The sequence below is a fragment of the Sphingomonas sp. R86520 genome, from assembly GCF_042466285.1.
Taxonomy (GTDB): Bacteria; Pseudomonadota; Alphaproteobacteria; order Sphingomonadales; family Sphingomonadaceae; genus Sphingomonas.
This window is the reverse complement of record NZ_JAXHBZ010000002.1, coordinates 230686-279015: the sequence shown is the minus strand read 5'-3', so window position 1 is coordinate 279015 and position 48330 is coordinate 230686. Positions and strand designations below refer to the sequence as shown.

Genomic DNA, 48330 nt, shown 5'->3' with positions numbered 1-48330 from the left:
TCTGCCGGGCCATCGAACGCCCAACCAAGCGGGCCGCCCAGGCACCAGCGCTCTAAACGCGCACCGATGCCTTCGGCATCGGAATAGCCCAGCATCTCGCGCAGCGCGCTGAACGAGCGCGACGGCGCCGGCAGCCGCATCACGGCTTCGATCCCTTCGTCGATCATCCTCTCCTCGGCGACACTGAGCGGTCGGTGTTCGCGACGCACCAGCACGCGGATGAACTGGCGCAGGAACGCGATGTTGTCGGGGGTGGGGGAGAGGCCCTTCAGCGGCGCAAACCCGGTAGGCTCGCCGTTGCGCAGCGCCAGATAGGTGCCGCCACAGGCGCGCACGAATATCTCCGCGCCCCGGTCCTTGTCGAAGAAAACTTGGCGGGCGCCGGTTTTCTCAAGCTGCGCCTGCAGGAAGTTCTGCAGCACGGTCTTACCGCGACCCGTCGGCCCAATGATGAGCGTGTGGCCGATGTCAGCGCGGTGAAAATTGAACCAGAAGGAGGAGCCGGCGCGCGTCTTGAGCAGCGTCACCGCCTCGCCCCAATGGTTCCCGGACTTACGGCCGGCGGGGAAGGTGTAGAAGGGGCTCAGCGCGGCAAAATTGCGGCTGTTGATGACCGCCGGTCGCGCCCGCATCTTGAAGTTGCCGGGGAGCTGCGCCCAGAACGCTGCTTCCAGCGCGACGTCCTCCCGCGCCATCACCATACCGGTATCGGCCGCCGCCGATCGCGCGACCGACAGGCGTTCCAGCAGCCGCTTCGGGTTCTCATCGATCACCGCGATCGACAGGTGATGCTCACCCATCGCGAAGCGGTTCGCCATCAGATCGTCCACGCCGTCGAGCAGCTCGTCCGCCTGGCTGACGCCAGCATCGTCGGACGAGACCATTTGCTTGTACTTTTTGGTGAACCGCTCGCTCGCGACCGACTTTACCAGCGGCGCGAAGCTCTGTGTCAGCACGAAAGGGAAATCGAGCGTCAGCAGGCTGTTGAACTGCCCCGTCCGCGTGGTCGCAACATACTCGCGCACCCCGAACATGCCGAGGTAGTGCGACTTGTGCGGCAACCGGATCTCGGCCGCCTCACGGCCGAACACCACCCGTGACGTGTAGAGTGCCTGACCCAGCCGACCGTTGAGCAGCGGCACACGGATGCGGTCGCCGGTCAGGATGAAGTGTAGCACCTCCATCGGGCGCGAGAACATCACGCCTTCATGCTCATAGAGCGACAGCGGCTCCGGCGAGACATCGGCCAGCAGCGATTCAAAATCGCGGCACTTGTCCGCCATGATGGTCAACGCGCGGTCATCGACCTCGCCGCTCGCGCTGCGCTTCGCAAACAGCTTCATCACCTGATCGCCGGCCATCTGTGACGGCCGCACCAGGATCGTGACGTAGAACTCGTTGTGGTAGAGGACCTTCTCCTTCAGCGTCTCGGCGTAGCGCTCCTGCAGCTGCTTCGCGAAGTTGGAGTGAAACTCGCCTCCGAGGACCGGATCGGTCGCCGTCCGGACGAGATGGGTCCAAAGCGCAACGCGATCGTCGCCGATCGAGCGCCACGCGATATTGAGCTTGTTATGCCATGTGTTGAGATCGGCGATATCGCTGGTTTCGAACGGCCGCCCATCGACGCGGTACATGCGCATGACCGAGCCGTCGTCGAGCGCGACCAGCGTGTCGTCGACGTGCCGCGTGTACGGGATGAACTTGATGTCATCCGCTTCGCGAACCGCGACTTTCTTATGCTTTAGTTTGAACTCAGTCATTGCCGAAGCGCTCCCGCTTCACGCCATTAGCGAGGCGGATGGGAGAGTAGCTCCCGCCTCCCCAGAATTTGCGGTTTTTGGACAGGAAGCCAGTCTGGAACCACAGGCCCCACAACCGAAACGCATTGAAGTCGTAATGCGCGATCATCCGCGCCGGGAAGTAGAGCGCCCCGAACAAGGCGAGGGGGTAGAAGGGATTATGCATCACCCCCCAGAACACCATGCAAACCATGATGATCGGCAGGATTGCCTCCAGCGGCAACCCCATGAACACCGACGGCCTGGTTAGGGCGAGGAACACCTTATCCTCGGCGAGCTTGTCCTCCATCTCAGCCGGCCGTTCCGCCCATCCACCCGACGATCGTGGTCGCCGAGAAGATGATGCCGATGCCGATCAGCACCGTGACGGCCCGAGGCCAATCCATCCGGCCAGTCAGCTTGGCGTAGCCGACCGCCATGATTGCGATGACGCCCACGACCGAGGCAATCGTGGTCATCCAGGTCTTGATCGTGTTGAGCCCGGTTTCGATCGAGGTTCCGTCCGCGTATGCAGGCTGAGCGATCGAGATCAGGGCGAGCGCGCCCGCGAAACTGACAACCCGCCGAGCTCGGGCGTCCGACATCAACCGGCCCATTTTCGTACTGAACTCCATGACGTTCTCCATGGCTTGGGGTTACCTTTCCAGGTCGAGGGTGCCCTGGGATGGTTCGATTTGCCGCACTGGCGTCGGCTCACGCACCGAGACATCAAGGCCGCGTCGGAGCACGTCCGAGATCAGCTGACGGCTCTCGAAGGTGGCAGTCGTCACGCGGATCGCATCATCGTCGAACGTCTGGCCGAGATGTCTTTCCATGGTCGCCTGCGCCTCGAGCGCATTGGCAAGCCTCGGCTCGGCCATGATCCGCTCGGCCGCGCCATGCAGAAACAGCTCTGCCAATTCTTCGCGCTCATGCTGGCGCTCGGCCGCGGCATCATGCTGGCGTTCTTCCCGGACGATCTGCGGCTCAGACGCGAGCTCCCGCTCCGGCACGAGCGTCGATTCAGCGACTTTCCGATCTTTTCGACCTGCGACCAATTCATCGTCTGCGGTGACGCCTGAACCACCTCTGGCGACGCTGTGCCGATCGCGCCCGGAGCGAACGCGGTCGATCGCGTCCGCGACCTCGCTGTCCCATGACCCTTCGCGTGCCATCTGGCGCAGATCTTCCGGCTTATACCCGGACTTCGAGAAGGCACTGACCAGCGTCGGGCTTTCCAGCGCCCACTCGAGTGCGTTGTCTAACACTTCCCGGTTAAGGTCCAGGCGCCTGTTCTGATCCTCGCGCTCCGTCGGAGCCATGCCCTCGTGCACGGCCTGCGCGAGGGTTTGTCGGTCTTTCATCAAGTTGCTCAGCCCCAGCAGCAACCGGTGATCGCCGTCTGCCAATTTCACGCCGTCGCCCGCCGGCACGCGATCCTGCGTGCTCGCAGCGCGATCGTCGTCGACCGAACTCGCAGCGACGGTCGTACCCACCTCGAAAGCTGGCTTCGGCCCCACTTGCTCAGGGGTGGGTGCTGGCGCAGCTCGTTCGGTCGCGGGAACCTGTGCGTCGGGCGCTCCGTGATCGTCACGCGCCGCGCCGGAGCGGCGCTGCTCCTCCATGCGCGCCTGCTCGCCGAACTCGGGATTATAGCCCCGGACGGTCAAACCCTCGCGCGATCCGGCCGCCCACACGGCCTGGCGAAACTCGGGTGAGCCCTCGACGTCGATCCCTTCCCAGCCATTGTACATGGCGATCTTGACCAGCGCGGCGATCGTCTCGGGGTCTTGGTTGCGCGCGACAAGCCGGTCGCCATTTCCGCCGATCTCAATCGACGGGATGTCCCGATCCCTGGGCAGGAACATACCGACGCGACGCTCGCTGCCGTCGCTCGGTTCTATCACGCGGACTTGGTACCGCGAGGCCAGCTCGGGCGGCATCTGGAATGTCGACGGCAGCTCGGCAGTCGCCTCGACATCGCGGCCGCCCCGCGAGACGGTGTTCTCGGTGCTCATCTGAACACTTCGACAGCGGTAGAGGCGATTTGGCCGACGACCCAGCCGTCGTTATCGCTGGGGCCTTTAGCGGGGAGGGCAGGTATCACCTCGCTCGGCGACGCGGGGGGTGGGGGAGGCGACTGGATTAAGCCCATTCCACTCGCAGCCGACCAGACGCGGCCCACATAGCCATTCCGGAAACCACGCGTCAGCGTACCCGTATTGTAGAGCGAATAGGTGGCCGAGATCGCTTCCAGGCCGGTGTAGTGCCGGCTCGCAAGCTCATAGCCTTCTTGTAGCATCAACGAGGCGAGCCGGAGGCTCGTACATGGCTCGAATGCCTGTTCGACGCGTACGCCCAGCCTGGCGAAATTGGCTGAGTTCACCTGCGCCAAGCCTACATCGACCGTAAAGCCAGCCGCGATATACTGACGCACCAGCGCAACCCCTTGCGCTACTGAGCGGGCGCGTACGCGGGGCCCTTTGTTGACGTTGATCGACAGGTCGTTGCCGCCACTCTCTGTCATGATGAGGGGAACAACCGCCTCTGTCGCGACCTCAGGCGCACATTGCTGCGCTAAAGCGGTGATGGCAGCGACAGCATGGATCATTGCTCGGTTTCGGTCTGGTAGCGAGTGTCGATCGCGTAGCGCGGTAAGGGTTTGGAATGTTCAATCGATCGAGTGCAATGAACGCTGCGATCAAAAGACCGATAAAGGCAGATGCCGGTAAGTATGTTTGCAATGCTTAATCGGCGACAGGGGTCAGGCTTGGATTCGCTTAAGATATGAATGTTAAGGACATGAGCTGGCGTCGACCGGTTTGGCATGAAGGCGCTGTCGCAGATCGGAGTTGTATTTCCTGCGGCGTTGTTTGTGCGATATAAACTCGTCACCAAGCTGAACCTCTGCAACTAGAATGTATTCGAGCTGCCGGTGTAATCCGTTCGTGTTCGAAAGGCAGTCACCGTAAATACGGTGGTACCACCGCGCTTTCTGACAACGCTATTCTCTTGCGGTCCGCCAATTACCTATGTTCGTCTGGTATGGTGGCGCAGTGGTCGAGTGCTGGATTTTGGTTCTGACATATCAACCAGTTGCAAGCAGTGGCAGCTATCGACCCGATCTCGTCGGGTACCCGTGCCACCGGTGACACTTTACCCGACGCCGGCAAAGTGTCATTATTGATCTGAAAATCGGCAATACACCTCCATTAAATGCCCCTCAACAAGGGCAGAACGCCGGTGTTCCGCAGCGCGGATACGAGTTCACTACGTGCGGTGGACTAATACCGTGAAGCCCACGCTGCGTTCAGCTCTGATGGCGCCGACGGCAGAGTGTCATAGGTGGCAAAAGTCTTCTCGTCGTCACGTTCGGGATTCACATTCCGGGTAGACGTGATAAGATTCACATTATGTTCCTGCAGCTTGACCTTTTCGATTGTGCGGAGCCGCCCTCAAAGGGGACTGCGGAAAGTCTCAACCTTCCGGCCCTGATTGAGCGGATCACCGATGTGTCGGCGCGACCGCGCTACGCATTCATGGTACTCAACCTCATCGCCAAGGTCGCAAGGAAGAACAGCGGTAGTGCGGGGCCGTATGTTATCGATCAGGAGCAGCACATCCGGCTGCGCGACTGGCTTTGCGACGCTCTCATTCCTGTCGCAAAGCGAGACCCCCGCCGATTGGCGATTGTGGAGCAGGTGAGGGCAGGGCTAGTCGCACAGAAGTTGCTGCCTGCCGATCCGACGGCTGCTGCTCATATGATCGATGAAGAAGTGAAGGTTCGCGTTCGACAATCCGGGCGCTGCAATGTGAGTCGTGCAGTGTCCGACCTTGTTCGCGCGGGTCTTATCCGCAGACACTATCAAGGCTACCGGGTCGATCATCATAACCGTGGGGCAAAGCGTGAAGCGGTATATACTATCACCCCGGCTGCGGCAGGGGCATTAGCGGGCCGCCTTTAGCCGTAATCGCGAGCCAGTCACAAAGTTCTTTGGCCCCTGCATCCGTCAGATCGTTTCAGATCGATGCCCATACAGTGCTTATCACGCTAGCAACGACCGCATTAGGCGCCGTCGAACCTGCTTGGCAGCGGCTGCTCTAGATGAGCGCCCTTTGATTGTACGCCGACGTCGCCGCGTCTAACAACTGCTGTGAGTTTAGCGCTGCTTCCGGCCTTAAGTTTGACTTCAGAGGATTGCCTTCAATGAATACCGTGCTGCTGGCGATGATCGGTGCGGTCGTGCCGTACGAGACGAAGCGGTAGTGCCCTTGTGGAACGTGATGCGGCCTCGCCTGTTGCTGTCTCAAGGAGAGAGATCATGACCGATCCAATCAAGCCGACCACCACGACCGAGCAGCCGAACCTGTCGACCGAACATCAAAACGAAGGCGATGCTCGCCGTCCTAGCGATACGCTGAACAAGGGTACGCCCACCACCGAAGGCCAGGACGCGCCGAAGCGAAAATCGTCTTTGACGTAGGTCCTGTGTCGCTCAATCCGGCATGCTGTAGGAAGACGGCGGGGTAAGTGCGACCGGGTCATCCGCGACCCATTCGCGCCAGATAAGTACCAGAGCAGCCATTACCGCAGGTCCAACGAACAAGCCCAGCAGGCCGACCGTTTCAACGCCGCCAATAATCCCAATCAGTACCCAGACGAACGGCAGCTTCGTGGCTCCACCGATCAGTGCCGGCTTAGCAGTGTGATCCACCACGAACGACATAGTACCGCCGATAACGCCCACGATGATAGCGGCAACCACCGCGCCCTTGATGACGAGTAGTGCGAGCGCGATGAGCATGATGGTTATCAGTCCGAACGGCACCATGGCGCCAACGCCCGCCAGAAGACCGAGCAGGATTGGGTGTGGCACACCAGCGAAGGCGAAGAGCACCGCCATAGCAACGCCCTGAGCAAGGCCGAGCAGCACGACTCCATCAACGGTACCGCGAACCGAGAGGGTGATCTGCCGGCCGATACGAAGGCCCGCATCACCGAACGCGCGATCAATGGCTCGAGTGAGCTGAGCGCCGATCGCATCATGATCCCGAATTATGAAGAAGAGCATCAGCACGGTGAACGCGAACACCACCGCACGCTCGACGATATTGTGTCCGACCGACTTCGACTTTTCGATTATGGTCCCCATGTCGAGCCGGGCGATCTGCTCCGCGGCACCCTGCGGGGTCGATAGGTGCGTTGTCCACCACGCTGACACCTGCGTCGAACCGACCGGTAGGTTGGCGACCCAAGCCGCAACCGGTACGCCATGAGCACGCGCGTCGTTGATCCAGTGCGTGATACCCTCCACCTCCACAAGAGCGCGCGTGACGGCGATTACCAGCGGAATCACGACGACCGCTACGACGGCAAGTGTGATCAGCCCGGCGGTCAGCATGTGCCGACCAGGCCAACGCCGAAGCATGCGAAGACGCAGTGGCTCGACCGCGATCCCCACAACACCAGCCCATAAGATCGCAGGAACGAACGCCGAGCCGATCCACAAAGCAATGAGGGCTACGGCTGCTGCTAGGGCAACACGAGCACGAAGCTGGGCGGGTGTAGTGGTGGCGGGCATCAATCAGCCTTTTAAACGGGTGCTTGTTTTAGAGGTGTAGCTGCGTCCCGCCAATCGCCCGTAATGACCGGCAGATCCACTACCAACGAGGGGCATGAAGCAACCGTTGACGATCGGCATGGTACCACGCAGTTTCACGCAGCCCGGTCTTCGGGCAGGAGAATGCAAGATGCGTAAACTGCTGTTCGCTGCCGCCTCGCTGTCGTTGCTAATCGGGGCGCCGTCGATGGCTGCACCGTGCAAGGACGCCAAGGGTCGCTTCACCAAGTGCCCGCCGAAAGCGCCTGCCAAGGCTATCCGCTGTAAGAGCGCGAACGGCAAGTTTGCGAAGTGCGGGACGGCAGGAGCCAAGCCGGTCTGAGGCAAGACGAGCGCGGGCGTTCATTCCCGCGCTCGCTGCTTAATCTCTAGCGCCAGCGATCGGCCGCTTACACGAAGGCTGGCCGACCAAGATTCACACCCTTAACTACGTCGTAGGCACCCATTTGCGTCGATGCTGAGGCTGATGCGGATGCCTGGGAACGCCGCCAGCGTAACCGTCGTGCCGGAGTTGCTAGCTGCAGGGCGCGCGCTACGTGCTTGCCAATAGAGGCTATGACGCCGCCTCGCTCCGTCGCGGCACGCCAGGCGCGAGGCTGTACCCGTCATCTAAGCCAATCCAGCCCTAAGCGGAGGGTTTGCTACGATCGGGAGCGCTACAAGATCGTCATTTTGGTCGAGAATGCACTCTGTAGCTTCAAAGAACTTTGCCGATTTGATAACCGTTACGATAAGCCCGCCGCCAACTTCCTGTCAGGCGTAGTGCTAGCCGTATATTTTTATTATTTAATTAGTTCCGAATCGGCATGATATTGACAGCATACCAATCAATAGAGTTCGACAGTTGACCGCTGTGTTCGAAAATGATCAAACTGCCCGCGAGTGCATGCGGCAATAGCCGTTCGTCCGGCTACATGATCGGGAGATGATTTTGTCATATTCGGCACGTCAGGCGAAACGTCTCGTAAAAGAGTCCGTTATTACAAGTCTTGCGTCTGTCGCAACGATTATGGGCTCGCCGAGCCGTCGTCGCGACCGGATTCTGCCGCCTACAACGCGCGCAAAGTTTCTGAAGACCATACCCATGAATGGGGCGGTGCTCGAACTTGGGCCGTTCGACGTTCCGCAGATGGTCGGTGATAGGGTGGCATATTTCGACGTGCTTGATCAGGGTGCGCTACGCGTTCGCGCAGTGCACGAGGGCCGCGATCCGACGGGGTGTCCGGTCATCGACTATGTTTCCGATAGCGGGGATCTTTCCATCGTGCCGGGTCCGTTCGATACCGTTTTCAGTGCCCATGTGATTGAACATCAGCATGACCTCATTCAGCATCTTGCTGATGTTCACCGGCTGCTAAAACCGGGTGGTCGTTACTATATGGTCGTGCCCGACAAGCGGTATTGCTTCGATCATTTTCTAAAGCTGACAACGATCGAAGACGTGGTCGCGATGACGGATCAGGGGCCTGCCGCTAACGTCGAGCGCGCCATTTACGACGTCTATCACAACCTAGCACATAACGACTGCCTGAAGCATTGGCTGGGCTTGCATGGTGAACGTTTGACCACACCGGCCACGGCAAAGGCTGAATATGAAACCGCGATTGCGCGGTATCGCGACGGCAATTATCGCGACGTTCATGCTTGCCATTTCACGCCGTCCAGTTTTCAGGAAATCTTGACTACACTGTATGAAGCAGACCGCAGCGCGTTGCGGTCTATTGTGGTTCACGATACGAATTTCGCAGACCTGGAGTTCTTTGCGGTCCTCGAAAAGTCATAGCGGCATACAGGAGGATCGCTGGGTCTCGTCCTGTCTGCCTCGGTAGAGCAAGAGGTTCGTTGGTCTCGATCGTCAATGCTGATTGGGCAGTTTACTGTGGAGTACTGAAGGCCTGCGATAGGTGTGCGTTTACCGGTGTTTCGCAGATTTGGAGTTGGTCATCGCCGCCCGGAATATAAGTTTCGTATAAGATTGGTATACGGCAACTCCACGCGCAGGGTCTTCGTGCTGCAATGTCGCGGCAATCGAAGGAGCTGATCATGGAACGCAATGACGATCTCATCGAACTCGGCGTGGCAAGCGTAGAGACCAAGGGTTCGGTCGGTGCAGGGCAGGATGAAATCCTGCAGCGCGCACTCGCCGGCCTCTCCGACGACTGAGCGAAAGGCGGCGCGCGGAGCAGTCCGCGCGCCGTACCGCCTTTATGGGTTACATATTCCGTCCTGGTTTGCACGCTTGTGATGTCGCGGAAGCCTAGTCTTTCTCGATCTTCCCTCGGATCGCTATTTTATGTTGGCTCCCGCTCTCAACGCAGTATGCCTTCGTCTTTGCTCAGAGCACATTCTCTACTCAAGCGATGCCCTTGAGATCAACCAGCTGATCGATCGCGATATCGTACGCTGGACGGATGGTGCAATCCGTCCAAAGCTTTGTCCCCCTTTAGCGTGTCAAACACTGGACGGGCGAGATCGCGGTATCGAGGTGCCGTCTTCTTTGGTGGTCACCGCACTTGCACAATATGCCTTTGCGGCCGCGATCATGAAATGCCGGTCGTTAAGCCGCGTTTTGAACGGGATCGCTCTCGACAAGCAACGGCTGGTTGCGGGCCGGTCGGCGCATGATCCAGCAGAGGTTGCCGCAGGTTTCATGGCGGCAGATCGGCTGGTAACCGCCCGCGGTAGGTGCCTGACCCGATCAATCGCAATCGCACGGACCATGTTTGCGCGCGGCATCGCACCTGACCTTGTCTTGGGCGTGAAGCTTAGGCCGTTTGAGGCTCATTGTTGGGTCCAGCATGACAACGTGCTGATCAGCGATGATCCGGGCTCCGTCGCACCCTTCACACCGATCCTAGTGGTATGACGACGCACCGCTATTTTGCGCTGATCGTAAATAATCCGGCTGCAAGGTCTGCGTGGGAAACCGCCCATGCCAGGGCGATCGCCGACGCCGAGCCTTTCGCCGTGCAAAGCTATGGCGCGCGTCTGATTGTGATCGCTGAGAGAACAGCGGTCGTCGCAATCGGCGACCAAGGCGTCGTTGTCGGTCGCCTCCACCCAAGCCAATCAGAGTCAGCTCTACGGGCATTAGATGCCGAGGCCTCGGGCATGGCCTTGCGCACACACGGCGCATCGCTTCTGCGTGCCTGTTGGGGCTCTTATGTCGCGTTCATTGCAGCGATTGGAGAGGACAGCGTTCACGTTCTTCGCAGCCCTTTCGGGGACCTTGGCTGCTATTGGGCCCAATCCCCATTCGGCGTTCTGATTGGCTCCGACATCGATCTGTTGCGCCGCTTCGGCGGGTATAGCTCCAAGGTTAGTTGGTCCGCTGTCGTTCGCCATCTGGTTGCCAGTGATCTTCATGGGCAGCAGACCTGCCTTGAAGGCTTGAACGAACTCTCGGGTGGTGAACGACTGACTGATAAGGCAGGTCGGCATGCCGTAGATACACCTTGGCGCATCTGGGATTTCGTTGATCGCGGTGTACGAATGCGCGGCCCTGACGAGGCCGCAGACTGCGTACGCGATGCTGTTCAAATCAGCGTCGCCGCGCAGGCCCGAGCCCATTCCAAGGTACTGCTGCGGTTGTCCGGTGGTCTTGATTCCTCGATTGTGGCGGCGAGCCTGGCCAAGACCGAGGCTGTGTGTGTTGCAGTGACGATGGTGACCCGCGACCGAGGCGGTGATGAGCGTGTGCACGCGCAATCCGTTGCCAGACATACGGGGGTCACCCTGACCGAGGTTGTACGAAGCACGGATATGGTCGATCTTGCGGTATCCGAGGCCCGCACTTTGCCCCGGCCAACGGCACGTGCCTTCGCACAAGCCAGCCTGTATGTTGCCCGCACGCTTGCGCGCCAACAGGGCGCCACCGCGATCTTCGATGGGGGTGGGGGCGACAATATGTTCGCGGCTTTGCAGTCCCCCGCTCCCGTTGCGGACTGTCTACACCGAACCGGAGGATGGGGGCATTTTTGGCGCACGGCGCGATCGATAGGGATCGCAGCTAATACCGGAACCGCGCACGTCGCACGCCGGGCGATCTGGCGTGCCGCAACGCGGGGGCCTGCCTATCGCTGGCAAGCTGATACACGCTTGCTGTCGCCAAAAGCCTGCGAGATGGCGCGGGGAGCGACCGATCATCCGTGGCTTGTGCCGCCTAGAGGCGTCCTGCCTGGCAGTGCGGCGCACATCGCCCTTCTCGCGGGGGCCTCAAGCGTCGTGCAGTCTCGCGATCCCCAAGCGGCTATTCCAGTGTGTTCTCCTTTAATTACGCAACCTGTCGCCGAGGCGTGTCTTAGCGTTCCGAGCTGGCTGTGGACGCAAGATGGCCTAGATCGCGCGGTCGCCCGCAGCGCGTTTCGCAATGTTCTTCCGGCAGGAATTTGCGATCGACGTGACAAAGGATTGCCAGACAGCTTCCTCATGGAGCTTATCGACGTCAATTTCCGTCAAATATCGAGTATGCTATCTGACGGCGTCCTTGCATCCGAAGGATTGATCGATACCACTGCGCTGGCAGAAGCTCTGCACCCACCGCGGCTGGCCAAAGGCGGGGGCTATATCCGCGTGATGCAGCTGGTGGATGCCGAAGCCTGGGCCCGATCAATGTTATAAAAGCCGCAAGTTCAATTGCTAATCCAAACTTCTGGACTCGACAACAACGCTGTTACGCCTGGCGCGCGTGATGGTCCAACGATGATAGTCGCAACCTTCGCGGGATCGGGGTCAGATACACCTGGAAATCAGAAGACAAACCAGTCGATCGCCAGCGTATAGGCGGGAGGCAGCCAAGCAGCACGTCGTCGCTGACCCATTATCGTTTAGGTTCGCTGCCCCTCTGGGAAACTCGCCAAGATTCGTGAAATGAGGCTTGCTCACAATGTGACCGCGCAAGATCAATCGGGATTTGTGCCGAAATCAGTATTCTTCTAGGCGACTGAGGCGAGTAGCTTCGTCGGTTGGGCGTCAGGCCTCCGAGGATCCTGAAGAAGTTGTACAAGACCTTGGCCTTCGAAAATGAAAGGCGGAACGTGCCGATCCGGCATAGACACTCTCACACCGGCCAGAATGCTAGGCCGCAGCGTCTTCAGTCCCGCCACCAGCGAAGCCAACGTATCTTCACCGATGATGACGGACTCTCCCTGACGACGTTCGACGGCGACTGCGTTCTCGTTCCACAATGGCATAACTTCTCCCCGTTTCGGTTCTTTGATCTAGCCGAAGACTATTCGAAACAAGGCCGAAATGGTTTTAAATCGTACTGATCTGTAGCAATCGACCTTTTTATCAGCGTTCTCGGACTCGGCTGAACTCATCCGGTACCCGCTCCGGGTCTGTTCCGCTGCATCAGCGGTAATTTCGTCGAATTGACGCCAAGCCGTAGCGTGTTGCACGCTCGCGTCGGCATAATAGAGCTTGTGGGTATCAGCGACCGGCAAGTTTCCTCTTTGTCAATGGTCGCTCGCGAACGGCAGTACCTTTAGGGGTTTGCGCTGCCACCACGAGTTCCGAACTATGGACCTGCCTCGTCAGGAGGTATCGAGTACCGGTACGGCTGAACCCCGTTCCTGTAAGACGCGACAAACCTAACCTTTGTAATTAACCCGGATGAGGGATCGCTGGGCTTCAATCATGTAGGTGCGCGTGATGGCAAGATTCTTTTTCCATCTAAACGAGCGCGGCAAAGTAACCCAGGATGACGAGGGGAGAGAACTCGCCGATCGATCTGCGGCGTACAAAGCGGCTATAGTTGATGCTCGGTCCATCATGGCCGCTGATTTGCTTGGCGGTTCGATATGCTTAGGCAGCCATATTGACATTATGACATCCGAAGGCGAGCGCGTTCAGAAGGTGTCATTCAAGAACGCCGTAATAATAGACGCCTAGGCTCGAAACCTCGGGGATTGATTCAAGCAGGATAAGTACCGGTTTTCGAACCTGGTCCAGATATGCGCCTCGTTTCCATGCACCGTCTGGACGACCGCTTTACCCTAGTTAGCTTTCGTCCATCGGGGGAAGGGGGGGGGGGCATGCCCGGCGCGGACATATCCCAGTTGTACGTCGCGATCGTTCCATACTCCACGGGGTTGCCGTAGTATGTATAAGCCAGCTCGAGGCGGGGCTCTACCGGATCAACCAGGGCGTAAAGCACGGACTTCGCGCGTCTGTTTCTTTTCCTTACCCAGGTTCTGGAAGGCGATGCCGCCAGTGCAAGGCCGTGAGTTACTCTATGCGATCTATTACCAATCCCTGATCAAACTAGGCTAGCTTCGAGGTTCGGCGTTGGTATTAGTGGAAGTAGCCGTCGCCAATTTCCTGGAATTGAACAGCGGCTAGGAACGGCGCGCGAGCATCAGGCGTGCGTCGTTCCGATCTATCACACAAACACATTTGCCTGAATCGGTCGATGGGGCATAGGCTCCGCGAATGGGACGAGCAGGACCAATGGAAGATCGCGAAGTCTGGATACAAGCCGGCGCGATCCTTGCCGTGCATGGCGAACGGACAGTGGACTATATCATCGACCAGATGACCGACGCGCTTGGTGATCGGATTGCGGTCGAGGACTGGCACCGTGTGGCTTCGGCGGTCGACGCGATTGTCGATGCCCAGCCTCGGCAGTGTTCATAGGAGGATAACAGTTGTGAGGGTGACTGATCGCCTGCTTTTGATCCTTACCATCATATTTTTGGCCGTGACGCCGCTGATTGCTTATCATTACCTCCCGCCCTGGCGCCGCTGAACTAGCACCCTATGCGTTCGATTCCGAATAAGCCCCCCGGGCGTCGCAGCTGCCAAACAATCTTGTTGAACGACCCAGTCACGCTCCAGCTTCTGCCGATCTGGTTATCTTGCTGCGCGCCTTCCCAGAACAATCGCGGGAGGCCGGCGTTCGGGCTAGCGCGTCCATAGGCTCTTGTATGCCGAGCGAACAGACACCGTGTCGACGCGGCCTTGCTCGGTTTGCTCCGGCGTGGCCCGCAAGATCTGAACCGCCAAGTCTATCGTAATTCGAGTTTGCCAGTACATCCTCCATGGATCGCAACGGAGAACAGACTTGCCAGGGTTCGATATGGTTAGGCGGGCAGGTTCCGCACGAGCACCGATAAGGACGCTCCTCGAGCACATCCCGGCGTATATTTGGGAAAGCGGAATGGAACAGGCCGAAGATCGAACGCCGTTGGATAAGGCTGGCGCGGTTTGGCAGGCCACCTTCCGTAAAATGACCGTAGTTACAAGGTAGGCGCTCACAATGTCTGATAGGCAGGCAAAAAAATGGCCGGGGTTACCCGGCCGTAGTGATTAAGGAGAGGATGCCTGAAAGGCGTCTTCAGATTAGCCTACCGATTAAGCCAAATCAATTGCATAATTCGTGCGCTTCGCCATGTTTCAGCGGTCGAGCGGGAAGCCCTCAACCTACGCAGTCGCCTTCTTGCTGGATAGCGGGCGACCCGTCGCAAAAGATTGCCCCGCTACGCTTGCCCGTGCGCAGGACGCGCAAAGGTGATCATCGGCTTGGCGCTGCCGGCATTGTGTTTCTTCAAAATAGACGTAGGTTAGTAAAGGGTGGGGTAAGGTAGAGGCCGGTTACTGAGTCTTCCGGCCTCCGCGCTCCGTCCGGATCACTGAGAAGTGTTCGGGCGGAGCGCGTTCGCCTCGCTCTTCGAAATATGCTGGGAACAATTAGCTCGACAAGCGTTCTCGTAGTGCCGGAGCACCTGCCCCCCCCCCCGCGACTCTGGCCGGCCCGCCTTGCGTTCACACGGCGTTTGAGGTGGGCCGTTAGGGCAGGTCGCCGAGCTCGCGTAAGGACGCAGTCATGTCTGCAGGTGCCGGGAGGCGTGCCCTGCAACGCGGCACCGAGGGCGTCGATCGCGCTTTGATGGGGCGCTTGAAGAACGGGATAATGCCCGCGCCGGTCATGCCGGGTGGGGCGAGCGGGTTACCCTAACCTCGTTGGTTTCAGGATTGTCGATATGTTCTGTGTCCAACTTGCCCGGGGCGGGGGACAGGTCAGGCCAACTTGAGGCTTTCCTTGCTCCTTCCGACGGTAATGTGTTTGTTATTCCGAAAGCTGCCCACGGTTCGGATTGTTAAAAAGGGTCAGTTTGATCGATTATATATTCCAAGATTTTTCCTGGAAGAGGGTGGCTGAAGTCGACCCCTATCGCCTCTGCGCTGCTCCAAGCGACCCAGCCTGTTACGTCCGCAAACTGTGGAACAGCAACGTGAACGAAGGTGCCGACGGCGACTGCAAGGTCGGTCTCGATACGGCAACCCCGGTTCGTGCAGTCCGTAATCTTAGCATTCCTCGCGTCAGACTTGTCGGCGGCTACCGATGCCGCCCAGTCCACGACGATGCGCACTGCGTGGCGTTGTTCTTTCCCACGCCACGCTGGATCCACGGGATTGAGCGTGCGAGCGGTCATAGCGGCGGTCTCCCTGAAAATGCTCAGTCGATGTTTTACAAGCCTGGTAGAGCCTTACGATCGCGAGATTAATAGCACTTGCTACGCTTCGGCGCTGGAGATCGGCTTACTCGCCGTCATTTGCACCGGCTTACCGATCACCGGGCGGCCCGGTGGCCACCGGCGCGCGATGCATCGATCCTTTGCAACCCTTGCGATCGTGACCGCATCCCCCTGGTTACCGCCCAGAACGTGGTACGCCTTCGCGTCTTCGCCTACATAGAAACCAACGTGACCCCCGCCGGGTCGTTCGAATACCAGAACCGTCCCCGGTGCCAGGCGCTCGGGCCGAAGCGATTGCCCCCATGTCGACCAAGACGTCGCCCGCACCGCGATCGCGGGCAGCTCGATGCCATTTTCTTGCAAGCAGTACCCAACGAATACGCCGCACCACGGGACGCTATCCGCGTTATAGATTATGCCGAGCACCTTTATACCAAGCCGCTTGGCCCAACCGAGAATCGTTGGGCTGTTCGCAGAGCCAGGCGCTTCCTTGGTGCCGAGCTTCGCCCTTGCTGCTCTCAGCCACTTCGGCTCGGTCACCACACCTCCCGCATCCTTAACTGGTATAGATCGAAGCGGCGGCAACCACGCCGCGAGCACCAGCGCGGCTGCTAACGAGGCGTTCCAAATTACTGATAACCGCCATTTTCCTCACGCTCTTTGGCAGCGTCTTCTTGTACCTTTTCCATCTCCTCTGCCTCTTCGGCCTGGGTCGCGTCGTCGTTTTCCGGCTCGTCGATCATGATCATCTCCTTGCATGTTCAACGCGCGGCGCAGCTTTCGGGCGCAGTCGTTCGTTACCAGCCAAGTGGCGTCGATGCCGCCTAACGTGATACCGGAGACGACCATGCGATTTGTTCAGATCGAAACGCTGCCCTCGGGCAAGGCACTGGTGGACATCGACAAGCTGACCCACGCTGTGCCGGAGGGTGAGGGGTCCCGCTTGTTTCTGGGAGCGCAACACGTCGACGTGCCGCACTCGCTTTCGGAACTTGAAAACGTCCTGGCAGGTCGTGAGCGAACCGACAACGGGGAGAGCAGCACGGCAGGGTTCGGCGTTAGGTAAGCGGGTAAGACGATAAGCGTCCCGCGTGTCCGTGTGACTGAGCAGACGAGGCGCTAAGGTACTTGAGATCCGAAGCCAAGGCTTCGGGTCGGATAGTACGGCGGCAAGCTTCATTTCGGATGAAGTATCCCGCTTGCCGCGTGCGAACCGATTGCGCTTCGGGGATACCGGCTAGCCAAAGGCGGAAGCTATATTAGCGTGATGCAGCTGGTGAATGCCTAAGCGTTGGCTCGATCAATGCTATCAGAACCGCAAGTGCAATTGCTATCCCGGGCTTCTGGATCCGCCTGACACGTTACGCCCGGTGCTCATGATGGCCCAACGTTGATAATCGGCAACCTTCGCAGGGTCGGGATCGACTACACCCTGAAACCAGTAGGCGAACCAGTCGATCGTTCGCGTATAGGCGGCCAATCGATGCGCGGGCTGCCACTTGATGTGATGCTCGTTAGGAAAGACGACCATATCGATCGGCTTGTCATGTTCGCGCAACGCCGCGAAGGTTTCGAGCGCCAGCAGATATTCGTCGTCCGACGCCTGGATCAGCAGCGGAACGTCCATCGTAGATGCATTGAGCGCGAGGGACGCCGGTGTCCAGAAAGCCGACGCCTCGTCGGTCGCGCGCGGGTAACCAAGGCTGCGGTTGAAGTCTGCCCATGCGGGACCGCCATAGGTCATGGCGGTCTTGGGTTCGAGGCTGCTCGAACTTATGACTGCGGCCGAAAAGACGTGGCTATTGATCAGCCCGAACCGCGCGCTGGTCGCTCCATCGCTGACACCGGTGATGCCAATCCGATGCGTGTCGATCAGCCCCCGCGCCGTGACCAGAGAAATGCCGGTCAACATCGATGAAAGCTGGCTGCGGCGGTCGGCCCAGTCAGTAAGACCCGCACGATTGACCGCGTCCCAGTCCTTTAGGCCGGGAAGGGCAAGACCTATCGTTTGCGGCACTTCGAGGCTGAGAACGGCCAGGCCTCGCGCGGCAAGGGCGAAAATGGGATATTCGTCGCCGGTCCCGCCGCGCAGGAATCCCAGGCTGTGATACTGGACAACGATCAGCGGCAGGGCCTTACCAAGCGTGTGGCCGGGGGGCAGGACCAAATCTCCCCATGCTGGAAGTCCGCGGTCGTTGGTCCATGTCAGCCGTTCAACGGTACCGAATTGCCACTGAGCGGCTTCGGGGTTCGGATTGTATACTGGCGCCGTTGCACCGGTTTCGGGTGTAAGATCGACAATCTCTCGTGGGGATGTTGATGTCTCTCGCAGGCATAGCAGGCGGGACCTATGCGGGAGGCACCCAAGCAGCACGTCGTCGGTGACCCATAATCGTTTGGGTTCGCCAGTGCCTGGGGTCCACCGGTAAAACGCCAGCTGGCTTTTTGCCCAGCCCTCTCGACGTAGATACGAGACCCCGGGTCCCGTCGTGTTCCAGAAGAGGCGGACGATGCCACCCACGCATACGCTGGCCGTACAGGGTGCCTCTATGCTTTCGGCGTCAGTAAAGTGGAGCCGAAGCGGACTAGATGGCGAAGCACCATCGGCATCCAACCAGGCGGCTGCGCCGGCCGCGTTGACGAGTCTGGTCCCACGTTCGTGCGGTCTACTGGCTGCGAGCCTAGAGGTCTCAGCGGGATTTGCTTTGCGGATCGTGCCGGTTCGCACGTCGATGGCTTCGATCACCGCCGGTACGTCCCCACGCATTTGGGGGCGGGCGCCATAGGTCGGCGAGAAGCGCGCATCGTAATGCCACCCCCTTTGTCCCTCCGCTATATCCTGAGCCCGGATCGCTATCTGCTTGGGACGGCTTGAGACGATCATGGTGCCGTTCGATGCCCAGATCCATTGCTCGATATCGACTGGGGAGCGGGTCAGAGGCTTCGCACGTCCCGTCGCGACATCGACCTGCCAAACTTGTGTGATCCCGTCGTCTCGGCGCAGATAGCCAAGCGTACGGCCGTCGGGAGACCATGCCGGTGTTACCGCGGCGGCCATGCCGAACGGGATCAGCGATCCGCGGACATTGGCCGAGATCATCATGAACGCGCCGCCCCGATCCACGACCCGCGGCACGCTGCCCGCCTTGATGTCGGCAACCAGCAGCATGCGACAATAGGTGTTGGTATCCGGGTCACCCTGGCTGAGGACGAATGCCACCCGGGTGCCATCTGGCGCGATTGCGAGTGGACTTGGCATGTCGATTGCCGATGAGTCTGGTGCTCCGATATCGCGCAAGCGCACCAGATCGTCGGGCGTAATGCTGTGAGTGCGCTTTGCCTTTGCCGCGATCGATAGAGGCAAGCAGTCGGCTCTAGCGAGCGTAGGGCCGAGCAGCATCGCTGTCGTCCCGATACCAAGCATCACGTTAAAGGAGCGCCTTACCATGATTTGGCGATCGAAAGGCCGACGTAGCGACCGACAGGCGAGTAGTTGGTGGAGTCATACGGCGCTTCAAAGAAGATGCCTGCGATCGAGGCCGGTGTATCGTTGAACACGTTCTGCATGCTCAACGCGATATCGACCCCATGCGACACGTCGGAGCCTTTCGTGTTGTAGCGGACCGTCAGGTCGAGCGGTGCCATCGCCGCGATACGCCGGCTGGGTACGGCGCGCGTATCCGTGACGCTACCGATATAGCTCAGCGTACTTGTAAGCGTGAACGCACCATCACGCCAACTCGCGGTGCTGCGAGCCCGAACATGCGGTGGGTTGAAGATAGTACCGGCGAGCGTGGTGACGGGCAGTGTCGGGGTGATCTGCTGATTGCTCGTCAGATAGGTAGCATTCGCGCTCAGATCGATGGACTCGTCGGCGCCACCGATCTGGAAGTGGTATCGCGCCAAGGCATCCACCCCGTGGATACGTTGTTTGCCTGCATTGACGTTGCTTGCGTCCGCGATCGCGATGATGGTGACCGGGTTATAGGCCGCACCACTGGCGTTGACGAACGATGGCGACGCGGTCACCCGCGTGGCAATCTCCGCAGCCGTCGGATTGCGGGTGACATAGTCAGCATAGATCGGATTGCTGAGCGCCTGGGACGCGCGGTCGATCGGCGTGACGATGCGGTCCCGATACCGGGTTTCGAAATAGCTGATCTCGAGCTGCGCACCGCGTAACGCTGGCGGATGGAGAGCGAGTGTTGCCGACCAGCTCGTCGCGCGTTCGGGCCGCAGGTCGGCGTTCCCGCCGCTGACTAAGGCAACAGTCGAGCCTGCCGGGTAGCCTGTACCGCCCACCTGTGCCGCGCGGTAAAGGACCACGCCGGTCGGCTGGAAGGCTTGGCGCAGGGTCGGCGCGCGAAACGACTGACCCCAGCTCGCCTTGATGTCGAAGAGTGCACCGGGCGCGTAGATAAGCCCGATCTTGGGTGTCGCCACATCACCGATGCCGGGATAGCGCTCATACCGTGCAGCTGTCGTCAGGTTGAGCCGGGATATTCCGGGGATCGCCATATCAGGGGCGACGATGGGCAGGCTGAGTTCGGCATAGCCGTAGGCGCTGTCCTGTCCGCGGGTGAAGTTTTGCGTGTTGCCCGAGCCTGCCGAAAATGCCGTCCCGTTCGATCGATATCCAGCGCCCAGCGCGACCTTCAAATCGCCTGCGGGCAGGGTGGCAAGAGCACCGTTGCCACTCAGTTCGATCGACTGCTGGTCGTTACAATAACACCCAGCGCTAGTGTAATCGAGCCGGGCACCGGTGAACTCCCGGGTCAGGAACCGCGTACGATCCTGCGCGATTGATCCGGCAAGCGCGATACGCCAGTCTTGTCCGACCCGCCATTCAATCGAAGGGGCAATGACAAAGGACCTCGCCCCACCCGAACGCTCGCCATGCGCGATCGCACGATCCCCGCTTTCGTCAAGCGGATAGGCCAGCGCCTCGGTTCGGCGATTGTACAGCGCGTCGACCGAAACAGTGAGGTTGTTACCGATCGCCTGATGGCCGGTGAACAAGACATTGTGGCTTTTGATCGCGGGATAGAGGGTCAATCCACGAGTGATCTCTCTTGCATAGTCGCGCTGCGACGCGGCGATCTGGGTGTTGCGGTTGAACTCATAGGCAAGCGCGAAGCCGCCTGAGCGCCACGTCGTACCGCTCAACAAACCATATTGCTGGGTGAAGTTACCGCCGTCCGTTGAAGCGCCGAGACCGGCGCGCGCTTCTATGCCTTGGTAATCGCGCTTCAATACGATGTTGGCCACCCCGGCGACGGCATCAGACCCGTAGATCGCCGAGGCGCCGTCGGGAACGATCTCCAGCCGGTCGACGGCGCTGAGTGGGATTGCCGACACGTCGACACTCTGCCGTGCACCGCCATAGGAGACGCGGTGTCCGTTAAGCAGCGTCAGCGTCGCATCGCTGCCCAGACCCCGTAAGTTGATCGAAGAGCCACCCCCTACATCGCCGCCGCTACTTCCCGGAACGTTCAGACCGATCCCAGGCTGCTGGCCCCCGCCAAAGCTTTGCGGCAGCGAACGGACCACGTCGCCAAGGGTGGCCTGTCCTGTGTTGCGGATAGCCTCCTGGCCGAGCGTTATGACAGGTGACGCGATCGGCTCGCCGCGGATCCGCGAGCCGGTGACGACGATCTCTGAAGGCGTGGTTGGCGTGGTATCGTTGGCGCCCACCACGCCTGGAGTGCTCTCAGCCGGGTGGATGAGGATCGCGTCGCCGTCATAGATCGCCGTCAGCCCCGATCCAGCCAGAAGCCGATCGACGACCTGCTCGATCGTATAGACCCCGTCGACGCGCGGTGCTTGCCTACCGGCTATGCTCTGAGCCGGAAACATGATCTGCCGACCGGATACGCGCCCTGCTTCACGTAGCGCCAATTCCAAGCTTTGGGCCACGAGATGATAAGCCCGTGGCGTGCTCGGCAGGCCGAATGCAGGTGTCGAACATATCACACTCATTGTTACGGCCGTGGCCAGCATGGTACGTCGGATGCGTCGGTCGTGATGTTTCATTCTGCCCCCTTGTGTCCGCCGCAATTGATGCGGCGATCAGGACATCGACGGATCGGAACTGGGAATTATGAGAGGGCGCCGAAATATTTAGCGGCTGGCACGCCACGCGGGTGTTGCACCCCAACCGCGGTTTCGATCGATGTGGAATAGAACGCGGCGATCGGCACGAAGATCAGCACCTCCGGGTTAAGGTGGAAGATCTTGCCCGATCAGCACCGCCATCTCGTCTTGCGCGACGGGTACCTAACTGAAATAGAAGCCAGCGGCCCGGTTATTATTGGGCGGCTTCGTCCTGCACAACTTCGAGATCATGCTTCCGGCTATCATTGTGCAGGACAATTTTTTGCTTCAGCTAGTCCGGTCTTGTTGGGAGGGGCTCGCACTTTTCACATCAAGCTCCTCCGGAGCGCGGCTGCGCAGCACCAGCCGGGATGGGTGGCTTCGGTCGACACGCAGATCGAACAGAAGCGCGAGCCTGTCAGCCAGCTTGCGCGGCTCGTCGATGCGGATGGTGCCTGAAACGCGAAGATTGCCAATCGCGGGATCGGCGAGTTCGATCTGTACATCGCCATACCGGTTGGCAGCACGGGCTACCGTCGCCAGTGGAGCACGATCGCAGTCGAGTTTGCCTGTCGGCCAGTTTACATCGATCGGGCTGGCAAGTGTCCTGGCGCCCGTTAGTATCGTTTCTGCCATCACGACCTGCTGTCCCGCGCTGAGCCGCTCGATCACAGCCTTACGCGTCAGCATCCCCGAAGTACCCCCGGGAAGTGCCACGTCGATCACACCGCGTAGTAGCCGAACAGCGACCCTGCCATCCGGCTGCAAGGCGACGTCAAAGACCGTCCCGTGGGCGGTCACCTGACCCATACCCGCGCTTACAACGAAGGGTCGTGATTCGTGCGCGACATCGAAGCGCGCTCGACCAGACCGAAGACGAAGGTGCCGCGCCGTCCGATCGAACACAATGTCGATCTTGCTGTTCGTATCGAGTGTTAGTACCGAGCCGTCCGCCAAGCGGATCCGGGAGATCTGCCCCAACCGTGTCGCAAATTCAGCCCTTAGGGCAGTAAGCGGAGCCGGCTTTGTACGCATGGCACCCGACGCATCGAACGGTAGCCCTAGGCGATCCAGCATCCATGCCCCACCAGCAAGTGGCACGACAACGAGACTCATTGCGATGAGCAGCTGTCGTATGCGACCAAAGCCCTTGGCGTCCACCGCGGGCTGCCGTTGAGACACAGGCGCAGTGAGGCCCTTACCGAGACTGAAGATCTCCGCGATGCGCGAATACGCTTCACGGTGAAGCGGGTCCTGCGCAAGCCAAGCCTCGAAGTCCTTGCGCATGATTTCAGCATCGGGGCCACGCATTGCGGCGAACCACGTTGCGGCCTTCTCTCGCATGTCACCCTTCCGATCCGAATGATCCACGCCTGTCATTCGCGATCGAAGGCCTTGTCCAGATGCATGAGTGCCCTTGCGAAATGATATTGCACAGTCGGCACGCTGATCCCCAGCTGCTCGCCGATCGTCTTATACCCAAGCCCGTCGACACGATGAAGAACGAAGACGCTCCGCGTCCGATTAGGCAGGGCGGCGAGCGCTTGGGCATAGACACGCATCGCGTCATCCGCTTCGATGACCTGGCCCTGTTCGGGTAGTACGCCAAGGTTGCAGTCGTCGATCGACACGTGAAATCGTGCCAGGCGGGCTTGGGACCGTCGCGATCGATCGACGAGCAGATTGCGGGCGATGCGCTGCAGATAGGCGGCGGGCCGTCGACAGGTCTGCGTCGCCCTGACAGCGACCAGGCGGGCAAAGGCTTCCTGCACAAGATCGGGCACGTCCTCAAAACCTCGCGCGTGACGGCGGAAATAGCGGCCAAGGCGTGGTGCCTCGTCGCGGTAAAGCTGGTCGAGCTCGACAGACTGCGTCGGGTCCGAGACGGGCTCCGTCGGATCCAAGGCGCGAACCTGTGGCCTTGGCGCGGCATTGCCGCTCATGACGGGCACCATGCCTTGTAACGCTTACACGTCCGCTGATCATGGACAGTCGAATGAAGCGGCATGACCGCACCTCGCGCGCCGACGGGCCGCGTTCCAGTGGAACGTGGTGCTATGCGAGGTGTGTCTCGGCACGGCTTGGCGCCTACGGCGCAAGTCGACCTTTGGACCGTCCGACCTTCATGGACGAACGTGATAATGCCCGGCGGGGAGATCCCACGGAGCGGTTGCCAGCTTCATCCGCCCCGTACCGTCTATGATGCAGGTAATACCGATGCATCACAAGGGCGGTTATCTATCGCGACCGCATTACCCGACCGTCGTGCTAACCGGCCGCTACGGCTAGCAACGGGGCAGGGGATGTATCGCAAACGCGTTCACCCGGCAGCGGCCTTAAGCTTGGCGAGATGCGACGTGCAGATCATATGAACCGCTTGACCGAGTGCTTCGATGCGGTCGCTCAACCACGCGAGCTCGTCTTCGGTGATACGATAATGCTTCGAGTAGCGCGCCTTCACATAAGCGTCTTTCAGCTTCTCGAACATTGCGCGTTCCTTGCGGGTGCCGCGGGGCCAGGCCTCAAATAGCGTAGGATCAAGCCGTTCCGCCTGCGTCCGGAGGAAAGCAAGGTTGTGATTGTAGGGCGTATAGAAGGTTAAGGTAAGAAGAAGGCAGTTGTAGAGCCGTTCAGTGGCTTGTTGAAAATCAAAGGCTGCGTCCTTGAGGTAGCCTTTTGAAATATCGAAATTTGCGATGTCAAATCGCTTCATTGCTGACGGAAACCACTCTTCGAAATACTCCCGCGCCATCGTAGAGGCTTCGATTGGTGTTTTGGGTTTGGGTTGGTGCAGCTCACGATCATCGGACTGGTACAGTACGATTCCTTCGCGTGCGATCTCGAGGAAGAAGGTCCGGCCATGGGCTAGCCCGTCATTCACTTGCTGCAATGAGTGCACGATGAAGTTTACAGGCGTGGTGAGTGTTTTCTCGATCAGATACTCGCGAACGAGGCGTTCCTCGACCTCTGACCAGTAGGCGGCGCGGTCGGCCAGTTCCTTCTGGTTCACAATCACCAACAAGTCGAAATCGGATTTGTAGCGGTTGGCCGACAAGGGGGCGTCGACCCAGTCACCGCGGGCATAGGATCCAAATAACACAATCTTGAGAATCCGCGCTCCCTTGCGGCGTCCCGTCGCGGCACCGCTTACAACGGCGAATTCTTCGAACAGCGTTGCAACGATCCGATCCAGTTCGTCGCGCTTGTGGGGCGGCAGCATCTCGAGGTTATTTTGCATCCTTATCATCCTAATCGGTCACGTCTCTCAGCGGCACCCCTTTACCATCGGAACGACATTCGAATCCTGCGGCGAGCCGATGTCTGCTTCACTCCGGGGCGCTGCCAGTCTTGGAGACATGTGACCCTCCGTTAGGGTGCAGGGGCGTGAATATTGATCTATTCTAGAGATCATGTTTTGCCGCGATGCATCGCGGCGACGATGCGGCCACACTGCTGCATACGTCGCCGGTGATACCGTATTATCTCTGCTCGGCGGACGGCGGGTGTTCCCTTGTCTATCGCATGTAGAAGAGCGGTTATATCATCGAGGGTCGCGATCCCAAGGCTTGCTTCGGCAATCCGTGCATGGGCTAGCCGGTCACTAACGCTTTCTACTGCAGCTAGCATATCGCTTTGTCCGGTCTCCTTCGCAATCGTCCGGAACGCGCGTGCAGCACGGGTTTCCAAATCCGCGGGATCCGGCAAAGCCACAAGCAACTTTTGCGGCGGTTTGTCCAATGACCCCAGCGCGAGAAGAACCAGCATTTGGTTCCATCGATAGCGATCACGCAGGTCTGGTTCGGTTAGGCTCGGCACGGCGAACCCTTCCGAGACGCCAAGTGCGACGAGCCGTTCGCCAACCAACCTGTATAGTGCGTCCCGCACCGGCGTAATGCTAGCGCCGAGATCGTCGGCGAGTACGGCAAGGTCGATGCGTTCGCCGGGCCGCCACCACCCCGTCAGAACTCGTCCCCGGATACGGGCATAGGCCCGGTCGAAGGTCGGCGCGGAGTTCATGGCGCTCGCCTACAACTGTGTGATTCCTCCATCATCCATTCTCGTGGCACGTCGTCGAATGAGTCGATCATACAGCCCTTCCACTAAGACGATGCGGCTTTGTGGAGTAGATTCCGGTAGCGATCATTCGGTTGGCGGTTTGGTCGTCGATATCGATGCGGAACGGAATCAGCGCTTTGGGTCCGCAGGATTTCGGCTTGCCCAGTGCTCTGCAAGACCATCCAAACTGGGAAAATTGCCGAAACCAATTGACCTCTGCAACGCCCGTGTAGGTTATAATGGTCTCCCTTAGCGCATAGTCGACAAGTGCAGTGATAAGCAGGTTGCGTGCTGCGCGCCGCTCTGACCGATGCTGATAGCGATCTAGACAGAAGCGTGTAATCTCGAGCACGGTAGGGCCCTGCGGTAAAGGCTCGTTGCAAAGATCGGGAAACAGAACACTCAGTATATGCGGGCGCGTTGTCGGTAGCAAACGGGTAGAGGCTGCATGACGTTCACCGTCCTTCATTATTATTACGTACCGAGCATGCGAATCGTCGAATTGATCAACCTCGTAACGACTGTCAAAAACTGGTAATTTCCATTTTAGCAGATCTATGAAAACAGATCTTCGCGCAGCAAACATCTCTTTCTTGACGCTGCAATGTTCGATATCCTCGGTATTACACACTACCACCCGCATTGCCGCACTCCTTCATTGCAGAAGAAAGTGTGCCCGTGGACTGTGCATAAGCGCTATCCCGCAAATACGGGGCATGAGAATTTAAAGAAAGTCGGCACGGGTAATGAAGCCATTCACAATACCACAGATTAGCAAAGCCGTACTTTTGTGAACGCCGAACCGTTGCCGTGCGTGTTTCAAATGGTCGTTCACGGTAACTTGGGTAATTCCCAAAATCCATGCAATCTCCTTCTCGGACTTGTCGCGGCCCAAAAGGATTACAATCTCGCGTTCACGATCAGTAAGATAGCCGCCAGACCCCACCCGGATCGATGGCGCACCTGCAAGGCGACGTGCGGCTTCGAACGCGAACCGTCCTAAAGCTTCCACTAACGGAATGCGGTCGCGGGGAAACACGATACCGGTCGCAACTGCAAACGAGCAGGATCCGGTATGCTCACCCGGCATATGAACCGGAACTGTATACCCATCGCCGAGACCTGCATTACTAGCCTCTTGAAGGAAGTTTGCGTCGGCTGTCGTTAAGTTTAACAATGTGTCCAATGAAGACCATGCAAAACCGGCACCTCTAAATTCGCTCGCACGGTGAACTGGATCGCGCGTCATCAACCCGTTCTGATGGTAATGGCGAGCAAAAACAGGAGGATAATTGTGGAGGTGGACGGCATCCTTTGGATTGAGACTGAAATCCGTATGATGCGTCAGCGCAAAGAACGGGATTCCTGCAATGCCGCAAAATTCGGTCATGAGGTGGGAGAGCTGATCCGAGTTGTCAATCAAGTCCACCACGTCGTAAAAGTCGCTTACTATCGTCTGTAAGAGCATATCGTCACGCTCGGCCGTGCAAGCGCGTGATACGGCTACAGCGGCCGCTCCTATATATCGCTAGACGGCTCGCACCCATTGGTACTGAATCGTCTGCTCTTCATTGTTCGAACGGCCGCGATCCGGGCATCCGATAAAATATTGTAAGGAAGTTACTGTAGGAAAGGCAAGACTTTTGTGCACGAACAGAGGTGTGCCGCCGCATCCGAGGATTCTCGCGCCTGTCGCCGCCAGGTGAACAGTTGCGATCAATATACCCGTGACGTCTCGCCATCGCGATGCGGATTTCCAGCAGCGCGTAGCCCCCGCCAAAATCCGAGCCCGTGTATCGTGTGCAGCGCCGCCACGTAGCCTGCAAGCAACGGATCGATCTATTGAACACCCGCAGAATTGCGACCTCCAGCGGCTCGCCACGCCGCAGATATACGCGTGCCCTCGATACTGCCGCGGCATCGGCGCTCAAAGCAGACGGGCACCCTCGCCGCACTGAGGTATGGAAGCGGGTGCATAATGCCGCTAGGGACAAATTTGCGGTGCCTGACAAATAGTCGCATCGAGGCCGCTTTACGGGCGCGGCCTTACTCCACGCTCTCCCCAATAGCATGGACATGACTACCTATGAACGAAGGCAGCGGCAAGACCGCGCTGATCACGGGCGTGACCGGGCAGAAAGGCGCTTATCTGGCGTAGCCCCTGCTCGCTAAGGGCTACCGGGTTCATGGCATCAAGCGCCGTTCACCGTTCGTCAAAGCAAGGCGCATTGAAAGCATGCAATTTAAGTTAGAATATCACGGTATCGGACAGGATGAGGTTCGCGCGCGCGGGCACCAACCGCGGCCCGGTCACCGTCGCGGTTACGCTCGCTTCATGGTGCGGGTGACTTCGGCCAGAAATTCTGACATTCGACACCGCGACCGGCGGGTAGCAAGGGGGCACGGGGCACGATGATCGGGAAAATGACTAGGCGCCTGGTAAAGGCGGTGCTGCCGCGCCAACTCCTCGATCAACTTGCGCTGATCGAGGCGGGTGCGAAGGCGTTCCGAGATGTGCGCGGCCGCCATCCACGCGAATGTTCGATCTGCGGCTATCAAGGACTGTTCTGGGCTAAGGGACGCCAGCCGATGGTGTTCGACGGGGAATGCCCGCGATGCCGATCGAAGGGCCGGCACCGGCAGCACGAACTGCTGATCAAACGGCATCCAGACTGGGTCGACGGGCGCACCATCCTTCACTTCGCCCCGGAGCCCTGCTTCGACGAGCGGTATCAGGCGAGGTCCAAGGCTACTGGCGGAAACTATGTTCGCGCGGCCTACGAGCCGAAGAGAGGGGAGACGCAGGTCGACATGCAGGCCATACCTTTCCCGGACGGTATGTTCGACACGATCATTTGCCATAATGTGCTGGAGCATGTGACGGACGACCGAAAGGGCCTGAGCGAACTAAGGCGCGTGTTGCGGCCGGATGGGCGAGTATTAATTTCGGTACCCATGGTCGAGGCATGGGAGCAGACTTACGAGAATCCCGCTATCACGACCGAGGCGGGCCGCGACCTACATTTCAACCAGAACGATCATCTTCGGCTATATGGAGTCGATTTTCGTGAACGCCTGACGGAGGCCGGTTTCGACCACATACGCTACGTCGCATCGGAACCAGAAGTCAGCCGGTACGGGCTGGAGCGCGGCGAGACGATCTTCATCGCGAGGCTGGCATCGTGACGACGCGGTGTTGGCCACGCCGGTGATGCGCCCGAATATCCCGCGGGCCGCGATCGCCACTGCGACCCGGACTTGTTACGGAGGCGGCAGCACCGCCCAAGCGGACTTCTCTGAGCAAGGTTCCGCGCGCGCATGGAACGGGCATGGCATGGCTTATAAGGGCGAGAAGCGCGGTCTCCCTACGGGTCTTTGTATCTACGGCCGCCCGGTGAGCTCCGTGGTTAACGGCCGCGAAGCCGATGGCAAGCACCGCCTGCCCACGCGGGCCTGGGTGCGGATTTTCCAGGAAGGGTCGAAGGCGTTGCTCGCCATCGGTCACAATGCCGCGTCAGTATATTGCGGTTGAAGGTGTGCGACATCCTGATGCAGGTGGTCGGCAGGCCCGGCCTGAGCGATTTTCACACTGGCGAAGAATGGCGCGACGAACCGGTGCCGGTGCCGGTGCCGGTGCAAGGGTGATCGACCGGCGTGTACCAACGGCCATGTCTGCCATGATGGGGGCGGTAACATCTTCCCGGTTGGTTAAGGGACGGTTGTGCGCGTGCCCGGCCGAGACGTTTCGCCGGAAGGAGGCCAAGTGCGTTTAACTGAGCCCGGACGATCATACCGCGCGCGCGGTCGGCGCTATATGCTTGCGGCGGCGGGGCCCATCGGTGTGGCGGCGACCAACTTCTTCCTGTCGTTCAGCATGTTGCGGCTCGATACGCCCGACGCGTTCGGCACGTTCAGCTTCCTGTTCGCCGCCGCGCTGTTCACCATCGCCTTGTCCGCCGCGCTGTTCGGCGCACCCATGCAGGCGCATCATGCCGACGCCGCGGTGGATCGCACGATGACGGTCGCCTCAGTCGCGGCCGCGGCAGTTGTCGGCGCAGCGATCGCTGGCCCGGCCTTCGCGCTGCTTGGCGGGTGGCTGGGCCTTATGCCGGTCGCTGCGCTCTGCTACGGTGCCTTCGCCATGCTGACGATCCTGCGATGCCTAGGGCGGGCCTGGTGTTTCGCGATCGAACGGCCCTGGGCGGTGACCCTTTCCGACGCGAGCTATGCGGTCGTCACGCTCGGTACCTTCGCTGGCCTCAGCGTCGGAGGCGCGGTGCCGGAGCGTGCGGTCTATCCCGCGCTTGCGCTGGGTACGGCGGCCGCAGTCGCGAGCCTGGGCGGGCGGTTCGCGGCACTGCTGCGACGTCCGCGGTGGGCCGCGCTGCGTGGCTATGGTGCGATCTGGCAGTCGCAATCACGGTGGTCCCTACTCGGGGTGACCGCGACCGAGGCGACGGCCAATGCGCACATCTACCTCCTGACCCTGCTGGCTGGTCCGGCGACGGTGGCGCCGGTCGCGGCCAGCGCACTGCTTTTGCGACCGATCAACGTTATCCAGAATGCGCTGGTGGAATATGAACGGCCGCAGATCGCGCGGTTCCTGAGCGCGGGTGCGGTGGACGATGTTGGCCGATCGGTGCGATTGTTCCGTGCGGTGCTGTTAGTCGTGTGGGCCGGAAGCGTGGCGATGGCGGCGGCGATCCTACTGGTGTCGCCAACGCTGATCTTTCCGGCGAGCTATGACCCCATTATAGTGCGGATCGGGGTGGCGTTGTGGTCGGGGGTTTCGCTAATGATATTATGGCAGGTACCGCTAAACGTCCTGTTGCAAGCGGGAGGTGAGTTCCGGCCGCTCGCCCACGCCGGCGTGGTGGCGGCGGTGGTCAGCGTGGGGGGCGTGCTGATCGTGATCGCGCTGGCCGCGCCAATCTGGACTATCGCGGCGATCGGCCTGGGTTGGCTGGCGAGCATGGTCGTGGTGGCGCGGGCTGCGCGCGATTTCCGGCAGAGTCGGCTGAGCGACTTCGGGATCCGTCCCGCCATCGACGCAGCGGCATGATGCCGGACCCGACGCCCATTCCGGGTTTCGCGGCGCGGCCCTGCTGCCCTGTGTGCGAGGGCGGCGATACGCTGCGACTCTATGCAGCGCCGTATCGTGAGGAGCCGGTCCGGTCACTGGTGGCATCGAACTATGCCGACCAGGGGATCGTCGACTGGCCGTTGTTGGAGGACGCCGAGTTCGTGGTGGAGCAGTGTCGCCGGTGTGACCTGGTGTATCAGTCGAATGTACCCAATGCTGCGCTGCTGGAAGTGATCTATACGCGCATGATCGGTTCGGCCGCACTGGACCGGTCCGAGACGGCGTTGCTGACGCTCGATAATTTCCAGCGGATCGCAGGCGAGTTCAGCGTACTGTTCACGCAGGTGGGCAAGCCGCCCGCGCAGATCCGCATGCTCGATTTTGGCATGGGTCACGGCCGCTGGGCGCGGGTGGCGCGCGCGATGGGGGCGACCGTCTTTGCGACCGAGATCGGCGAGGACAAGAAGCGGCTTGGCCGTTCGCTCGGTATCGAGATGATTGAGGATGACCAGATCGACGCCATGGACTTCGACTTGGTCCACACCGAGCAGGTGATGGAGCATCTAGTCCATCCCGGTCGCGATTTCAGCAGACTGGCGCGTACATTGCAGCCGGGCGGGGTTTTGAAGATCGCGATTCCCTATCGCGGCCGGCTCGACACGCTGCTGCCGGACCGGGGCATGCCGCGCGTCGCGTTGTATGCGGCGGGTGGTGCGCGCGCAATGCCCGGCGACATGGAGGCGTTCGCCGCGGTCCAGCCGCTGGAACATCTCAATGCCTTTTCACGCGCGACTATCGCCTGGCTTGCTGCAGAGAACGGACTGGAGATCGTCGCCGAAACTCGGCGGCGCAGCATTTCGATCGATACGGCAAGCCCGGCGGCGATCGCACGCGGTGCCAAGCGGGTCGGCGTCGAACTGGCCAAGGCGGCGATGCGCCACCGGATCGGCTATTATCTGTTGCAGCGTCTGAGCTAATCGGGGCGGGCGTTAGCGCCGGTAATTTCGGGCCGATCCACTCATCTGAATCGTCCACACGGAGCGCAGTCGCTCGCCTTCAGCGCGTAGGGGACGATGCGGGCTTCCCGATTACGCTCGAAGGGGCTCTCGACTGCACTCGGGATGGCCGGGTTGGTGTAAACGCAACACGCTAGCCGCGCCCAGAGTCCCCGCGGACGGCGAGCACCGTGACGTCTGCGCCGTCGAGGCAGACCGCGCTCAGCACACCGCTGCGATAGGCGCCGGTGTCGAGGCCGATTCGGTTGGGGCGCAGTTCGACTTCTTCACTAATGGTGTGGCCGTGGACGACGATCGCACCGTGATCGCGGGTGTCGATCAGAAAGGCCTCTCGCGCCCAGAGCAAATCGTTGCGGCTTTGCTTAGCGAGCGCTAGCCCAGGTCGGATGCCGGCGTGGCAGATGAAATAATCTCCCGACCGGAAAGTGAGCGGCCAGGACTGGATCCAGCGTTCCCATGCGTCAGGCATAGCACGGTTCAGCGCAGCCACGAACGGCACCGCATCCACCCCTTCGGCTAGCGCCGCCACACCGAAGCTCTCTACCGTCTCCGCCCCGCCGACCCGCATCCAGCCGCGGATTGTGCCCTCGTCGCCGCGCATCGCGCGGAGCAGCATTTCCTCATGGTTGCCGAGCAGCGTGACCAGATCAGGCATCCGCTGCTGCGCCTTCTCTAGCACCTGCATCGCGCCGCGCGGATCGGGGCCACGATCGACGATGTCGCCGACCATCACGATCCACCGCCGGGCGCTGCGGCCACGCTGCGCATCATCGCGCTCGATGTCCGCGAACATCCGTTCCAGCAGGTCGGGGCGGCCGTGGACGTCCCCGACGACATACAGCCTTTCGCCGGGCGCAGTCTGCGGCGCGGCGCGCTTGCCACCCAAAAGCGTGCGCAGGCTGATCACGCGCGGACCTCGCCGGTGCGCACGGTCATGCGGCGGCGGGCGCGAGCCGCGGGTGCCCCTTTAGACGATGGCGGAAAAAGCGCAGGCTGGGGACTTCGAACCAGCGATAGAAAGCGAGTGATAGGGTGATGCATGCCAGTACCGTGGCGATTGCTCCGCCCGCGCGCCAGCCCGCTGTAGTGCCATAAGCGGGAAACGCCTGCAATATCAGCGGGTGAGTGAGGTAAAGGCTATAGCTGCTGTCCCCGAGCAGGCGGAATATAGCGACGTCGGCGCGCACCAGCCGATCGCAAACGATTGCCCCCGCGACGATCAGCGTGGCGCAAGGTGCGAAATGCACGACGCGTGTGAACGGACTGTCGACTAGGGCCAGTCCGACGAAGCCCGCTGCCATGGCCACGATGCCGAACACCGGATGCAGCAACGCCAGCCGGTGCCGCACGTGTGCCAGCGCCATGCCGGCGACGAATTCCAGCGGCTGTGGGCTCGTCATCCGGAACAGCAGCGCATTGTCGTGTGGCACCAACGGACGGAAGGCGCACAGGCCGAGGAACAGTGCGGCCATGACTGCGACGCGACGTGTCACCGTCAGCCGGATGAGCAGCGCGAACAGCAGGTAAAAGACCATTTCGTAGTTCAGTGTCCAGCCGGGGACGAGGATCGGGTTCGGCTCGTGCGTGCGTGGGTTCATATCGAAGACGAAAAACAGGCTCCGGACGATCTCCCCCGCATCGGGCAGCACGTCGCCCTGCATCGCCATGATGGCGATGAACAGTCCGGTAATCAGCCAGTAAAGCGGGACGACCCGCGCGAGCCGTTCCGTCAGGAAGCGGACTCCGCCGATGGCGCGCCGTTCGCTCGCGACGACCATTACGAACCCGCTGATGAGGAAGAAGATGTCGACCCCGGCCGACAGCCAGTGCGGCCGCAGCTGTGGATCGGCTAGGAAGTGAAAGTTGAAGCCCACATGGTAGAGCAGCACCATGACGGCCGCCAGCGCGCGTAGATACTGGATCGAGCCGAACAGGCGGGGTGCCGTCGGTGGGGCATCCGCAGCGCTCCTGTCAGTGGAATGCATCCCCATCGGCTGACTAGGTGCCCGGCGAACGTATGCCGGTCAACCCGTGCTGCGCGCCGCGAAGGGGGCGCACCGTCGGGGCTGTCGCGTAGCAGAGGGCGATGCTACGGAGACGGCACGCTTAGGAGAAGTCGGTTGCGGGCATGGCGAGTTGCGGTCTCTGCGGGAATAGCGCTCCTAATCCTGCTGCTGGCCGCGCTGATGTGGGCAACGACGCCCAAAGCAGCGCCGGGGCAGTTGCTGGTGCCGTCAAAGACGCCGTTCTCGCAGGGGCCTTATTTCGTATTCGCGCAGCCATGGGGTGGCGAGACCGTGACGCTGACTCGGCCGTTCGTGACGTTCGCGGACGCGACCCTTGTGAATCTAAAAAACTTTCCGGGTGGAACCGTGATGACGTGGCGCTGGCCTCCGCTTGCACCGCGGAACGGCCCGGGCGTCTGGGGTTATGACCAGATCAGTTACGGTAATTACGACGGCGGCGAGCCGGAGCGGACCGTACCGCCGATCCGGGTTAAAGCGGTGACCGCGCTGCGCCAGCGTTTCCGCTGGTCGCTGTCCAACCGCTTCGGCGACGGCAATGTACTGACCGAATTCTATCTGCGGTCGAGCCCCACCGATGTCGATGCCAAGACGCTGGAGATCGGCTGGTTCCTGCATGCGCCGAACAGCACGCGCCGCTTCTTTGAATCATCGAAGCTAGTCGGGACGTATCGAGACGAGCAGGGGCGCCGCTGGACGGTCCGGATTTCGGAAAAGTTCTGCATGTTTGCGCCAGAACGACCGGGCAATATCGCAAGCGGAAACCTCGACATGTTGCACGCACTGCGCTGGCTGACGGAGAAGAAGCTGGTGACCGGCGAAGAATATCTGTGGGGCCTAGCGATTGGCGTGGAGCCGGTGCGTGGGCTGGGCCGTTTTACCCTGCACGACTGGCAGGTCGAGCGGAGCTGAGCTGAGCCCTTGAACCGCGGGCGCGCGAGCCTTAGCGTCTGGCGGACATGGTAAGGTTGGCGGCCTCCACCAGTCGGTCGACGCATGCCGGCCAGCGATGGTCCTGCCGCACGCGCATAGCGGCGACCGCGGCATCGTGGCGCAGGCGGACGCGATCTTGCGCGGCAAGCCAGTCCGCGGCGGCGGCGACACTGCTGCCGTCCGAGACGAACCCGCCATAGCGCGCGACCATGGCACCCGCGCCGATCATGTCGGCGACGACTGGCACCGTGCCGGCGGCCAGCGCCTCAAGCACGATAAGCGGGTAGCTGTCGAGTTCGGACAGATGCACGAGGATGTCGGCGTCGGCCAACGCGGCAATCAACGCGGCTTCGTCCAGCCAGTCGACCAAAGTCAGCGTCTCGCCAAGGCCTGCTTCGTCGATCGCCCGCACGAGTGCGGCCATGGTGGCAGGATCGGCACGGCCGACGATCCGCCCCTCAACCGTTAGCCCGCGCGCGCGCAGAGCAGCGCAGAGTGCAACCATCCGGAACGTGCCCTTGCCGTGCGACAGCCGCCCGGCATGGATCAGGTGCAACGCAGTGCCTGGGTTCGGGTTCGGACGATCGGGCGACGCTAGCGCGATTTCGGGCAGGAAGGTACGGACCGGAGTACGCGGCACCGCGGCCGGCAGCGTGATCTCCGCATCCTGTTCCGGGAACAGAAGGGCCAGCCGGTCGGCATGCCTAAGCAGGCGGAGGCAGAGCGCCCGCAGGACCGGCACCCGCTGCAGCCGGCTGTTCGCGCCCAGATGCGGCGTCACCATAACGCGCACCCCGAGCGCGCGGAGCCGGGGGAGCAGCATGAGATCAAGCAAGGTGCTCCATTGCAGCCAGACCAGTGCCACGCCCTCCAGCCGATCCAGCCGACGCCAGGCTCGGTAGATCGCCGGCAGGCGGCGAATTCCGGCAGAGGCAGTGTCGCTCGGCCGCCATTCCGCTGTCCAACCGGTCGTGTGGCGATTGATGGCAGTCGTCGCCCGCTCGCAAAAGCCTTCCAGTCCGCCGGGATGGTGCGGCGATCCGCCTAGCACGATCATGTGTCGCTGCGGCATAAGCGGTGTCACGTTGGTCTGCGCGCTTTTTCGGCTGCCGACCGCGTCGCCGACGCGTCGGCGTCCGATCGCGCGGGCGGTGCCATCCAGAGCAGTGCGGTGGCGAACAGTAGGAACACCTGCCCGAGCGCATCGCGATCGAACAGCGACGACTCGGTAAAGTTATGGCCTAGGCAGAAAAATAACATTGTCGCACCGAGTACTCGAACCGGATGGTCAATACCGCCCAACAGCCGCTGTATCGGCCAGACGAGCACGGCGAACAGTAGGATCAGCGTACCCGGCGCACCGACTTGGGCCAGCATGTCGAGATAGCCGTTATGACCTTGGCTTACCGTGGTCACCCAACCGATAGCATAGGCAGTGATGGGCCCCTCCGGTCCGAGATCCCAGAACGAGCCATAGCCGATCCCAAGCCACGGCCGGTATGCATAAGCCCGAACCAGCGCCGACCAGATCTGCGTGCGGCCCGTAAAGCCGCCCGGATCTGCCAGTTGATTGAGGTAGACGCTCGGATTGAGCGCCATATGCGCGAACAGGGCCGCGATGATCCCTAGCAGTAGCCACGCCCAGTTGGGGTTGAGTATCCGGAGCGCGCCGGCCCGCGTCATGCGCCAGGTCAGCAGCAGCCCAAGCGCGAGTGCCGCGATGCACATGCCGATCGAGGTCGAAGAATCAGTAAAGAACAGGAACACTCCCGCCGCGGCGATCGCCGTGATGCGCAGCGGCAGACGTATTGATGCCGCGTCGAAAGCGAACAGCAGTACCGTCATGGCGCACGTGATCCCGGCGAAGTTTTTCTGCGACATGATACCCCGCCACGTGTTCGTCAGGCCCGGTTCCAGCGATCGATCGATGCCGATCGCCGGATAGGCCAGCACCGCCACATAGTTTACCACGAGCAACGCGATCAGCATGACGCGAACGATCGCCACGGAGCGCGTGAGGCCCAGCTGGCGGGTAAGCGCGAACAGCGACCAGAGCACGATCGCGGTCAGCACCAGCCGCCGCAGGCCGACGCCCGGTTCGAGCGCCCAGGTCAGGCTGAGCGCGCACCAGCACAATGCGATGACGTGCGGCCACGGTAGCAGCAGCACGCAATCGGGCTTCCGCCAGGGGCGTATCGCGATCAACGTCGCCAGCAGTACGGCGAAATAGCTCGTCTCGCGCACCCGGCTCAGCGTTTCCGATCCCTCGTTCGTCATCCACGGCCCGGTGCTGGCGAGCAGAAGCAGGATCGCGAACGCAATCTGGCTAAGAACCGTACTCCATTTCGGGATTGACGCATGCGCCCTGGTACCCCTGCGCGACAGACGAGGCAGCTGGAACGTTTCGGTGGCGGGAGACGGTGGCTGCATCGGCGTCTAGGCTCCGGATCGTCGGCGCTGTTCTTCAGCAACGATCCTGCCGATCGCGCTGCACAGGCGCTCGCGCTCAGGTAGGGCCTTTACAGATCCGATAGGCGTGTGAGGAAGCATGATCAACCGCAGAAGCTCCGCCTCGTCGAAGGCGACGCCGATGCCGGCCCGGTCCGACAAGGCGCGGCCGGTAGCCAGCTGGTGGTCGTTGCGATGCTCGTCCAGCGCCGCGCGGCGCGGGAAGAGGATCAGCGGCTTGCGGTGTTTCTGCGCCATCACGACGGTGCCGATGCCGGCATGGGAGATGATCAGGCTGCAGCCCTGAATCAACGTCTCGAACTCAATCGGGCCGATGAACGGGCGCCAATTCATGTTCGCCGGGTGATAGTGGCCATGCCCGACCTGCGCGAGGATGCGCTCCGGCAGCTGCGGCGCGATCCGGTCAACGATCGTGACAAACCGGTCGAAGGGAAGCTGCGTGCCGACCGTCAGCAGGATCACAACAGTGCACCGGCATACTGGTGCCCGGTAGTTGCGAGATGCGGCCACTGTGTGAACCAGTCGGTGGCGAACGGCCGGGCATAACGACCGCTGAGCGAGGGATGATCCGAATTGGCTATGCTATCGATCCAGATCGTACGCGCGCCGATCAGCCGAGAGGCAATGAGGCAGAACAGGCCGGGCAGGGCGCCCGTCGTCACCAAAACCGCGGGGCGCACGTGCAGCACCAGCCGGATCGATGCGATCAAGCAACGCACCGAGTGCCACGGCTGGTCGCGGTTCGCATCGGGAAGCAGGTAAAAACGGTTGATCCCGTCACGCTTCGCTAGCTCCGCATCGGTCGTAGCAAAGATCGGTTCGAACGACGCAAGCGCAGGTCGCAGCAGCATCAGTTCTTCCCAATGCCCCCCGCCGGAGGAAACCGCCAAGACGCCAAACCGGCTTAATCGACTGCCAAGCACCGCTAAGCTTATCCCTGTGGACTTGAGGAGGCATCGCATTCGCTAGGCGCCGGACGGATGTTCGCCACGAAATGATTAGCCCGGCTACGCGAGGAACATGGTTTTCGCAAGCGCGCGAATGTGCGAAATGCTCGTGCAACAGCGCCGCCGACCGCAGCTCGCGCGGACCGGCAAGGTGACAGACATGCAATTGAAAAAGGACGTCTGGCGCTGCGCGATCGTGGGCGCATCGGCGGCCGACATCGTCGCCGCCGGATCACTCGAGGGTTGGCCGCTGACTTGGGTTCCCGCACTGGGCAGCCTGCGGTATCTGGCCGATCCGTTCGGCCTGTGGCGGCACGACCGGCTACATGTGTTCGCCGAATGGTTCGACTATCGCGACGCCACCGGCCGCATCGCGGTTTCCATCTACGATGCCAACCTTTGCCTGATTGATCAGCGCGTTGTGCTGCGTGAGCCGTGGCACCTGTCCTACCCGTTCGTGTTCGAGGCGGAGGGCGAGACGTGGCTGATGCCCGAAAGCTTTCAGTCGGGCGCGTTGACGTTGTACCGCGCGGTATCGTTTCCGCACCGCTGGGAAGCTGCCATCCGGATCGAACTCGATACCGTGCCGCTCGATGCGACGCCCCTGCATCATGACGGACTCTGGTGGATTTTTTATGCGCCGGCGTATCCCGTCACGGCACGGCTGACGCATCTCTGCGCCGCCTATGCCGATCGACTTGGCGGGCCATGGCATGCCTATAGCGGCAACCCCGTGCTGGTCGATCCGCTAGGCGCCCGACCGGGGGGCGCACCGGTGCGGCATGGCGGTGTGATTCACATACCGCTCCAGGGCTGTGCGGGCACATACGGTGCCGAACTGCGCTTGTTGCGGATCGATACGCTGCACCCCGACCGGATCGCGGTGGCCCCGGCGGGCGTGCTACACGCACCGTCTGGCGCCGCGCCATTCATTGACGGATGCCACACCCTAGCCGCGGCAGGGCATGTGACGCTGATCGACGTCAAGCGCACTCGGTTGTCCGCGGTCGGTCTTGCCGTACGGCCGCTGCGCCCTCTGTACCGTGCCGCACGGGCGGCGGAACCCTACCGCTGGTAGAGTCCCGCCAAGGTCAATTATTTTGGTAATAGTCCGAATATTGCTTGGAATAATATGAGAGGCTGCCAGCCGACTGCGCGGAGGGATCGACTTGCGTGTAGAGGATGCCGACAGGCTTCCTACCGTCGGTGTGGAGCCAATTGATTGCCGCATTCACGGCGGACGGGGGCGTGCTGTTCCACTTCACCGCTAGTATAGTCGCATCGGCAAGCAGTGCGAGCAGGCGCCCGTCGGCAAGACCCATCAGCGGTGGCAGATCGAGAACGACATAGTCGTAGCGATCGCGCAGCACATCAAGCAGCTTCTCCATCCGACTTTCGCCGAACAGATTTTCGGCGGAGAAGTGCGGGCTCACCACAAGGATCTGATCAAGATTAGGAACATCACCAGCAAGCAATACACTTTCGAGCGTCGCCTCGCCGTGCAGCAGTTCCACCAGTCCGACGGTGGGCGCACCACCCTTGACGATGTGCCTGACAGCTGCCCGGCGTACGTCGCATTCCACTAGTATCGTCCGCGCATTAGCGATCGCCAGCGTGCGTGCGAAGGCGACTGCCGACGTGGTCTTGCCCTCGCCCGGAAGCGACGAGGTAATCGCGATCACCTTGACGCTCGCATCGCCCCGCGCGCCCAGCACGGCGGTGCGCGCGATCCTGAACGCCTCAGCAAACATGGAGGTCGGCCGTTCCAGCATCAGGTCGCTGGGCGAGAGATCTTTGCCGACCTTCGGCACGACGGCCAGAACGGTCAAGCCGGTCGCTGCTTCCAGCGCCTCGACGGAGCTGAAACCGCCGGTGAACAACTCCTGCGCCCCGATCGTGCCGGCTCCGGCGGCCAACCCGACGATCAGTGCCAGTGCATAGAGCAGCGGCTTGTTCGGCGATGCTGGCGCGCCTGGCGCGCGTGCTCGGTCAATCAGCTCCGCCTGCGCGATGGCTCCGCTTGCCGCCTGCATGCTGTCCAGCGAAAGCTGCGAGGTCTTGTCGTAGAGCGCCCGCTTGGCGGCCGCCTCCCGCTCAAGACTTTCAGCGACGGTCGCGTCGCGCACGCTGGTTTCGCGCTCGCCTTCCAGCTGCACCAGCGTGCCGCGCAAGCTGGACACTCGTGCCTGGGCGGAATCGGACGTCGCTTGCAGGGATGTCACGATACGGCGGGCTTCCGCCTGGATCTGACTGTCGATCTGGGCAAGCTGCTCGTTGATGCGCACGCTGTCAGGGTGCATCTCGCCGTAGCGCTGCTCAATCTCGCTCTTGTTGCGCAGTGCCTCGGCGCGTTGACGCCGAAGATCGGCCACCACCGACGAACTGAGCACCGCGGACACGCTGTCGGGCCGGCCGCGCGCGACCTGCCCCCGCGCCGCCGCAAGGGTCGATCGTGCCGCCGCGGCGTCGGACTGTGCAGCGGCCAACGTTCCGGAAAGCGGTGCCACTTGCTGGTCCGCGATCGTGCCGCCGCCGTCGCCGGAACCGCTTTCGACCAGGCCGGACCGCGCGCGGTACTCGCCCGCGCGGGCTTCCGCCGTCCGCGCTTCGGCGCCTAGCTGGCTCAGCCGCTCCTGGAACCAGGCGCTCTGCGCGCGCGCGGTGCCCAGCTTTTTTTCGGTGCGGCTTTCGATATAGCCTGACGCAAAGGCATTGGCGACGCTTGCCGCCTTCACCGGGTCGACCGAATTGAACGAGATGTTGACGACGTAGGTCAGCTTTTCACGGCTGACGGCAAGCCGGCTGAGCAGAGCGTTGACGACCGCACCTTCGCGCGTGCTGCTGTTGGCGAGTGATTCCTTGGGGCTGGCGTTCAACCCGCCAGTGAATTCGGCATCGTCGGCAAGCCCGAGTGATCGCACCACGGAACGAGCAAGATCGTCGGATCTCACCGCAGTCAGTTCGGTCTCGATAGCTTCGGGTGCCAGCTCAGCGCGCGCCTGCTGCGCATCGGCGGAAATGGCACTGCGCGGGTCCAGCCGCACCTTGGCCGTCGCGACATAGTTCGGCGTCATTGTCGATATTAGGATGAAACCCGCAACGAACACCGCCGCCGTGACCGCCAGTAGCATAATCCAGCGTCGCCGAACTGTATCGCTCACACGCGCGAGCAGCTCGGTTAGAGTGCCCTCGTTCGATTCGATCTCGCCTAACTGCATGGCCTGAAGCGTACCCCGTTTGCGGATTTCCGCACGATTGAATGTTAAAGCTTAAAGGTCAGCCCAAGGCTGCCGCGTGACTCATCCAGCCCCGCCGTCGCTCTCGATCGGCTGCCCCTGTAGATGAGGCTGCTGCGGACTTCTAGCCTACGGGAGACCAGATAAGTTCCGGTGAGCAGGGCGGAACGGTTGGTCGTCGGCGCCGAGCCGACATCTAAGTAACGCTGGCGCCCGTAGCTGCCGGTGAGCCCCACAATGATGTTGCGCCGCACTTCGCGATCAACGCCGACACTCAGCCGGGTGTCCCAGAAAGGGCCGCTTGTCGGATTGGCGTCGCTCAACTGGCGGCGGGCACCCAGCGTGACGGTGGTCCGATCCTCCGGCAGCAGCGCCACCCGGCCCTCCACCGACAGACCTGAATTGGTACTCAGCCTGGGATCCGCATAATCGCGACGGGACCAGCCAACGCCGATCGTACCGGTGGCGAAACCCGCGAGTTCGAGGTTCATGCCGCCCAGGACGCGCACGCCATCCGAATCGCCACCCAGGACGCGCAGCGGATCTACGATGTCGAACCGGGTCCGGCTTGCCGTCCCCTGCACGAAAAATGCAACGCCCGGTACTTTTGCATAGGTGCCTTCCACAGTAACCTGGGTAACGGTCCGGTCGCGGATCGACTGGTCGCCCGTGGAACCGTCCTGGAAGCGAACCGGCATGAAATGGAGGTGCTGGTAGTTCGCCGAGATCTGTACGCCAAGCCGACCAGGGCGATAGCTTGTGCGGATCGTCGCCGCCTCCCGTAAGAACGGCGACACCGCGAAATTCGCGTTGACGGCTTCGCCCGAAAAACGACTTTCATTATCTCGCGCGACGTCGGCGCTTGCCGCGACCTGTAGCGTGCTGTGAATGTCGTACCGGCCGGCGGCGTTCAATGCCCAGATGGTGGTGTCACGCGGAGAATTGCCGACGAACTTGTCGACCTGGGCCGTCCCGCGCACCGACAGGAAATGGCGAGACCAGCCCGACAGCAGATCGACCTGGGTCGTCCCAGTGACGATGGCGGAGGACGTCTCGTTATTGCGCAGCTGGAACGCGTTGCTTGTCGCGCCACCCGCCATGCCGATCTGCGGCCGCAGCGTAAAGGCGCCGAGCCGGATGCCAAGCGCCTGCCATTCAGGGCGTGCCCGGTCCGCGACGCCTTGGCTCTCCGTGGAGGCGAAGCCCGGCGGCAGGACCGGCGGGACCAGCAGGTTTTCCGAGCTTTGCGCACGCACGGCGGCGGGCACGGCAACCGCGATCGCCGATGCCGCGACGCGACCGGCGATGGCGACCGATCGCCGGAAGCCGGCGCCGATGTTGCTAGGTTGACGTCCGTGCAGGAAGCGATCCCACGCCGGTCGCGCGCTCAGAACCAGCGCTCTGCGACACGAATGGTGTCCCCGGGGTAGATCCGCAGTTCGGGCGTCACGCGGTACGCGATTTCTGCCGCCTCGCCGTCACGCCGGATGTAGATTACCCGCTGCTGCGATCGAGGAGTATAACCCCGTGCAGTAGCAACGGCGGACGTTACTGTCAGGCCGGGGATATACGGATATTGTCCACTTTGCCCGACCTCGCCGAGGATAAAATAGGGGCGATAGGCAAGAACCTCGACAGATACTCGCGGGTCACGTAGAAATCCGCCCGCTAACTTCGTCTCGGCAGCGCGCGCTACCTGCTCAGTAGTGAGCCCGCCTACATCGATCTCGCCTGCAACAGAGAGCGGCAGCTTGCCCTGAGCGCTGATTTGGAACTCGCCACTCAGCGTGGGTTCGCGGAATACAGTCAGCCGGATACGATCGCCCGATCCCAGCCTGTAAGGCTCGATGGTGGTCGGCGCGATGTAGCGATCACCCGAAGAAATGACGGTGGCTTTGGTAGCGCAAGCTGACAGGAGGATGCAGGCGATCGGAATCAGATAAGCGCGCAAGTCTAACCCCTTCACACAACCGCGTATAATCGCATCCGGCGCCGAGTGACATAGTCGAAATGCTTTGGCAACCTGCCGGAACCCGACGGGCGTGTTACCCGAAGCCGCACAGTTCGTGCTTTCGGATTGCGGGCAGCAGGGCTATTGCGTTCGGAGGCTGAATTAGCCTGGGGCAGGGAAAGACCGCAACTGACGATGAGCGACCTGGACGGTCTACGCGGGCAACGGTTCGCGACCCTCAACGATGCTAGTATTCCGGCCACCCGGGTGCTTGGCGTGCCAGTCTCACTGGTGTCGCTCGCGGTCGCCGTGCGAACAATCGTCAGCTGGTGCGAGGCGGGGACGGCGCATTTCGTCTGCGTGCGCGATGTCCACGGCATCATGCGCGCGCAGGACGATCCCGCCCTGATGGCGCTGCACGAACAGGCCGGGCTCGTCACGCCGGACGGCATGCCGCTCGTTTGGCTGGCGCGCCATCGCGGGCATAACGGGGTCGACCGTGTCTGCGGTTCCGATCTCGTGACCGCATTGTCCCGCGTTTCGGTCGACAAGGGCATTCGTCATTATTTCTATGGCGGCAAGCCTGGTGTGGCCGAGCGGATGGCCGCCGCGCTTTCCGAGCGTTATCCCGGCCTTGAGGTTGCGGGCACCTATACCCCGCCGTTCCGCGCGCTGACTGTACAGGAAGACAGCGCTGTGACGGCCGCGATCGTCGCCGCGCGTCCGCACATCGTCTGGGTGGGGCTCAGCACGCCCACGCAGGAATATTGGATGCGCGACCATGTCGATCGAATTCCCGGCGCGACGCTGATTGGCGTCGGCGCCGCGTTCGACTTCCACACCGGCGATGTGAAGCGCGCGCCCGTATGGATGCGGAGCCGCGGCCTGGAGTGGCTCCACCGCCTCGTCAGCGAACCGCGTCGCCTGTGGCGCCGCTATCTAGTGCTCGCCCCGAGGTTCGTTGTCGCCGTGGCGCAAGAGCAGCGGGGACGCTGACGATGGCCGCGCCTCAGCTGCTCGTTCTGGCGCTTGCGCGCGACTGTGAGCTTTATCTGCCGCGGCTGTTCGCCTTCCTCGACACGTTGAACGAGGGGGGCGAAAAGCCGCACGCCTTTGTCGGTGAGAACGGTTCGCGCGATGGGACGAGGGCATTGGTCGAGGCGCGCGCACGTGATCGTGGCGACGCTTCGCTGGTCGACACGGCTGCCATGACCGATGTGCACGGACGGTATGATCGGATGGCAATCGGCCGTGACATCGTCGCGGCGGCCGCGGCTGGTGCCGGGCCCGAAGACAGCGTGATCCTCCTCGATCTTGACAGCGTGATTGAGCGCCTGCCGACGCACGGGCAGATTGCCAGCGCCGTTGCGTTGCTCGATGCGCGGCCCGATCTGGCTGGCGTCGCCGCATCATCGCGACCCTATTACTACGATCTGCTCGCACTGCGCTGGCCCGGTCGGTTCGACCGCAATGTCGGCCTGGAAATCGACCGGCATCGCCGTCATCCCCTGCGCTACTATCGGACGTTTCGCCGCCAGATCTATCCCGAGCAGCGGCAGGTTACCGTAGCGACGGACCGCTACTGCACTTCCGCGTTCAATGGCATGTGCGTCTACCGTGCACGTGATTATTTCGCCCAGACCTATTCTGCGGCCGCGCCGCTCGCTGTATGCGAGCATGTGCCGTTCAACCAGGCGATCTGCGCGCGCGGCGATCGCCGTATCCTAATCAGCGACGATTTGCCCGTTGCCATGCCGGCCGAACATGGCCCAATCTCGGCCGCCGGGTTCTTCGTCGGTCGGGCGCGCAAGGCGTTGCGGACGTGGCGAGCGTCATGAAACGGCCGACCGTCCTTTTCGTCACGGCGATCCTGACCCACTATCGCGAGGCGTTCCACGTCTTGGTGCGCGATATGCTGGCAGAACGCGGCATTGACTACCGGCTCGTCCAGGGCACGCCGCTGCCGCACGAAGCCGCGAAGGCGGACACCATTCAACTCGACTGGTCCACTACCATTCCCAGCCGCGGGATTGGTCCGGGGGGGCGTGCCCTGCTATGGCAGCCCGCGCTGCTGCTGTTGCCGGGGGCAGATCTCGTCGTGGTCACGCAGGAAAACCGGCTGCTGCTGAACTACCTGCTGCAGGTGATGCCGCGGTGGCTGCGCCCGCGGATCGGGTTCTGGGGGCATGGCCGCAATTTCCAGGCGCGCGATCCACAGTCGCGGGCGGAGCGATGGAAGCGTTTCTGGGCGACACGCTGCGACTGGTGGTTCGCCTATACGGAGGAAAGCGCGCAGCATGTGCGTTCGCTCGGCTTTCCACAGGAACGCGTCACCGTGTTCAATAACGCAGTCGACACGGGAGCGCTGCAACGCGCTGCGGCCGCGCTTGACCCGGTGGAGACCGCGGCGCTGCAGGCCCGCTTGGGGGTCGCCGGCGATAGCGTTGCGATCTTCGTGGGCGGGCTTTATCCGGACAAGCGGCTCGACTTCCTCGTCGCCGCGGCGGATCGCGTCCGCGCGCGCCTGCCCGATTTCGCGCTGATCGTGGTCGGCGGTGGCGAGGACCGGGAAAAGCTGGATACGCTCGCCGCCAGCCGCCCCTGGCTGATCGTCGCCGGGCCGCGGTTCGGCGCGGAGAAGGCGGCGCTGATGCAGATGGCCCGGCTGTTCCTGATGCCGGGGCTGCTCGGGCTGGGGGTGCTGGACGCCGGCGTAATGGGCTTGCCGGTCGTCACGACACGCTATCCCTGGCACAGCCCCGAGATCGCCTATTTGCGCGACGGCGAGACCGGCGTGGTGGTGCCGGAGTGGACCAGCGAGGAGGCCTATGCTGAGGCGGTCGTCGCATTGCTGCTGGATGAGGACCGCCGCGCCGCGATGGCCGCCGCGGCGCGGGCCCATGCGGCAGGCTTCACGATCGAGGCAATGGCCCGACGTTTCGCAGATGGTGCGGTGGCGGCACTGGCCATGCCGCGACGCTGACACGTAGACCGTTTGGATCACGACAAAATAGCCAGTTCTAGGATCTGACATAACGATGTCCAAATTAGCTAAAGATTTGTTGTTGGGGCTCCTGATCGTCTACGCCTTGATTATAACAGCGATAATCGCTTCCGTATCGTCAGGCCAACGTAAAGCCTTCGTGAATGATCTCGCGGAAAAGACGGCAAGTCATTTCAAGCCGCGTGTTGTAATGATCGGGGATAGCCTCACGGCGAACGGCATGCCGTGGGGCTGGAAGCTTTTCCGGCTGCCGCTTTCAGTCGTCTCAAAGGCGAGAGGCGGGTACACGGTTCGACAGATAGCTAACATAACCGACCCCGATAGTTGGGGCTACACCACCGATGCGGCAGTAATATCGGCAGGAATGAACGATGCGTTCGATCCATATTCAACACCTGAACGGTTCGAAAACGACTACCGAGAACTGCTTCGCGTCACGAAAAAGTGCCACTGTCGCATACTCATTACGCTGATTACGCCAACAAAATACCCAAAGCATAACATCCTAATACAGCAATATAATGGAATTATTAGGCGGATCGCTAAACAGGAGAAGGTCGACGTGATCGACCTGTGGCCTGAATTGATCGAGGCTGGTAAAATTCGCCAGAAGGATACCGTAGACGGCGTTCATTTTACCAGATCGGCTTATGATATTTGGGTGAAACACTTGAAATCACGCCTCGCTCGGTGATGCCGAGCCAGAACGGTTCTGGGTAGCGAAGGGAAAGCCATACCACCAGATCGATATGAAGAGACCGAAGATGTCCGCGTTTTGCATTTCATACGAGTATGAAAGAATCGCGGTTCCAACGCACATTGCGATTCCGTACGCCGGTTTTGTAAAATTTCCGGAGCGTCTTCTCGATTTAAGCTGTGCCGCGAAAGTAAGAATAGCTAATATTGCCACATAGCACCAGTAGCCGACATACCCCATGATGTTCAAAGCACCGTAGTACATACTGTGCATTTGCAAGGTCCATTGGTTCAGGACATTCGATCTATACACCAGCAGATAAGGTATTTGACCACCTGGTAACCCGAATAACTGGTCGTACAAGTCCAACTTCGGCCAAGCGCGCATTAGGCTCGACCATATCGCTTCGCGCGTCTCGAGGTTGTCCGATCTGTGTCCGAGATCAAATCCCGCAATGTGGATGCCGGTCAAGTCTATCGACCGGATCGTGACCCAACTGCCAATCCCCGCCAGCAACAACGCCCCGCCAATGACTAAACGCGTGCCGGACAGGCTCCCGCGCTCGAGCGTCAGAACGACCGTGAGCATCGCGAACATTGCTAGGGTCGACGTGCCTTGCCCGGAAGCAAGCTCGACACTGACAAGGATAAATAAGGCGAGCAGTTGCCAAGGTGACTTGTTCACCCCCCGCCGAAGGACATCTGACAACATCAGCGTGGCAGCCAGTCCCATGTGGAAACCGCCATGCGTCGTCAGGATCCGTCCCCCGTCGTTGACATCGTCAACGCTTGCGTAACTAGCTGTCATGAATAGGTCGGGGCTGGAGAGCAGGCGGGCGACACCCAGGACAGCTACCATGATACCGGTCGTTACGAGTGCCTTGCGTATCGCGGCATGGACTGCATGTGTAGCGGGGCAGATTGTGGCCATAAGGCAAAGAAAGCC

The 48330-nt window shown here is 61.2% G+C and carries 46 protein-coding genes (1 of these 46 only partly in view); 20 read left to right on the top strand and 26 right to left on the bottom strand.

Annotation, left to right across the window (positions count from 1 at the left end):
• The 5 genes from SJY41_RS21545 to SJY41_RS21525 form a co-directional block, all read right to left on the bottom strand.
• On the bottom strand, nt 1-1760 hold a 1760-nt coding region (locus SJY41_RS21545), incomplete at its 3' end, for a transporter (protein WP_380784430.1).
• Nucleotides 1753-2088, bottom strand: a complete 336-nt coding sequence (locus SJY41_RS21540) for a type IV secretion system protein VirB3 (protein WP_380784429.1) — start codon at nt 2086-2088, stop codon at nt 1753-1755. The genes SJY41_RS21545 and SJY41_RS21540, both read right to left, overlap by 8 nt.
• A gap of 1 nt (nt 2089) precedes the next feature.
• Nucleotides 2090-2413 carry a TrbC/VirB2 family protein gene (locus SJY41_RS21535; protein WP_380784428.1) on the bottom strand — a complete coding sequence of 108 codons (324 nt, stop codon included), beginning with the start codon at nt 2411-2413 and terminating at the stop codon, nt 2090-2092.
• Between the two features lie 21 nt (nt 2414-2434).
• The gene (locus tag SJY41_RS21530; protein WP_380784427.1) at nt 2435-3796 is read right to left on the bottom strand and encodes an LPD7 domain-containing protein; all 1362 of its coding nucleotides are present in this window, start codon (nt 3794-3796) and stop codon (nt 2435-2437) included.
• A complete protein-coding gene (locus SJY41_RS21525; protein ID WP_380784426.1) occupies nt 3793-4389 on the bottom strand; it encodes a lytic transglycosylase domain-containing protein in 597 nt (198 codons plus the stop codon). Before SJY41_RS21525 ends, SJY41_RS21530 begins: the two co-directional genes overlap by 4 nt.
• A gap of 802 nt (nt 4390-5191) precedes the next feature.
• Between SJY41_RS21525 and SJY41_RS21520 the strand changes: the two genes are divergently transcribed.
• Both SJY41_RS21520 and SJY41_RS21515 read left to right on the top strand, forming a co-directional pair.
• A complete protein-coding gene (locus SJY41_RS21520; RefSeq protein ID WP_380784425.1) occupies nt 5192-5743 on the top strand; it encodes a hypothetical protein in 552 nt (183 codons plus the stop codon).
• Between the two features lie 357 nt (nt 5744-6100).
• Nucleotides 6101-6262, top strand: coding sequence for a hypothetical protein (locus SJY41_RS21515; protein WP_380784424.1), 162 nt, complete (start codon nt 6101-6103; stop codon nt 6260-6262).
• A gap of 12 nt (nt 6263-6274) precedes the next feature.
• Here the strand turns inward: SJY41_RS21515 and SJY41_RS21510 are convergent, their stop codons facing one another.
• Nucleotides 6275-7360 carry an AI-2E family transporter gene (locus SJY41_RS21510; protein WP_380784423.1) on the bottom strand — a complete coding sequence of 362 codons (1086 nt, stop codon included), beginning with the start codon at nt 7358-7360 and terminating at the stop codon, nt 6275-6277.
• 169 nt (nt 7361-7529) lie between these two features.
• Here SJY41_RS21510 and SJY41_RS21505 point away from each other — a divergent pair, with 169 nt between their 5' ends.
• The 7 genes from SJY41_RS21505 (at nt 7530) to SJY41_RS21475 (ending at nt 14035) form a co-directional block, all read left to right on the top strand.
• Nucleotides 7530-7721 (top strand): hypothetical protein, encoded by a 192-nt coding sequence (locus tag SJY41_RS21505; protein WP_380784422.1) that lies wholly within the window; start codon nt 7530-7532, stop codon nt 7719-7721.
• Nucleotides 7722-8324: 603 nt separating this feature from the next.
• The gene (locus SJY41_RS21500) at nt 8325-9182 is read left to right on the top strand and encodes a methyltransferase domain-containing protein (protein WP_380784421.1); all 858 of its coding nucleotides are present in this window, start codon (nt 8325-8327) and stop codon (nt 9180-9182) included.
• Between the two features lie 260 nt (nt 9183-9442).
• Complete coding sequence (locus SJY41_RS21495) at nt 9443-9562, top strand: benenodin family lasso peptide (RefSeq protein WP_192239727.1); 120 nt, start codon at nt 9443-9445, stop codon at nt 9560-9562.
• A gap of 130 nt (nt 9563-9692) precedes the next feature.
• Nucleotides 9693-10265, top strand: coding sequence for a lasso peptide biosynthesis B2 protein (locus SJY41_RS21490; protein WP_380784420.1), 573 nt, complete (start codon nt 9693-9695; stop codon nt 10263-10265).
• Complete coding sequence (locus SJY41_RS21485) at nt 10262-12019, top strand: asparagine synthase-related protein (protein WP_380784419.1); 1758 nt, start codon at nt 10262-10264, stop codon at nt 12017-12019. Before SJY41_RS21490 ends, SJY41_RS21485 begins: the two co-directional genes overlap by 4 nt.
• Before the next feature lie 1032 nt (nt 12020-13051).
• A complete protein-coding gene (locus SJY41_RS21480) occupies nt 13052-13291 on the top strand; it encodes a DUF6894 family protein (RefSeq protein WP_380784418.1) in 240 nt (79 codons plus the stop codon).
• Between the two features lie 558 nt (nt 13292-13849).
• Nucleotides 13850-14035 (top strand): hypothetical protein, encoded by a 186-nt coding sequence (locus SJY41_RS21475; RefSeq protein WP_380784417.1) that lies wholly within the window; start codon nt 13850-13852, stop codon nt 14033-14035.
• A 1463-nt stretch (nt 14036-15498) separates the two neighbouring features.
• On the opposite strand, the gene SJY41_RS21470 is transcribed toward SJY41_RS21475, so the two are convergent.
• Together SJY41_RS21470 and SJY41_RS21465 are read right to left on the bottom strand one after the other, a co-directional pair.
• Entirely contained in the window at nt 15499-15834 is a 336-nt protein-coding gene (locus tag SJY41_RS21470) for a hypothetical protein (RefSeq protein ID WP_380784416.1), read from the bottom strand.
• An 81-nt stretch (nt 15835-15915) separates the two neighbouring features.
• Entirely contained in the window at nt 15916-16416 is a 501-nt protein-coding gene (locus SJY41_RS21465) for a TIGR02594 family protein (RefSeq protein ID WP_380784415.1), read from the bottom strand.
• A gap of 217 nt (nt 16417-16633) precedes the next feature.
• Between SJY41_RS21465 and SJY41_RS21460 the strand changes: the two genes are divergently transcribed.
• A complete protein-coding gene (locus SJY41_RS21460; RefSeq protein ID WP_380784414.1) occupies nt 16634-16942 on the top strand; it encodes a hypothetical protein in 309 nt (102 codons plus the stop codon).
• 264 nt (nt 16943-17206) lie between these two features.
• On the opposite strand, the gene SJY41_RS21455 is transcribed toward SJY41_RS21460, so the two are convergent.
• The 8 genes from SJY41_RS21455 to SJY41_RS21420 all read right to left on the bottom strand — a co-directional run bounded on the left by SJY41_RS21455 (nt 17207) and on the right by SJY41_RS21420 (nt 27493).
• Nucleotides 17207-19276 carry an Atxe2 family lasso peptide isopeptidase gene (locus SJY41_RS21455; protein WP_380784413.1) on the bottom strand — a complete coding sequence of 690 codons (2070 nt, stop codon included), beginning with the start codon at nt 19274-19276 and terminating at the stop codon, nt 17207-17209.
• A 41-nt stretch (nt 19277-19317) separates the two neighbouring features.
• On the bottom strand, nt 19318-21732 hold the full coding sequence (locus SJY41_RS21450; RefSeq protein WP_380784412.1) for a TonB-dependent receptor domain-containing protein: 2415 nt from the start codon (nt 21730-21732) through the stop codon (nt 19318-19320).
• A 525-nt stretch (nt 21733-22257) separates the two neighbouring features.
• Nucleotides 22258-23313: a FecR family protein gene (locus SJY41_RS21445; protein ID WP_380784411.1), complete on the bottom strand. Its 1056-nt coding sequence runs from the start codon at nt 23311-23313 to the stop codon at nt 22258-22260.
• A gap of 32 nt (nt 23314-23345) precedes the next feature.
• A complete protein-coding gene (locus SJY41_RS21440; RefSeq protein ID WP_380784410.1) occupies nt 23346-23912 on the bottom strand; it encodes an RNA polymerase sigma factor in 567 nt (188 codons plus the stop codon).
• A 377-nt stretch (nt 23913-24289) separates the two neighbouring features.
• Nucleotides 24290-25207 carry a HEPN domain-containing protein gene (locus tag SJY41_RS21435; RefSeq protein WP_380784409.1) on the bottom strand — a complete coding sequence of 306 codons (918 nt, stop codon included), beginning with the start codon at nt 25205-25207 and terminating at the stop codon, nt 24290-24292.
• 170 nt (nt 25208-25377) lie between these two features.
• Nucleotides 25378-25986: a GntR family transcriptional regulator gene (locus tag SJY41_RS21430; protein ID WP_380784408.1), complete on the bottom strand. Its 609-nt coding sequence runs from the start codon at nt 25984-25986 to the stop codon at nt 25378-25380.
• Nucleotides 25987-26053: 67 nt separating this feature from the next.
• Nucleotides 26054-26668 carry an acyl-homoserine-lactone synthase gene (locus SJY41_RS21425; RefSeq protein WP_380784407.1) on the bottom strand — a complete coding sequence of 205 codons (615 nt, stop codon included), beginning with the start codon at nt 26666-26668 and terminating at the stop codon, nt 26054-26056.
• A gap of 81 nt (nt 26669-26749) precedes the next feature.
• A complete protein-coding gene (locus SJY41_RS21420) occupies nt 26750-27493 on the bottom strand; it encodes an autoinducer binding domain-containing protein (protein ID WP_380784406.1) in 744 nt (247 codons plus the stop codon).
• 956 nt (nt 27494-28449) lie between these two features.
• On the opposite strand from SJY41_RS21420, the gene SJY41_RS21415 reads away from it, so the two are divergent.
• The 4 genes from SJY41_RS21415 (at nt 28450) to SJY41_RS21400 (ending at nt 32085) form a co-directional block, all read left to right on the top strand.
• On the top strand, nt 28450-29211 hold the full coding sequence (locus SJY41_RS21415; protein WP_380784405.1) for a class I SAM-dependent methyltransferase: 762 nt from the start codon (nt 28450-28452) through the stop codon (nt 29209-29211).
• Between the two features lie 208 nt (nt 29212-29419).
• Nucleotides 29420-29557, top strand: coding sequence for a hypothetical protein (locus tag SJY41_RS21410; RefSeq protein ID WP_380784404.1), 138 nt, complete (start codon nt 29420-29422; stop codon nt 29555-29557).
• Nucleotides 29558-29788: 231 nt separating this feature from the next.
• On the top strand, nt 29789-31087 hold the full coding sequence (locus SJY41_RS21405; RefSeq protein ID WP_380784403.1) for a hypothetical protein: 1299 nt from the start codon (nt 29789-29791) through the stop codon (nt 31085-31087).
• Nucleotides 31084-32085 (top strand): class I SAM-dependent methyltransferase, encoded by a 1002-nt coding sequence (locus tag SJY41_RS21400; RefSeq protein WP_380784402.1) that lies wholly within the window; start codon nt 31084-31086, stop codon nt 32083-32085. Before SJY41_RS21405 ends, SJY41_RS21400 begins: the two co-directional genes overlap by 4 nt.
• A 172-nt stretch (nt 32086-32257) precedes the next feature.
• On the opposite strand, the gene SJY41_RS21395 is transcribed toward SJY41_RS21400, so the two are convergent.
• Together SJY41_RS21395 and SJY41_RS21390 are read right to left on the bottom strand one after the other, a co-directional pair.
• A complete protein-coding gene (locus SJY41_RS21395) occupies nt 32258-33031 on the bottom strand; it encodes a metallophosphoesterase family protein (protein WP_380784401.1) in 774 nt (257 codons plus the stop codon).
• Between the two features lie 25 nt (nt 33032-33056).
• A complete protein-coding gene (locus SJY41_RS21390; RefSeq protein ID WP_380784400.1) occupies nt 33057-34109 on the bottom strand; it encodes an acyltransferase family protein in 1053 nt (350 codons plus the stop codon).
• 312 nt (nt 34110-34421) lie between these two features.
• Between SJY41_RS21390 and SJY41_RS21385 the strand changes: the two genes are divergently transcribed.
• Nucleotides 34422-35060: a hypothetical protein gene (locus tag SJY41_RS21385; protein ID WP_380784399.1), complete on the top strand. Its 639-nt coding sequence runs from the start codon at nt 34422-34424 to the stop codon at nt 35058-35060.
• Nucleotides 35061-35091: 31 nt separating this feature from the next.
• On the opposite strand, the gene SJY41_RS21380 is transcribed toward SJY41_RS21385, so the two are convergent.
• The 4 genes from SJY41_RS21380 to SJY41_RS21365 form a co-directional block, all read right to left on the bottom strand.
• Nucleotides 35092-36138 (bottom strand): glycosyltransferase, encoded by a 1047-nt coding sequence (locus tag SJY41_RS21380; protein ID WP_380784398.1) that lies wholly within the window; start codon nt 36136-36138, stop codon nt 35092-35094.
• Nucleotides 36139-36161: 23 nt separating this feature from the next.
• Nucleotides 36162-37358, bottom strand: coding sequence for an O-antigen ligase family protein (locus tag SJY41_RS21375; RefSeq protein WP_380784397.1), 1197 nt, complete (start codon nt 37356-37358; stop codon nt 36162-36164).
• Between the two features lie 159 nt (nt 37359-37517).
• Nucleotides 37518-38012 (bottom strand): glycosyltransferase, encoded by a 495-nt coding sequence (locus SJY41_RS21370; RefSeq protein ID WP_380784396.1) that lies wholly within the window; start codon nt 38010-38012, stop codon nt 37518-37520.
• Nucleotides 38009-38401 (bottom strand): glucuronosyltransferase, encoded by a 393-nt coding sequence (locus SJY41_RS21365; RefSeq protein ID WP_380784395.1) that lies wholly within the window; start codon nt 38399-38401, stop codon nt 38009-38011. Before SJY41_RS21365 ends, SJY41_RS21370 begins: the two co-directional genes overlap by 4 nt.
• Before the next feature lie 190 nt (nt 38402-38591).
• Here SJY41_RS21365 and SJY41_RS21360 point away from each other — a divergent pair, with 190 nt between their 5' ends.
• Nucleotides 38592-39575: a formyl transferase gene (locus SJY41_RS21360; protein ID WP_380784394.1), complete on the top strand. Its 984-nt coding sequence runs from the start codon at nt 38592-38594 to the stop codon at nt 39573-39575.
• A gap of 13 nt (nt 39576-39588) precedes the next feature.
• Here the strand turns inward: SJY41_RS21360 and SJY41_RS21355 are convergent, their stop codons facing one another.
• From SJY41_RS21355 to SJY41_RS21345, 3 genes are all read right to left on the bottom strand, one after another.
• Nucleotides 39589-41628: a GumC family protein gene (locus SJY41_RS21355; RefSeq protein ID WP_380784393.1), complete on the bottom strand. Its 2040-nt coding sequence runs from the start codon at nt 41626-41628 to the stop codon at nt 39589-39591.
• Nucleotides 41629-41759: 131 nt separating this feature from the next.
• On the bottom strand, nt 41760-43001 hold the full coding sequence (locus SJY41_RS21350; RefSeq protein ID WP_380784392.1) for an outer membrane beta-barrel protein: 1242 nt from the start codon (nt 42999-43001) through the stop codon (nt 41760-41762).
• A 119-nt stretch (nt 43002-43120) separates the two neighbouring features.
• Entirely contained in the window at nt 43121-43684 is a 564-nt protein-coding gene (locus SJY41_RS21345; RefSeq protein ID WP_380784391.1) for a polysaccharide biosynthesis/export family protein, read from the bottom strand.
• A gap of 195 nt (nt 43685-43879) precedes the next feature.
• Between SJY41_RS21345 and SJY41_RS21340 the strand changes: the two genes are divergently transcribed.
• The 4 genes from SJY41_RS21340 to SJY41_RS21325 are packed head-to-tail and all read left to right on the top strand — an operon-like array spanning nt 43880 to nt 47382.
• On the top strand, nt 43880-44680 hold the full coding sequence (locus SJY41_RS21340; protein WP_380784390.1) for a WecB/TagA/CpsF family glycosyltransferase: 801 nt from the start codon (nt 43880-43882) through the stop codon (nt 44678-44680).
• Nucleotides 44681-44682: 2 nt separating this feature from the next.
• Nucleotides 44683-45522, top strand: a complete 840-nt coding sequence (locus SJY41_RS21335; RefSeq protein WP_380784389.1) for a hypothetical protein — start codon at nt 44683-44685, stop codon at nt 45520-45522.
• Entirely contained in the window at nt 45519-46667 is a 1149-nt protein-coding gene (locus SJY41_RS21330; protein ID WP_380784388.1) for a glycosyltransferase family 4 protein, read from the top strand. The genes SJY41_RS21335 and SJY41_RS21330 overlap by 4 nt, the downstream gene beginning before the upstream one ends.
• Nucleotides 46668-46722: 55 nt before the next feature.
• A complete protein-coding gene (locus SJY41_RS21325; RefSeq protein WP_380784387.1) occupies nt 46723-47382 on the top strand; it encodes an SGNH/GDSL hydrolase family protein in 660 nt (219 codons plus the stop codon).
• On the opposite strand, the gene SJY41_RS21320 is transcribed toward SJY41_RS21325, so the two are convergent.
• Nucleotides 47365-48330: the 3' portion of a hypothetical protein gene (locus SJY41_RS21320; RefSeq protein ID WP_380784386.1), read on the bottom strand. The gene runs 375 nt beyond the window's last position; only the last 966 of its 1341 coding nucleotides appear in the window; its start codon lies off the right edge, out of view — the gene reads right to left on this strand; the stop codon is at nt 47365-47367. The genes SJY41_RS21325 and SJY41_RS21320 overlap by 18 nt on opposite strands.

Bases quoted from the DNA above. Each gene is read 5' to 3' on its own strand.
- SJY41_RS21510 (WP_380784423.1), bottom strand. From the start codon at position 7,360: ATGCCCGCCACCACTACACCCGCCCAGCTTCGTGCTCGTGTTGCCCTA.
- SJY41_RS21490 (WP_380784420.1), top strand. From the start codon at position 9,693: ATGTTGGCTCCCGCTCTCAACGCAGTATGCCTTCGTCTTTGCTCAGAG.
- SJY41_RS21390 (WP_380784400.1), bottom strand. From the start codon at position 34,109: ATGCATTCCACTGACAGGAGCGCTGCGGATGCCCCACCGACGGCACCC.
- SJY41_RS21330 (WP_380784388.1), top strand. From the start codon at position 45,519: ATGAAACGGCCGACCGTCCTTTTCGTCACGGCGATCCTGACCCACTAT.
- SJY41_RS21355 (WP_380784393.1), bottom strand. From the start codon at position 41,628: ATGCTACTGGCGGTCACGGCGGCGGTGTTCGTTGCGGGTTTCATCCTA.
- SJY41_RS21460 (WP_380784414.1), top strand. From the start codon at position 16,634: ATGTTCAACGCGCGGCGCAGCTTTCGGGCGCAGTCGTTCGTTACCAGC.
- SJY41_RS21340 (WP_380784390.1), top strand. From the start codon at position 43,880: ATGAGCGACCTGGACGGTCTACGCGGGCAACGGTTCGCGACCCTCAAC.
- SJY41_RS21515 (WP_380784424.1), top strand. From the start codon at position 6,101: ATGACCGATCCAATCAAGCCGACCACCACGACCGAGCAGCCGAACCTG.
- SJY41_RS21470 (WP_380784416.1), bottom strand. From the start codon at position 15,834: ATGACCGCTCGCACGCTCAATCCCGTGGATCCAGCGTGGCGTGGGAAA.
- SJY41_RS21375 (WP_380784397.1), bottom strand. From the start codon at position 37,358: ATGACGAACGAGGGATCGGAAACGCTGAGCCGGGTGCGCGAGACGAGC.
- SJY41_RS21520 (WP_380784425.1), top strand. From the start codon at position 5,192: ATGTTCCTGCAGCTTGACCTTTTCGATTGTGCGGAGCCGCCCTCAAAG.
- SJY41_RS21480 (WP_380784418.1), top strand. From the start codon at position 13,052: ATGGCAAGATTCTTTTTCCATCTAAACGAGCGCGGCAAAGTAACCCAG.
- SJY41_RS21500 (WP_380784421.1), top strand. From the start codon at position 8,325: ATGATTTTGTCATATTCGGCACGTCAGGCGAAACGTCTCGTAAAAGAG.
- SJY41_RS21475 (WP_380784417.1), top strand. From the start codon at position 13,850: ATGGAAGATCGCGAAGTCTGGATACAAGCCGGCGCGATCCTTGCCGTG.
- SJY41_RS21400 (WP_380784402.1), top strand. From the start codon at position 31,084: ATGATGCCGGACCCGACGCCCATTCCGGGTTTCGCGGCGCGGCCCTGC.
- SJY41_RS21455 (WP_380784413.1), bottom strand. From the start codon at position 19,276: ATGCTGCTCGGCCCTACGCTCGCTAGAGCCGACTGCTTGCCTCTATCG.
- SJY41_RS21425 (WP_380784407.1), bottom strand. From the start codon at position 26,668: ATGCGGGTGGTAGTGTGTAATACCGAGGATATCGAACATTGCAGCGTC.
- SJY41_RS21450 (WP_380784412.1), bottom strand. From the start codon at position 21,732: ATGTTTCCGGCTCAGAGCATAGCCGGTAGGCAAGCACCGCGCGTCGAC.
- SJY41_RS21325 (WP_380784387.1), top strand. From the start codon at position 46,723: ATGTCCAAATTAGCTAAAGATTTGTTGTTGGGGCTCCTGATCGTCTAC.
- SJY41_RS21360 (WP_380784394.1), top strand. From the start codon at position 38,592: ATGTGCGAAATGCTCGTGCAACAGCGCCGCCGACCGCAGCTCGCGCGG.
- SJY41_RS21415 (WP_380784405.1), top strand. From the start codon at position 28,450: ATGACTAGGCGCCTGGTAAAGGCGGTGCTGCCGCGCCAACTCCTCGAT.
- SJY41_RS21495 (WP_192239727.1), top strand. From the start codon at position 9,443: ATGGAACGCAATGACGATCTCATCGAACTCGGCGTGGCAAGCGTAGAG.
- SJY41_RS21530 (WP_380784427.1), bottom strand. From the start codon at position 3,796: ATGAGCACCGAGAACACCGTCTCGCGGGGCGGCCGCGATGTCGAGGCG.
- SJY41_RS21365 (WP_380784395.1), bottom strand. From the start codon at position 38,401: ATGCTGCTGCGACCTGCGCTTGCGTCGTTCGAACCGATCTTTGCTACG.
- SJY41_RS21335 (WP_380784389.1), top strand. From the start codon at position 44,683: ATGGCCGCGCCTCAGCTGCTCGTTCTGGCGCTTGCGCGCGACTGTGAG.
- SJY41_RS21380 (WP_380784398.1), bottom strand. From the start codon at position 36,138: ATGATCGTGCTAGGCGGATCGCCGCACCATCCCGGCGGACTGGAAGGC.
- SJY41_RS21525 (WP_380784426.1), bottom strand. From the start codon at position 4,389: ATGATCCATGCTGTCGCTGCCATCACCGCTTTAGCGCAGCAATGTGCG.
- SJY41_RS21430 (WP_380784408.1), bottom strand. From the start codon at position 25,986: ATGAACTCCGCGCCGACCTTCGACCGGGCCTATGCCCGTATCCGGGGA.
- SJY41_RS21485 (WP_380784419.1), top strand. From the start codon at position 10,262: ATGACGACGCACCGCTATTTTGCGCTGATCGTAAATAATCCGGCTGCA.
- SJY41_RS21535 (WP_380784428.1), bottom strand. From the start codon at position 2,413: ATGGAGTTCAGTACGAAAATGGGCCGGTTGATGTCGGACGCCCGAGCT.
- SJY41_RS21445 (WP_380784411.1), bottom strand. From the start codon at position 23,313: ATGCGAGAGAAGGCCGCAACGTGGTTCGCCGCAATGCGTGGCCCCGAT.
- SJY41_RS21420 (WP_380784406.1), bottom strand. From the start codon at position 27,493: ATGCTCTTACAGACGATAGTAAGCGACTTTTACGACGTGGTGGACTTG.
- SJY41_RS21440 (WP_380784410.1), bottom strand. From the start codon at position 23,912: ATGAGCGGCAATGCCGCGCCAAGGCCACAGGTTCGCGCCTTGGATCCG.
- SJY41_RS21540 (WP_380784429.1), bottom strand. From the start codon at position 2,088: ATGGAGGACAAGCTCGCCGAGGATAAGGTGTTCCTCGCCCTAACCAGG.
- SJY41_RS21505 (WP_380784422.1), top strand. From the start codon at position 7,530: ATGCGTAAACTGCTGTTCGCTGCCGCCTCGCTGTCGTTGCTAATCGGG.
- SJY41_RS21435 (WP_380784409.1), bottom strand. From the start codon at position 25,207: ATGCAAAATAACCTCGAGATGCTGCCGCCCCACAAGCGCGACGAACTG.